This is a genomic window from Amycolatopsis sp. NPDC054798, from assembly GCF_053611505.1.
Window position 1 is genome coordinate 1 of the sequence record NZ_JBSHAM010000025.1, and the last position, 56993, is coordinate 56993.

General features: G+C 69.4%; 51 protein-coding genes, 1 pseudogene and 1 riboswitch (1 of these 53 running past the window's edge). Of the genes and pseudogenes, 27 read left to right on the forward strand and 25 right to left on the reverse strand.

Annotation, left to right across the window (positions count from 1 at the left end):
- Positions 1–359: 359 nt before the first annotated feature.
- A complete protein-coding gene (locus tag ACWGIC_RS17595) occupies positions 360–659 on the reverse strand; it encodes a YciI family protein (RefSeq protein WP_452076986.1) in 300 nt (99 codons plus the stop codon).
- 175 nt (positions 660–834) lie between these two features.
- On the opposite strand from ACWGIC_RS17595, the gene trpS reads away from it, so the two are divergent.
- A complete protein-coding gene (gene trpS / locus ACWGIC_RS17600) occupies positions 835–1800 on the forward strand; it encodes a tryptophan--tRNA ligase (RefSeq protein ID WP_452076987.1) in 966 nt (321 codons plus the stop codon).
- Between the two features lie 28 nt (positions 1801–1828).
- Here trpS and ACWGIC_RS17605 read toward each other — a convergent pair whose 3' ends face one another.
- Genes ACWGIC_RS17605 through ACWGIC_RS17615 form a run of 3 tightly spaced genes read right to left on the reverse strand, consistent with a single transcriptional unit; the run spans position 1829 to position 4286 of the window.
- Positions 1829–2230: a (deoxy)nucleoside triphosphate pyrophosphohydrolase gene (locus tag ACWGIC_RS17605; protein ID WP_452076988.1), complete on the reverse strand. Its 402-nt coding sequence runs from the start codon at positions 2228–2230 to the stop codon at positions 1829–1831.
- A 23-nt stretch (positions 2231–2253) separates the two neighbouring features.
- A complete protein-coding gene (locus tag ACWGIC_RS17610; RefSeq protein WP_452076989.1) occupies positions 2254–3579 on the reverse strand; it encodes a sensor histidine kinase in 1326 nt (441 codons plus the stop codon).
- Complete coding sequence (locus tag ACWGIC_RS17615) at positions 3576–4286, reverse strand: response regulator transcription factor (RefSeq protein ID WP_452076990.1); 711 nt, start codon at positions 4284–4286, stop codon at positions 3576–3578. The genes ACWGIC_RS17610 and ACWGIC_RS17615 overlap by 4 nt, the downstream gene beginning before the upstream one ends.
- Positions 4287–4431: 145 nt before the next feature.
- Here ACWGIC_RS17615 and ACWGIC_RS17620 point away from each other — a divergent pair, with 145 nt between their 5' ends.
- The 3 genes from ACWGIC_RS17620 to ACWGIC_RS17630 are packed head-to-tail and all read left to right on the forward strand — an operon-like array spanning position 4432 to position 7393.
- Positions 4432–5517: a LolA family protein gene (locus ACWGIC_RS17620; RefSeq protein WP_452076991.1), complete on the forward strand. Its 1086-nt coding sequence runs from the start codon at positions 4432–4434 to the stop codon at positions 5515–5517.
- The gene (locus ACWGIC_RS17625) at positions 5514–6518 is read left to right on the forward strand and encodes an ABC transporter ATP-binding protein (protein WP_452076992.1); all 1005 of its coding nucleotides are present in this window, start codon (positions 5514–5516) and stop codon (positions 6516–6518) included. Before ACWGIC_RS17620 ends, ACWGIC_RS17625 begins: the two co-directional genes overlap by 4 nt.
- The gene (locus ACWGIC_RS17630; protein WP_452076993.1) at positions 6515–7393 is read left to right on the forward strand and encodes an ABC transporter permease; all 879 of its coding nucleotides are present in this window, start codon (positions 6515–6517) and stop codon (positions 7391–7393) included. Before ACWGIC_RS17625 ends, ACWGIC_RS17630 begins: the two co-directional genes overlap by 4 nt.
- 9 nt (positions 7394–7402) lie before the next feature.
- On the opposite strand, the gene ACWGIC_RS17635 is transcribed toward ACWGIC_RS17630, so the two are convergent.
- Genes ACWGIC_RS17635 through ACWGIC_RS17645 form a run of 3 tightly spaced genes read right to left on the reverse strand, consistent with a single transcriptional unit; the run spans position 7403 to position 11090 of the window.
- Complete coding sequence (locus ACWGIC_RS17635; protein ID WP_452076994.1) at positions 7403–8410, reverse strand: ABC transporter ATP-binding protein; 1008 nt, start codon at positions 8408–8410, stop codon at positions 7403–7405.
- On the reverse strand, positions 8410–10047 hold the full coding sequence (locus ACWGIC_RS17640; protein WP_452076995.1) for an ABC transporter permease: 1638 nt from the start codon (positions 10045–10047) through the stop codon (positions 8410–8412). Before ACWGIC_RS17640 ends, ACWGIC_RS17635 begins: the two co-directional genes overlap by 1 nt.
- Positions 10023–11090 carry a thiamine ABC transporter substrate-binding protein gene (locus ACWGIC_RS17645; RefSeq protein WP_452077070.1) on the reverse strand — a complete coding sequence of 356 codons (1068 nt, stop codon included), beginning with the start codon at positions 11088–11090 and terminating at the stop codon, positions 10023–10025. The genes ACWGIC_RS17640 and ACWGIC_RS17645 overlap by 25 nt, the downstream gene beginning before the upstream one ends.
- 31 nt (positions 11091–11121) lie before the next feature.
- A riboswitch (TPP riboswitch) is annotated at positions 11122–11233 on the reverse strand.
- A gap of 24 nt (positions 11234–11257) precedes the next feature.
- Between ACWGIC_RS17645 and ACWGIC_RS17650 the strand changes: the two genes are divergently transcribed.
- Positions 11258–11548: a 4a-hydroxytetrahydrobiopterin dehydratase gene (locus ACWGIC_RS17650; protein WP_452076996.1), complete on the forward strand. Its 291-nt coding sequence runs from the start codon at positions 11258–11260 to the stop codon at positions 11546–11548.
- Positions 11549–11919: 371 nt separating this feature from the next.
- Here ACWGIC_RS17650 and ACWGIC_RS17655 read toward each other — a convergent pair.
- The 3 genes and pseudogenes from ACWGIC_RS17655 to ACWGIC_RS17665 all read right to left on the reverse strand — a co-directional run.
- Positions 11920–12168 (reverse strand): annotated as a pseudogene (locus ACWGIC_RS17655) (restriction endonuclease); the annotation flags it as partial.
- Between the two features lie 110 nt (positions 12169–12278).
- Complete coding sequence (locus ACWGIC_RS17660; RefSeq protein WP_452076997.1) at positions 12279–12956, reverse strand: hypothetical protein; 678 nt, start codon at positions 12954–12956, stop codon at positions 12279–12281.
- Positions 12957–13053: 97 nt separating this feature from the next.
- Complete coding sequence (locus ACWGIC_RS17665; RefSeq protein ID WP_452076998.1) at positions 13054–14031, reverse strand: GlxA family transcriptional regulator; 978 nt, start codon at positions 14029–14031, stop codon at positions 13054–13056.
- A gap of 104 nt (positions 14032–14135) precedes the next feature.
- On the opposite strand from ACWGIC_RS17665, the gene ACWGIC_RS17670 reads away from it, so the two are divergent.
- Positions 14136–14735 carry a cysteine hydrolase family protein gene (locus ACWGIC_RS17670; protein ID WP_452076999.1) on the forward strand — a complete coding sequence of 200 codons (600 nt, stop codon included), beginning with the start codon at positions 14136–14138 and terminating at the stop codon, positions 14733–14735.
- A gap of 40 nt (positions 14736–14775) precedes the next feature.
- On the opposite strand, the gene ACWGIC_RS17675 is transcribed toward ACWGIC_RS17670, so the two are convergent.
- The 3 genes from ACWGIC_RS17675 to ychF all read right to left on the reverse strand — a co-directional run bounded on the left by ACWGIC_RS17675 (position 14776) and on the right by ychF (position 16753).
- Positions 14776–15342 carry a hypothetical protein gene (locus ACWGIC_RS17675; protein ID WP_452077000.1) on the reverse strand — a complete coding sequence of 189 codons (567 nt, stop codon included), beginning with the start codon at positions 15340–15342 and terminating at the stop codon, positions 14776–14778.
- 64 nt (positions 15343–15406) lie between these two features.
- Positions 15407–15541 carry a hypothetical protein gene (locus ACWGIC_RS17680; protein ID WP_452077001.1) on the reverse strand — a complete coding sequence of 45 codons (135 nt, stop codon included), beginning with the start codon at positions 15539–15541 and terminating at the stop codon, positions 15407–15409.
- A 129-nt stretch (positions 15542–15670) separates the two neighbouring features.
- Positions 15671–16753, reverse strand: coding sequence for a redox-regulated ATPase YchF (gene ychF / locus ACWGIC_RS17685; protein ID WP_452077002.1), 1083 nt, complete (start codon positions 16751–16753; stop codon positions 15671–15673).
- 102 nt (positions 16754–16855) lie between these two features.
- On the opposite strand from ychF, the gene ACWGIC_RS17690 reads away from it, so the two are divergent.
- On the forward strand, positions 16856–18265 hold the full coding sequence (locus ACWGIC_RS17690; protein ID WP_452077003.1) for a DNA-3-methyladenine glycosylase 2 family protein: 1410 nt from the start codon (positions 16856–16858) through the stop codon (positions 18263–18265).
- 13 nt (positions 18266–18278) lie between these two features.
- Positions 18279–18782 (forward strand): methylated-DNA--[protein]-cysteine S-methyltransferase, encoded by a 504-nt coding sequence (locus ACWGIC_RS17695; protein ID WP_452077004.1) that lies wholly within the window; start codon positions 18279–18281, stop codon positions 18780–18782.
- 612 nt (positions 18783–19394) lie between these two features.
- On the opposite strand, the gene ACWGIC_RS17700 is transcribed toward ACWGIC_RS17695, so the two are convergent.
- A complete protein-coding gene (locus ACWGIC_RS17700; protein ID WP_452077005.1) occupies positions 19395–22361 on the reverse strand; it encodes an AAA family ATPase in 2967 nt (988 codons plus the stop codon).
- Complete coding sequence (locus tag ACWGIC_RS17705; protein ID WP_452077006.1) at positions 22358–23512, reverse strand: exonuclease SbcCD subunit D; 1155 nt, start codon at positions 23510–23512, stop codon at positions 22358–22360. The genes ACWGIC_RS17700 and ACWGIC_RS17705 overlap by 4 nt, the downstream gene beginning before the upstream one ends.
- Positions 23513–23741: 229 nt before the next feature.
- Here ACWGIC_RS17705 and rmuC point away from each other — a divergent pair, with 229 nt between their 5' ends.
- Together rmuC and ACWGIC_RS17715 are read left to right on the forward strand one after the other, a co-directional pair.
- A complete protein-coding gene (rmuC, locus tag ACWGIC_RS17710; RefSeq protein ID WP_452077007.1) occupies positions 23742–24656 on the forward strand; it encodes a DNA recombination protein RmuC in 915 nt (304 codons plus the stop codon).
- A gap of 1085 nt (positions 24657–25741) precedes the next feature.
- Positions 25742–26632 (forward strand): DUF6542 domain-containing protein, encoded by an 891-nt coding sequence (locus tag ACWGIC_RS17715; protein ID WP_452077008.1) that lies wholly within the window; start codon positions 25742–25744, stop codon positions 26630–26632.
- A gap of 198 nt (positions 26633–26830) precedes the next feature.
- On the opposite strand, the gene ACWGIC_RS17720 is transcribed toward ACWGIC_RS17715, so the two are convergent.
- Positions 26831–27841 (reverse strand): 4-hydroxy-3-methylbut-2-enyl diphosphate reductase, encoded by a 1011-nt coding sequence (locus ACWGIC_RS17720; RefSeq protein WP_167545280.1) that lies wholly within the window; start codon positions 27839–27841, stop codon positions 26831–26833.
- Between the two features lie 150 nt (positions 27842–27991).
- Between ACWGIC_RS17720 and ACWGIC_RS17725 the strand changes: the two genes are divergently transcribed.
- From ACWGIC_RS17725 to ACWGIC_RS17755, 7 genes are all read left to right on the forward strand, one after another.
- A complete protein-coding gene (locus tag ACWGIC_RS17725; protein WP_452077009.1) occupies positions 27992–28633 on the forward strand; it encodes a lipid droplet-associated protein in 642 nt (213 codons plus the stop codon).
- The gene (gene xseA / locus ACWGIC_RS17730; protein WP_452077010.1) at positions 28630–29895 is read left to right on the forward strand and encodes an exodeoxyribonuclease VII large subunit; all 1266 of its coding nucleotides are present in this window, start codon (positions 28630–28632) and stop codon (positions 29893–29895) included. Before ACWGIC_RS17725 ends, xseA begins: the two co-directional genes overlap by 4 nt.
- The gene (locus ACWGIC_RS17735) at positions 29895–30284 is read left to right on the forward strand and encodes a hypothetical protein (RefSeq protein WP_452077071.1); all 390 of its coding nucleotides are present in this window, start codon (positions 29895–29897) and stop codon (positions 30282–30284) included. The genes xseA and ACWGIC_RS17735 overlap by 1 nt, the downstream gene beginning before the upstream one ends.
- Before the next feature lie 291 nt (positions 30285–30575).
- Entirely contained in the window at positions 30576–30875 is a 300-nt protein-coding gene (locus tag ACWGIC_RS17740; RefSeq protein ID WP_452077011.1) for a hypothetical protein, read from the forward strand.
- A gap of 75 nt (positions 30876–30950) precedes the next feature.
- Complete coding sequence (locus tag ACWGIC_RS17745) at positions 30951–31175, forward strand: exodeoxyribonuclease VII small subunit (protein WP_037367840.1); 225 nt, start codon at positions 30951–30953, stop codon at positions 31173–31175.
- 89 nt (positions 31176–31264) lie between these two features.
- Positions 31265–32323, forward strand: a complete 1059-nt coding sequence (gene glpX, locus ACWGIC_RS17750) for a class II fructose-bisphosphatase (RefSeq protein WP_452077012.1) — start codon at positions 31265–31267, stop codon at positions 32321–32323.
- Positions 32324–32342: 19 nt separating this feature from the next.
- The gene (locus tag ACWGIC_RS17755) at positions 32343–33104 is read left to right on the forward strand and encodes a S1 family peptidase (RefSeq protein WP_452077013.1); all 762 of its coding nucleotides are present in this window, start codon (positions 32343–32345) and stop codon (positions 33102–33104) included.
- A gap of 241 nt (positions 33105–33345) precedes the next feature.
- Here the strand turns inward: ACWGIC_RS17755 and ACWGIC_RS17760 are convergent, their stop codons facing one another.
- Positions 33346–34317, reverse strand: coding sequence for an NAD(P)/FAD-dependent oxidoreductase (locus ACWGIC_RS17760; protein WP_452077014.1), 972 nt, complete (start codon positions 34315–34317; stop codon positions 33346–33348).
- 112 nt (positions 34318–34429) lie between these two features.
- On the opposite strand from ACWGIC_RS17760, the gene ACWGIC_RS17765 reads away from it, so the two are divergent.
- Positions 34430–35827: a class II fumarate hydratase gene (locus ACWGIC_RS17765; protein ID WP_452077015.1), complete on the forward strand. Its 1398-nt coding sequence runs from the start codon at positions 34430–34432 to the stop codon at positions 35825–35827.
- Between the two features lie 3 nt (positions 35828–35830).
- Here the strand turns inward: ACWGIC_RS17765 and ACWGIC_RS17770 are convergent, their stop codons facing one another.
- Positions 35831–36730 (reverse strand): DMT family transporter, encoded by a 900-nt coding sequence (locus ACWGIC_RS17770; RefSeq protein ID WP_452077016.1) that lies wholly within the window; start codon positions 36728–36730, stop codon positions 35831–35833.
- A gap of 87 nt (positions 36731–36817) precedes the next feature.
- Between ACWGIC_RS17770 and pdxR the strand changes: the two genes are divergently transcribed.
- The 5 genes from pdxR (at position 36818) to ACWGIC_RS17795 (ending at position 43779) form a co-directional block, all read left to right on the forward strand.
- Positions 36818–38179, forward strand: a complete 1362-nt coding sequence (gene pdxR / locus ACWGIC_RS17775) for a MocR-like pyridoxine biosynthesis transcription factor PdxR (protein ID WP_452077017.1) — start codon at positions 36818–36820, stop codon at positions 38177–38179.
- Between the two features lie 90 nt (positions 38180–38269).
- Positions 38270–39955 (forward strand): PstS family phosphate ABC transporter substrate-binding protein, encoded by a 1686-nt coding sequence (locus ACWGIC_RS17780; RefSeq protein WP_452077018.1) that lies wholly within the window; start codon positions 38270–38272, stop codon positions 39953–39955.
- Positions 39956–40024: 69 nt separating this feature from the next.
- Positions 40025–41578 (forward strand): ATP-dependent DNA ligase, encoded by a 1554-nt coding sequence (locus ACWGIC_RS17785; RefSeq protein ID WP_452077019.1) that lies wholly within the window; start codon positions 40025–40027, stop codon positions 41576–41578.
- Between the two features lie 130 nt (positions 41579–41708).
- Positions 41709–43010, forward strand: a complete 1302-nt coding sequence (locus ACWGIC_RS17790; RefSeq protein ID WP_452077020.1) for a S53 family peptidase — start codon at positions 41709–41711, stop codon at positions 43008–43010.
- Positions 43011–43131: 121 nt separating this feature from the next.
- Positions 43132–43779, forward strand: coding sequence for a Pr6Pr family membrane protein (locus ACWGIC_RS17795; protein ID WP_452077021.1), 648 nt, complete (start codon positions 43132–43134; stop codon positions 43777–43779).
- On the opposite strand, the gene ACWGIC_RS17800 is transcribed toward ACWGIC_RS17795, so the two are convergent.
- The gene (locus tag ACWGIC_RS17800) at positions 43739–44959 is read right to left on the reverse strand and encodes an NADH:flavin oxidoreductase/NADH oxidase family protein (RefSeq protein WP_452077022.1); all 1221 of its coding nucleotides are present in this window, start codon (positions 44957–44959) and stop codon (positions 43739–43741) included. The genes ACWGIC_RS17795 and ACWGIC_RS17800 overlap by 41 nt on opposite strands.
- A 94-nt stretch (positions 44960–45053) precedes the next feature.
- Here ACWGIC_RS17800 and ACWGIC_RS17805 point away from each other — a divergent pair, with 94 nt between their 5' ends.
- On the forward strand, positions 45054–45677 hold the full coding sequence (locus ACWGIC_RS17805; RefSeq protein ID WP_452077023.1) for an MBL fold metallo-hydrolase: 624 nt from the start codon (positions 45054–45056) through the stop codon (positions 45675–45677).
- A 344-nt stretch (positions 45678–46021) separates the two neighbouring features.
- On the opposite strand, the gene ACWGIC_RS17810 is transcribed toward ACWGIC_RS17805, so the two are convergent.
- Positions 46022–46489 (reverse strand): DUF309 domain-containing protein, encoded by a 468-nt coding sequence (locus tag ACWGIC_RS17810; protein WP_452077024.1) that lies wholly within the window; start codon positions 46487–46489, stop codon positions 46022–46024.
- A gap of 67 nt (positions 46490–46556) precedes the next feature.
- Here ACWGIC_RS17810 and guaB1 point away from each other — a divergent pair, with 67 nt between their 5' ends.
- Positions 46557–47996, forward strand: coding sequence for a GMP reductase (guaB1, locus tag ACWGIC_RS17815; RefSeq protein WP_452077025.1), 1440 nt, complete (start codon positions 46557–46559; stop codon positions 47994–47996).
- A gap of 417 nt (positions 47997–48413) precedes the next feature.
- Here guaB1 and ACWGIC_RS17820 read toward each other — a convergent pair whose 3' ends face one another.
- Positions 48414–49700: a PhoH family protein gene (locus tag ACWGIC_RS17820; RefSeq protein WP_452077072.1), complete on the reverse strand. Its 1287-nt coding sequence runs from the start codon at positions 49698–49700 to the stop codon at positions 48414–48416.
- Positions 49701–50435: 735 nt separating this feature from the next.
- Between ACWGIC_RS17820 and ACWGIC_RS17825 the strand changes: the two genes are divergently transcribed.
- Positions 50436–50684 (forward strand): hypothetical protein, encoded by a 249-nt coding sequence (locus tag ACWGIC_RS17825; RefSeq protein ID WP_452077026.1) that lies wholly within the window; start codon positions 50436–50438, stop codon positions 50682–50684.
- Between the two features lie 109 nt (positions 50685–50793).
- Here ACWGIC_RS17825 and ACWGIC_RS17830 read toward each other — a convergent pair whose 3' ends face one another.
- Positions 50794–51552, reverse strand: coding sequence for an isoprenyl transferase (locus ACWGIC_RS17830; protein ID WP_452077073.1), 759 nt, complete (start codon positions 51550–51552; stop codon positions 50794–50796).
- Positions 51553–51657: 105 nt separating this feature from the next.
- Between ACWGIC_RS17830 and trhA the strand changes: the two genes are divergently transcribed.
- Positions 51658–52332: a PAQR family membrane homeostasis protein TrhA gene (gene trhA, locus ACWGIC_RS17835; RefSeq protein ID WP_452077027.1), complete on the forward strand. Its 675-nt coding sequence runs from the start codon at positions 51658–51660 to the stop codon at positions 52330–52332.
- A 126-nt stretch (positions 52333–52458) separates the two neighbouring features.
- Here the strand turns inward: trhA and ACWGIC_RS17840 are convergent, their stop codons facing one another.
- The 3 genes from ACWGIC_RS17840 to ACWGIC_RS17850 all read right to left on the reverse strand — a co-directional run.
- The gene (locus ACWGIC_RS17840; RefSeq protein ID WP_452077028.1) at positions 52459–54354 is read right to left on the reverse strand and encodes an acyl-CoA dehydrogenase family protein; all 1896 of its coding nucleotides are present in this window, start codon (positions 54352–54354) and stop codon (positions 52459–52461) included.
- Positions 54355–54412: 58 nt separating this feature from the next.
- Positions 54413–54967: a hypothetical protein gene (locus ACWGIC_RS17845; protein WP_452077029.1), complete on the reverse strand. Its 555-nt coding sequence runs from the start codon at positions 54965–54967 to the stop codon at positions 54413–54415.
- A gap of 94 nt (positions 54968–55061) precedes the next feature.
- Positions 55062–56993, reverse strand: partial view of a thioredoxin domain-containing protein gene (locus tag ACWGIC_RS17850; RefSeq protein ID WP_452077030.1) — the 3' portion only. It continues 60 nt past the right edge of the window; the window shows 1932 of its 1992 coding nt (coding positions 61–1992); its start codon lies beyond the right edge, outside the window — the gene reads right to left on this strand; its stop codon occupies positions 55062–55064.

The following is a 56993-nucleotide window of genomic DNA, read 5'->3' on the forward strand; positions in this document are numbered from 1 at the left end:
TTGTCAAGGCGGGAAAGATGCCTTGACAACCACCCCCGAACCGCAGGGAAGGCTTCGTATCGGGGTGCAGGGCCGGGAGTGGCTGCGCTGGTGAGTTTGTGTGCGCGGGCTGCGGTTGAGCGGGTGGGGCGCACGGCTTGGGTGCGTGGGCGGGGTGGGTTCGCGGGTGACGGTTGGGTGAGGGGTCGGGGCTAGCGCCCCAATGTGGCATTGGGTGCATGGGACGCACCGAACGCCACATTGGGGGCATCTGACGCACCCAATGCCACATTGGGGGGCGGTCGTGCGGTGACGGAGCGGGCCGTGAAGGGCCCCTTGAGGGAATCTAAGTCCGGGAAGGAGCCCTTCACGGACCTCCCTTAGTTGTCCAGGAGTTCATTCACCAGGTTCAGTTCCGGGGCCGTGCGGGTGGGCTGGAACTGGATGATTTCGTAGGTGGCCAGCTTGGCGACCGCGAAGGGGTCGGTGGCCAGGATCGCGTCCAGTTGTGCGCGGTCCATGGGGCGGGTGATCACCACGCCGCCGGTTCGGGGTTTTTGACCTCCCGAGGCCAGGAAGTGGCCGTCTTCGTACTGCTTCGTTAGCCATTCGTTGTGCGCGGGCAGGGCGCGGTCGATTTCCTCTAGCGGAACGATGTACGTGAGCACGACGACGAACATGGTTCGAACCGTAGTCCGGTGCTAGGCTCGCCGCATGCGTTTCCAGAGCTCCCAGTGGTGGCCGCCGGTCGGCGGCCCTGAAGCTCTGCGCTGAAAAACCAGCGAAGGCCGCCCCGGTGGGCGGCCTTTTTTGTGTCCGCTCCCGGGGTCCGAACATCCTCGGAGAGGAAAACCCATGGTTCAGCTGTCCGGCATCACCCCGTCCGGTCACGTCCAGCTCGGCAACCACCTCGGCGCGTTGCGTCGCTGGGCGGCTGAGGGCGGGCCGGACGATCTGTATTTCGTGTCCGACCTGCATGCGATGACTACCGCGCACAATCCGGCGAAGCTGCGTTCGCTGGCGACTGAACAACTCGCGGTGCTGGTGGCCGCGGGGATCGCGCCGGAGCGGGTGTTCGTGCAGTCCGATCTTGCCCGGGAGCTGGGGGCGTTGACCTGGGTTCTGGAGTGCACCTGCTCCTACGGCGAGGCGGCGCGGATGATCCAGTTCAAGGAGAAATCCAAGGGCCAGGCCGGGGTGCGGCTCAGTTTGCTCACCTATCCGGTGCTGATGGCGGCAGACATCCTGTTGCAGGGCGCGGACGAGGTGCCGGTCGGCGAGGATCAGCGGCAGCACGTCGAACTGGCGCGCACGCTGGCCCGGCGGTTCAACTCCACCTACGGCGAGGTGTTCGTCGTTCCGGAGGCGACACTTCCTCCTGCCGGTGCGCGGGTGAAGGACCTGGCCGAGCCGACGCGGAAGATGTCCAAGTCCGCGCAGGATTCCGCGGGCGTGGTGTTCGTGCTCGACGAGCCGGACCAGATTCGGCGCAAGATCCGGAAGGCGCGTACAGACGGGGATTCGGTTCCGGCGTACGACCCGGAAAACCGGCCGGGGATCTCGAATCTGCTCGACATCCTGGCGGCCTGTGCGGGCGGCGACCCGGCGGAGCTGGCCGAGAAGTACCCCTCGTACGGCGTGCTCAAGGACGCTGTCGCCGACGCGGTGATCGAGGAGTTGCGTCCGGTCCGGGAGGGCACGCGGGCGCTGCTGGACGACGTCGCCGAGCTGGAGCGGGTTCGCAAGGCGGGCGCGGAAAGGGCGATCGACCGCAGTTCGCACCGGGTGTCGGCGGCGTTGCGGATGGTCGGGGCTGCTTGAAGGGGTCTCGTGAGTGCTGGTCGCGGTTCTAACCGTGAGCAGCACTCACGAGGTCGTGCAGCGCGGGCAGCAGGTCCCGGTCCGCCGGGAGCCAGTCCACATCATCCAGTTCGTCGTGCCCGACCCAGCGCAGCGCGGTGTGCTCCACCGCGCGCGGCTCGTCGCCGGGGGAAACCAGCGCGGCGGAATACACGCGCAGCACTTTTCCGCCCGGCAGCGGGATTTCCGGGCCGACCCGGTCGCCGACGGTGACCGCCACGTCCAGTTCCTCGTGGCATTCCCTGGCCAGCGCGAAGGCTTCGGTCTCGCCCTCCTCGACGCGCCCGCCCGGCAGTTCCCACTGCCCCGCGTGATGCGGCGGCCAGGCTCGTTGCTGGGCAAGAAGCTTGCCGTCGCGCACCAGTGCCGCCCCGACGATGACCGCGTCCATGCGCTCAGTCTCCCCCACCGGATTCACCGGTCCGCCCCCGCCCGCCAGGTGACCTCGAACCGCGCGCCGCCGTCCGGGGACTCGCCGACCCGCACCCCGCCCCCTCGGCGGCGCACCGTTTCGGCGACCATCGCCAGGCCCAGCCCGGTTCCGCCGGAGGACCGCGCCCGGTCGTCGGACACCCGGTAGAATCGGTCGAACACCTTGCTCCGGTGCTCGGGCGCGATGCCAGGGCCGTCGTCGTCCACCACGACCCGCACCTTCGACCGCGAAGCCAGCACGGACACGACGATCTGCCCGGACGCGTACCGGCAGGCGTTGCGCAGCAGGTTGTCCAGCACCAGCTCGACCTCCTGGTGCGCGGCCGACGCCCAGGCCTGCGCCACCGCGCTGCTCACCCGCGTGTCCGGCGTCCCGGACGGCAGCCGGCGCACGGCCGCGCGGACCTCGGAGACCACTTCGACCGGCTCCGCGGGCGGCACTTCGCCCGCATCGGAACGAGCGAGCGCGAGCAGGCCGTCGAGCAGGCCGGACAGCCGTTCAGATTCCTCGAGGATGTCCGAGAGCGTCTCCTGCGCCAGCTCCGGATCAGGATTCGTCACCGCCACCTCGGCCTGCACCCGGATCGACGCGACCGGCGAACGCAGTTCGTGCGCCGCGTCGCCGGTGAACCGGCGCAGCCGCTGGCTGACCTCTTCCTGGCGTTCGAGCAGCGCGTTGAATTCCTCGGCCAGCGCGCGCATTTCGTCGTGCGACGTCGGCAGCGGCAGCCGGGAACCGGGCGGCAGCGCGCGCACCAGCCCGCGCATCCGCGCCACCGGCCGCAGCGCGAGCCGCACCACCAGCCAGGTCGCCAGCCCCGCCACCAGCGCGCCGACCAGCGCGACCACGACCAGCCACAGCCCGCCGTAATGCACCGCGGCGGCGAACCCGACCAGCCCGGCCCCGGCGACGACCAGCCGCTGGCTGCCGTTCGGCGTGCTGACCACCTGGCCGCGCCAGCGCGATCCGTCGGACTGCACCGGCAAACCCGCCTTGAGCTGCGAGATCTCATGGCCGGTCAGCTTCGGCCGCGCCTGGCCGTCCGTCGGGTCCCCGGAAATGTCCAGCACTCGCACCGAAACCGGGTCCGCCACGGCCAGCGGCGTCCCGGCGGAGACCGCACCGGCCGCCGGGACGAGCGCGGCGGCCAGCTCCTTGTCGACCGAATCGGTGAGCAGCGGGTCGAGGTTGCGCGCGGCCAGCGCGGCGAGGCCGAGCAGACAGCCGAGGGTGATCGCCGAGGCCAGCACGGTGATCCGGACCTGCAGCGAACGGCGGCCCCACCACGACGACGGCAAGCCGGTCACCTGACCTCGTCGAGCTGGTCGTCGGAGGCGAGATAGCCGTGCCCGCGCACCGTCCGCAGGATCGAGCCCGCGCCGACCGCGTCGAGCTTGCGCCGCACGTAACCCACATACACCTCAACAAGATTCCGTGTGACAGCCTGCTCCTCGCCCCAGACCGCGCGCAGCAACTCGTCCTTCGTCACCACTGTGCCCGCACGGCCGACGAGGACCTCCAGCAAACCGAACTCGCGCGGGCTCAGCGGCACGTCCTGACCGTTCCAGCGCACCTGCCGCAGCGCCCGGTCGACCTCCAGCGCACCGAGTTTCAGCGCGCCGCGCGACGCGTCCGGCCCGGCGCGCCGCAGCACCGCCCGCACCTGAGCGACCAGCACCACGAACGAGAACGGCTTCACGAGGTAGCCGTCCGCGCCGAGGTCGAGACCGTCGGCCTGGTCGATCTCACCGTCCTTCGCGGACACCAGCAGCACCGGCGTCGTCACGTTCTCCGCGCGCAGCCGTTCCAGCACGCGGTAGCCGGACAAACCGGGCAGCATGATGTCCAGCAGCACTACGTCGAACGAACCGGTCCGCGCGAGCTGCAGCCCGGTCGGCCCGTCCGCGGCGGTGACCACGTCCATGTCCTCCGCGCGCAGGCCGCGCTGCAGCGCCTTGCGCACACCAGGTTCGTCGTCGACCACCAGCACCCGAGGTTTCACGATCCTCATCATGACCGGTTCGCGCAGCTGACGCGCGTACTCTCAGTGCCATCTCAGCTGAGCGGGCCGAACATTCAGTGGTATCTCAGCGTCGGCAGGGGAACGTCTGCACCGGGAGCCGGGCCCACCAGAGCCCGGGAACACAGGGAGAGACGAGATGGATCCGAAGAAGAAGGCCATCACAGCGGCCGTCGTCGGCACCGCGCTCGGCGTGGGCGGACTGGTCGTCGTGGCGATGCCTGCCTCGGCGGGGGACGCGCCGAAGCTGCCTCAGGTCAGCGCGGAGGAACTGGTCCAGTCGGTGGTCACCGCGAAGCCCGCGCCGTTCGACGGCACGGTGACGGTGAGCAACGACCTCGGCCTGCCGAAGATGGCGACGGGCGCGGTCCCGGGGGCGAGCGCGCTGGGCGTCGACTCGGCACAGGTGTTCAGCGACGGCACCGGCAAGACGAAGGTGTCGCTCACCAAGGGGCAGGCGCAGGAGACGATCGTCCACAGCGGCAACACCGTGTGGGACTACGACTCCAAGACCAACAGCGCGACGAAGACCACCATCCCGGGGGACGTGGCGACCAAGCACAACCCGGTCGACGGCAAGACGGCCGACCCGTCCACCGCGGCCAAGGAACTGCTCGCCAAGGTGCGCGAAAGCAGCAACGTCGCGGTCGACGGCACGGCCACGGTCGCCGACCGGCCCGCGTACGAACTGGTCCTCACTCCGAAGCCGACCGAACGCACGCTGCTGCGCGAGATCCGCGTCGCGATCGACTCGCAGACCCGGATGCCGCTGCGGCTTTCGGTGCTGAGCAACGGAACCACCGCACCTGCGCTGGAACTGGCGTTCAGCAAGATCGAATTCGCCGACCAGTCGGCCGATCTGTTCGCCTTCACCCCGCCCAAGGGCGCGAAGGTGACCGAGAAGCAGGCCAAGATCGACGAGCGCGACAAGGCGCTCGCGAACGAGGCCATGCAGGCGACGAAGCTCGTCGGCGACGGCTGGGACACCGTCGTCACCGGCAAGGTGCCCGCGGACCTGATGAAGCCGAAGCAGGCACAGGGCGAGGAAAAGAGCGCGGACGCGCAGAAGATGCTGAGCCGGTTCGCCAAGCGGGTCAACGGCCCGTGGGGCAGCGGTTACCTCTTCACCACCAAGGTGGGCGGCGCGGTACTGACCGACGACGGCCGGTTCGCCGCCGGCGCGGTCCCGGAGCAGGTGCTCTACGAAGCGCTGGGCGCCAAGTGACCAGCACCGCGGTCGAAACCGGGGCGGGCATCTCGGACGAGGTGCCCGCCCCGGCGGTCCCGCTGGCCGCGCGCACCCGAGGGTTGCGCAAGGTCTACCGCAGCACGGTCGCGGTGGACCACGTGGACCTGGACGTGCCCGAGGGCGCCGTGCTCGGCATGCTCGGGCCCAACGGTTCGGGCAAGACGACCACGATCCGGATGCTGCTCGGGCTCGTCCGCCCGACGGCGGGCGAGGTCGAACTGCTCGGCCGGAAAATGCCGGAGGAATCCGCGCACGCGCTGCCGGACGTCGGCGCGCTGGTCGAGGGGCCGGGCTTCCACCCGTTCCTCTCCGGCCGCGACAACCTGCTGCGGTTCGCCGCCGCCGAACCGCGGCTGGCCTCGTCCGCGATCCCCGGCGCGGTCGACGCCGCGCTGGACCGGGTCGGGCTGTCGGCCGCCGCGCGCCGCCGGTACAAGGGCTATTCGCTCGGCATGAAACAACGGCTCGGCTTGGCCAGCGCGCTGCTGGTGCCGCGCCGGATGGTCGTGCTCGACGAACCCACCAACGGCCTCGATCCGGCGGGTACCAGGGAGATCCGCCGTATCATCGCCGATCTGCACTCCGACGGCGTGACCGTGGTGGTGTCCTCGCATCTGCTCGCCGAGGTCGAAGCGACCTGCACGCACGTGGCGGTGCTGCAGTCCGGAACGGTGGTCGCCCAGGGGGAACTGGCCGACCTGCTCGAATCGGGGAACGCCGCGCTGCTGGTCCGCACTCCGGACGCCGAGCAGGCGGTGGAAACGTTGCGGGAGCACCGGATCGGGGCCCGGCTGACACCGGACGGCATCCGCGCCGACCTCACCGCGACGCCCGCGCCGCGAGTGCTGCAGGTGCTCGTGCAAGCGGGGGTCGAGGTGCACGAGGCGACCCGGGCGCGGACCGGGCTGGAGGACCTGTTCGCGCGGCTGACCGAAGGGGAATCGGCGGCAGGCGAAGAATCCGAGGGGGACGCATGACCGCCATGGCTGTTTCGGTGCCGGTGAGCCGGACCGGGCACGACACGGTGCCGTTGTTCCGGCTGATCGCCGCGGAACTGCGCTGGATCTTCCGCAGGCCGCGCACGCTCGCCGTGCTGGGACTGCTGGCGCTGGTGCCGATCGTGGTCGGGATCGGCCTCACCCTGGTCGGCCAGAACTCCGGGAGCGACGCACCGGACGACAGTGGCGGCGCGCTCCTGGTGTCGGCGGTGAACAACGCGTTCGTACTGCCGATCGCCGCGATGGTCATGACGCTCACGCTGCTGCTGCCGCTCGCCTCCGCGATGGCGGGCGCGGACGCGATCGCCGGCGAGGCCGCACACGGCACGCTGCGCGGCTGGCTCATCGCGCCGGTCAGCCGGGGACGGCTGCTGACGGTCAAGGCGTTCGGCGTCGCGACGGTGTCCGTGGTCGCGGTACTCGCGATGTGCGTGACCGGGGTGGCCACCGGGTTGATCATCAACGGCACGGACTCGCTGTTCACGCTGTCGGGCACCACGCTGTCGCTCGGCGAGGCGCTGCTGCGGATCCTGCTCGTCGGCGGCTGGATCGTGCTGCAGCTGTGGGCGGTCGGCGCGATCGCGCTGGCGGTGTCGAGCTGGACCGAACACCCGATGCTCGTGGTCGCCTCGGTGCTGGCCATGAACATCGTCTTCACCATCCTCGGCTTCCTGACCTCGCTGAAGTGGCTGCATCCGTTCCTGCTCACCCGGAACTGGACGCTGGCCCCCGCTTCGGTCCTGCAAGATCCGATGACGTTGTCGATGATCGGCGAGGGCGCGGTCCGCGCGGCCTGCTACATCGTGGTCGGGCTTTCGCTCGCCTACGCGCGCCTCGTCACCCGGGACGGCTGACCTGGGGGTTCAGCCCACCACGGCGATCCCGTCCGGATCCGGTGCGAGCCGGACGGGATCGCCTGCCCGGAAATCCGCTCCGGCCGGGGCGATAGCGTCCACAGTGGACTCGCCGCACCGGACGACCAGGCGCAGGTGCTCCCGCCGGTGCACCGCGGCGGTTACCTCGCCGGGCACGCCTTCGGCTGACACTTTCAAACCGTGCGGGCGCAATCCGAGCCGCACCGGGCCGTCGTCCACTCCCGAGAGTTCGACAGTGCCCAACTCGGTCCGCACCACGCCATCGGCCGCGGTGCCGTCCAGGAACGTAGTGACACCAAGGAATCGCGCCACGTCTTCGTCCACCGGCCGGTTCCACACCGACCGGACCGCGCCCTCCTGCCGGATTTCCCCAGCGTCGAGCACGGCGACGCGATCGGCGAGCGTGAACGCTTCCTCCTGATCATGCGTCACCAGCAGCGCGGTGATCTTGCTGCGCCGCAACAGATCCGCCAGATCGATAGCCAGCTGCTCCCGCAGTCCAGCGTCCAATCCGGACAGTGGCTCGTCCAGCAGCAGCAAGCGCGGCTCCGGAGCCAGCGCGCGAGCCAGCGCGACCCGCTGCGCCTGCCCGCCGGACAGCTCCGTCACCCGCCGCCGCTCGTACCCTTCCAGGCCGACCAGCTTCAGCAACTCCTTGACGCGCGTCGCGTGGCGGTCTCGGGGCACGCCGTGCATCCGCAGGCCGAACGCGATATTCGCGGCGACGTCACGGTGCGGAAACAGCTGTCCGTCCTGGAAAACCAGACCGAATTCGCGCTTGTGCACCGGCACCGCGGCGAGGTCGGCACCGTCCCACGAAACCGAACCGGACGACACCGGCTCCAGCCCGGTGATCGCGCGCAGCAGCGTCGACTTGCCCGAACCGGACGGTCCCAGCAACGCGAGCACCTCGCCGTCGGCGATGTCCAGCTTCGCGTCGCGGACCGCGGCGAACGATCCATAGTGGACCGTCAGATCCCTTACCGTGAGCGCCATCAGAACTCCCCGACTGTGCTGCGGCCGCGGACCGAGCCGAACCGGTCGATCAGCGCCACCGCCACCACAGTCACCACCATGAGCAGGGCGCACGCGGAGTACGCCATCTGGTTGTTCAGCTCCCCCGGCCTGCTGATCAGCGTCGCGACCGCCACCGGCAGCGTCGGCGCGTCCGGCCGGGCGAGGAAACTGGTCGCGCCGAATTCTCCGAGCGCGACGACGTACCCGAAGCCCGCCGCGGCCACCACCGACCGCGCGACCAGCGGAAAGTCGATCTCCCGCCACACCCGGGCCGGACTCGCGCCGAGCGTCGCGGCGGCCTGGCGCAGCCGGACGTCGACCGCGCGCAGCACCGGCAGGATCATCCGCACCACCAGCGGCATGATCACCAGCGCCTGGGCGAACGGCACGAGCAGCGGCGACGTCCGCAGGTCGCCGGGCAGCGCGTCGAGGGTCACGAGATAGCCGAAGCCGACGGTCACCGCGGAGACTCCGAGCGGCAGCATCAACGCGACGTCCATGGTTTCGCCCATCCCGCGCGCGAGCCCGCCTGGCGAACGGCGAAGCGCCACCAGCACGACACTCGCGACCAGGCCGACGGCCATCGCCAGCAGCGTCGCGTCGGTGGCCGCGGCGAGCGAATTCTGCGCCGCGATCCAGCCGGACACCTGCAGCGCGCCGTTCTGTCCCACGGTGTTCAGCGCCCGATACCCGGCGAGACTCCATCCGTCCGAAGTGGACACCGACTCGACGAGCAGCGAGACGATCGGCGTCAGCAACAGACCAAGCACGGCGATCGCGGCACCGACCGTCCACCACTCTCCGCCTCGCGGCCGACGCGCCGTGACCTGCGCGGACCGCAGCTTCACCGCGTTTTCCCGCTTCCGTCGTGCCACGGCGCCCAGCACCAGCGCGGCGACGACAGCCGCGAACTGGATCAACGACAACGCAGCCGCGCCGGAGAGGTCCAGCAGGTCGACGGTCCGGAGGTAAATCTCCGTCTCCAGCGTCCGGTAGCTACCGCCGCCAAGGATCAGCACCACGCCGAAACTGGTGGCGCAGAACAGAAACACCACCGCCGCCGCGGACGCCACAGCCGGGCCGAGCGCAGGCAAAGTCACCGACCGGAACGCCCGCCACGGCGACGCACCGAGCGCACGCGCCGCCTCGGTCGCTCGCGGATCGAGGTGCGCCCACAACCCGGCGACCGTGCGCGCGACGACTGCGACGTTGAAGAACGCGTTCGCCAGCACGAGCGGCAGCACGCCGCCGTCCGGCCAGATCGCGCGGAAAGCCAGGCCGACGACCACCGTCGGCAGCACGAACGGAACCAGCACGATCGTCCGCGCGAGTCCGACCCCCGGCAGCCGAACCCTCGCCAGGAGATAGGCCACCGGCAGCCCGGCGAGCACCGCGACCACGGTCGACGCGGCCGCGCTGGCCAGCGTGAACCCGGCGAGCCGCCACGTCTGCGGGTCGCCGAGCACGGTGTCGACGCCGCCCGCGGAAAACCCCCGGCCGACGATCGCGACGACCGGCCAGGCGAAGAACACCACCAGGAACGCGACCGGCAGCAGGCCGAGCAGCGTGAGCCCGATGGTGCGCGCGGGGATCACGCGCCCATGAGCGAGCGCCATTCCCCGATCCACTTCTCCCGGCCCGCCTGCACCTTGTCCGCGGGCATGGTGGCCGGCGTCTGCGGCTGCGGCGCCGCGGTGGCCCAGCCGGCGGGCAGCTCGACACCTTGGCGCGCCGGGTAGACGTACATGTTCGCCGCGACCGTCGTCTGGAACTGCTGCGACAACAGGAAGTCGACGACCTTCTGCGCCTGCGGGATCTGCTTGCCGTTGGTGAGCACGCCCGCGTACTCGACCTGGCGGAAACAGGTGTCGAGCAGCGCCTTGGTGCGCGGTTTGCCGTCCTCGCCGAGCTCAGCGGCCGGGGACGAGGCGTAGGACACGACGATCGGCCGCGGGCCCTTGCCCGACGAGCCGGAGAAGTCCTTGGTGTAGGCCTCCTCCCAGCCGCTGACGGTCTTGAGGCCGTTGTCCTTCAGCTTCTGCCAGTAGCCCTGCCAGCCGTTCTCGCCGAACTTCGCGACCGTGCCGAGCAGGAAGGCCAGGCCCGGCGACGCGGTGGCCGGGCTTTCCGCGACCGTCAGGTCCTTGTACTTGGGGTCGGCGAGGTCGTCGTAGGTCTTCGGCTCCGGAAGGCCCTTGCTCGCGAAGTAGGCCGGGTCGATGTTCACGCAGACGTCGCCGAGGTCGACCGCCGCCAGCCGGTGCTGCGGGTCGACGGAGTAACGCTGCGGGCCGCGGTCCGCCTCCGGGCTGGTGTAGGGCTGGAAGACGCCCTCGCTGAGCGCACGCGAGGCGAAGGTGTTGTCGACGCCATACGCGACGTCGCCGATCGGGCTGCCCTTGGTGAGCACGAGCTTGTTGGTGAGCGCGCCCGCGTCGCCGGACTTGAGGATCTTGAGCTTGATCCCGGACTGGCGCTGGAAGGCGTCGAGCACGTCCTGCGGGGCGGCGAACGAATCGTGCGTGACCAGCGTGACGGTCGGGGTCTGCTGGTCCGAGCTCGCGGACGACCCGCCGGAGTCGCCGCCGGACAGCGAACAAGCGCTGGCGAGCACCGAGACCATGGCGAGTCCTGCCACCGTGCGGACGGTCCGCGACATCATTCTTCCCCTCCTGCACTGCGCCGGATGAGGGAGAGCGATACGGCCTCCCTACGCCGGCATGATCCGGATCCAGGTGCTAACGGTCGCGGGTGGAAGGCCCGCCTCTCAGCCCGGCGTACCGGACTCCCGTGGCAATGCCGCAGCGTAGCCGACACCATGGAGTGATGACGCAGCTATTGAACGACTCGGCAGTGGACCAGGCCCTCAGTGCCGTTCCGGAGTGGCGGCGCGAGGACGACACCATCGTGCGCGAGGTCGAACTCCCGGCCTTCCCGGCCGCGATCGAGGTGGTGGACCGGGTGGCCGAACTCGCCGAGGAAGCCGACCATCATCCCGACATCGACATCCGCTGGCGGACGCTGACCTTCCGCCTCAGCACCCACTATCTGGGCGGGCTGACCGAACGCGACTTCGCACTGGCCAGGCAGATCGACGAGGTGCTGGCGGCCCGCTGACCAGGTGTGATGTCGGCAACGATGGCAACATGACCGGCCCCCTCGCGCGTTTCCCGGACAGACGCGAAGGAAGGAGGCCGGGATGGTCCAGGCACTCGTGGTGGGAATGGGTTCGTTCGGCCTGATGGTGGCCGCTGCGGGAGGGGTGCTGTGGCACACCGCGCGCACCCGGCGTGACCTTGATCACAAGCGGTAACAGTGAGCTAGATCAAGGCGCTATTCCAGCGGAATCGTCGGCACTCGCCCCGCTAGGACCCGCCATGAACAGCACTTCCGCCCAGCTCACCGCCGCACAGCGCACGTGGGTCGCGGTGTTCTCGACCGCTGTCGTCCTCCTGTCGATGGTGGTGCTCGGCCTGCTCGGCTGAGCGTCAGCCGGTTTCCTCGGCGAACGTCCAGACCCGCTTGAGCGGCACGTCCCGGCGAATGCTCTCGGGCAGCCGCTCGTAGCGGGCGAACAGTTCGTCGAGGAGATCCTTCGAATCCCAGACCCGGATGGTGAACCGCTGGGTCGACAGGTAGCGCGTGGCCTCGCGCGTGATGCCACCCCACGCCACCAGGAGCCCGTGGTCAGCGGAGTGCGTGGAGATCGCTCCCTGCAGCTGCTGCACGACCGGGAGCCCCCACCGCGCCTGCTTCGGACTTCACCTGCACGACGATCTTCGGCGACACCCCTCCCCTGGGACGTTCCAGTGTCGAGCATAACGACGAATCGCGCCCAAAACGGTCCTCAGCCATCACTGGGCGGCAAAGCTCCCGTCGCGGTTCCCCGGTGCCAGTTCGCGTGCTCGACCCACCCCGGCGGCAGCCACTGCCCGGTGACGAGCTGCGGATGCCGGGGATGCACCGCGTTCGCCCACGTCACGAACAGCAACTCGGCCCACTCCGACTGGATCAGCCAGGACACCGGGCCGCTTTTGCCGTTCCCCGTCACGTGCACGACGCCCGGGGCGACCATCTCCGCACCGGTGATGCCCGCCCAGTGCCACGCGTTCACCTGCGGCGTGTGGAGATGGAATCCGTACTCGCTCAGGTAAAGCGCGCCGTGCGCGATCGGCACCCAGCGCGGGACTGCGGCCGCGGCCGCCGCCTGCCGTGCTCGTGACTTGGCGATCGCCCCGCCCACCAGGGAACCCGCCACGAGCCCGACGCCGAGCGCTCCCGTCCCGAACACCATCGGCGTCGACACGCTCCAGCTTCCGTCCCCGATCGCCCGGAAGTCCGAGACCACGACCGCCCCGGTCGCCCAGAACCGCTCCCCGGCCACGTTCCGCCCCGGAAACGGCGCGAGCACTTCCTCGACCTGGCTGAGATCGGCGTCGCCCGCCATCAACGCCGCCAGGTGGCAGGTGTAGCTCAGCACGTCGTCGCGATAGGTCCACGGCGGCGCCATCGGATCTCTCGCCATTCAAACCCCCTCGCCGAATGAGGGGGCGATCGTAGCGGAATGCCGGGGACCTATTCGGACGGGGAAATGGTGTGCCGCAAGGAATATTCCCCTCCGGCTAACCGATCCGGAACCGCTCCCGGTACTCGCTGGGCGTCGTGTTCAAGGTCCTCCGAAAAGAGCGGTTCAGTGTCGAAACAGTGCCGAATCCGCAAGCTCCGGCAATCCGCGACAACGTTTCGTCAGTAGTCTCCAGCCGATGCCGGGCCGCCTCGACCCGAGCGTGCTCGACGTAGGCGGCGGGCGTCATCCCCAGCTCCGCCTTGAACACCCGCGTGATCTGCCGATCCGTGACGTGGGCGTGCGCGGCGAGATCGGCGACTGTCAACGGATCCGCCAAGTGCGCGGCGATGTAGTGCCGCAGCTCGTCGACGCGCCGGGTAGCGGACGCAGGCTCCAGCGACACGCTGAACTGGCTCTGCCCACCCGGCCGTCGCAGGAACATCACGAGCTGGCGAGCCACCCGCGAGGCCAGCTCCGGACCGCAATCGTCGGCCACCAGCGCCAACGCGAGATCGAGGCACGCACTCAACCCGGCTCCGGTCCACACACTGCCGTCGCGGATGAAGATCGGGTCGGCGTCGACCGTCACCTCCGGATGCTCCTCGGCGAGCTGGCGCGCGGTCGACCAGTGCGTCGTGGCGCGTTTGCCTTCGAGCAGCCCGGCCGCCGCGAGGATGTGCGCGCCGACGCAGACGGACGCCACCCGCCGCGTCTGCCCGGCCAGCCGCCTGACCTCCTCGACCACCGCCGGGTCGCATTGCGCGACGATCTCCCCGTTCTCCCCCGTCGTCACCGCGCCGGGCACGATCAGGGTGTCGATCGCCTTCCCCGACAGGTCCGCGAAGGTCACGTCCGGCAAGACGCGCACCCCGGCGGAGGTCGTCACCGGCTCCAGCGTCTCGGCCGCGAGCACCACCCGGTAGCCCGCCGGACGGTCCATTTCCCGCTGCAGCAAGGAAAACACCTCAGCGGGCCCGGTCACGTCGAGCAGGTCGATCCGATCGAACAGGACGACGACCAGCAGCCTCTCCATCACACCCCCCCATGTCGGTTTCTGCGCGTTGCATGTCATTGCCGACATCCAGGGTCGAGCCTAGCGTCGATCGTGCGGAAACCGAAAAGAGAGGAAACCCGAACATGGCAAGGAAAACGCTGCGGGAACTGAACGGGCTCGACCAGACCCCGGCGACGCTGGCCGACGCGACGCTGATCATGGTCGACTACCAGAACACCTACACCCGCGGCGTGATGGAACTGGACGGCTGGCAACCGGCGCTGACCGCGGCTCGGCATTTGCTAGCCAAGGCCCGCGCCGCCGGAACGAAGGTGATCCACGTGGTCAACGACGGCGGCGAAGGCACGCCCTACGACATCCGGGCCCAGATCGGCAGCATCCACCCGGACGTCGCCCCGGTCGAGGGCGAGCCGGTCGTCGTGAAGGGCGCGCCGAACTCCTTCGTGAACACCGACCTTGGCACGCGGGTCGACGCGGCCGGGCACAAGAACGTGGTGATCGCCGGGTTCATGACCAACATGTGCGTCACGTTCACTACCGAAGGCGCGTTCCTGCGCGGCAACCACCCGACCGTCGTCGCCGACGCCTGCGCCACCCGCCCGTTGCCGACTCCGGCCGGCGAGGTCAGCGCTGAGCAGCTGCACAACAGCGCGTTGGCGACCATCGGGGATCTGTACGGCGTGGTCGTTCCCAGCGTCGCCGAGCTGAACCTCGGCCTCTGACCTCTGGCCTCGGCAGGACCGTCCTGCCGAGGCTGGCTGGTTAGTAATCGATGAACCCCGCGACGACCTCGCGTACTACTCCGTCGGCTCCCGGAGTGCCGTAGAAGTAGACCGACCCGTAGCCCCAGAGGTATTCGTCGATCACGTCCTCGAGTTCGCCCTCGACCGGCCAGCCTTCTTCGTTGACCTGAAAGAGAAACTGATGCCCGTCGGCGCGCACGGCGTCGGCGTAGCTGGGCTCGTTCTGCATCAGCACCGGCTCGTCCCCGAACTGCACGAGCGCGATCGTGTCCTCGGCCGCCGCGGAAAGCGCCGCCGAGCGGAGCCCGGGCCACCCCAGATCGGCTCGTTCTCCTCGGGGCGAGGGTGCGTGCACGAGAGCGCGCATCGCCATGTCGGGGTATTCGAGGTCGCTGTCGCCGATGTCGAATCCGTTGCGCAGCAACACTGAAACCTCGCAGCCCGGGGACCACGGAGCTGCGGGGACAGTCAGCAGGTAGCGGTGAGTCGCGAGGAGCGCGTGCTTCTCGATGGCCAACGGAGGCGCTCCGCCGAGGCGTCCCCCGTCCTCGCGATCGGGCAAGGACGGGGTGAAGAGCACGGGCATGCGGAGAGCTTACGGGCACTGGTCCCTGGTCAGGGCTTGTCGGTGAAGAAGGGGACGATCGGCTTCAACGCCTCGGGTGGGCGACGACGATCCCGGGATAGGTCTTCGCTTCGTCGAAGTCTGGCGGGAAATGCAAGTCCGCCGCGATGTCCCCATGCATGTCGCGGTTGCGGAACTTGACGTGCTCGACGGTGGCCATGAATCCTCCTCAGTCAGGCCCGGGGCGTTTCCCCGGTCTGACCTCCACACTCGCTCGCGGCACCGAGCCGAACCAGTTCGTGTTCTTTCCTGGGAAGGATCCTTCCCAGGAAAGAAGCGAAGCTGGGGATCAGACGTTGAAGCGGAACTCCACCACGTCGCCGTCCGCCATCACGTAGTCCTTGCCCTCCATGCGGACCTTGCCCGCCGAACGCGCGGCCGCCATCGAACCAGCGTCGACGAGGTCCGCGAACGACACGATCTCCGCCTTGATGAAGCCGCGCTCGAAGTCCGTGTGGATGACGCCCGCGGCCTGCGGGGCGGTCGCGCCCTGCGGGATGGTCCAGGCGCGGGATTCCTTCGGGCCAGCCGTCAGGTACGTCTGCAGGCCGAGCGTGTGGAAGCCGGCGCGAGCGAGCGCGTTCAGGCCCGGCTCCAGCTGGCCGACGGACTCCAGCAGTTCGCGCACGGACTCCTCGTCGTCCAGCTCCAGCAGCTCGGCCTCGACCTTCGCGTCGAGGAACACCGCGTCCGCCGGGGCGACGAGCTTCGTCAGCTCCTCGCGGCGCGCCTCGTCGGTCAGCACGGCCTCGTCGGCGTTGAAGACGTACAGGAACGGCTTCGTGGTGAGCAGGCTCAGCTCGCGCAGCGCCTCGCCGTCGATGTCCTTCTGCGCCTGGAACAGCGTGCGCCCGGAGTCGAGGATTTCCTTGGCCTTCTGAGCGTTTTCGAGCGCCGGCCGCGCTTCCTTCTTGGTGCGCGCCTCTTTCTCCAGCCGCGGCAGGGCCTTTTCGAGCGTCTGCAGGTCGGCGATGATCAGCTCGGTGTTGATCGTCTCGATGTCGGACATCGGGTCGATCCGGCCGTCGACGTGCACCACGTCCGGGTCGTCGAACACGCGGATGACCTGGCAGATCGCGTTGGCCTCGCGGATGTTGGCGAGGAACTTGTTGCCGAGCCCGGCGCCCTCGGACGCGCCCTTCACGATGCCCGCGATGTCCACAAAGGACACGACGGCGGGCACGGTCTTCTCCGAGGAGAAGATCTCGGCCAGCTGGTCCAGCCGCGGGTCCGGCAGCGGCACGACGCCGACGTTGGGCTCGATCGTGGCGAACGGGTAGTTCGCGGCGAGCACGTCGTTGCGGGTCAGCGCGTTGAACAGGGTGGACTTGCCGACGTTGGGCAGGCCGACGATACCGAGGGTGAGACTCACGACCGGTAAGTCTACGTGCTGCGCGAAGGCCGCCGCCGACCCGGTAACGTCGTGTCGGTTTTCCGCCAGTCAGGGCTCTCACCTGCTGGCATCATCGACGGCATGGCTACCTCGACCATCCCGATCTGGCGCGACACCGAGCGCTGCTACCGCGCGGTGACCGCCCGCGACCAGCGGTTCGACGGCCAGTTCATCATGGCGGTGCGCACCACGGGCATCTACTGCCGCCCGTCCTGCCCGGCGCTCACGCCGAAGGAACAGAACGTCCGCTTCTACCCCACTTCGGCAGCCGCACAGGCCGGCGGCTTCCGTGCGTGCCGCCGCTGCCTGCCGGACGCGGTCCCCGGTTCGCCGGATTGGAACGTGCGCGCCGACCTGGCCGCCCGCGCGATGCGGTTGATCTCGGACGGCCTGGTCGAGCGCGAAGGCGTGCCCGGCTTGGCCCGTCAGCTCGGCTACTCGGAACGCCAGCTAGGACGCGTGCTGACGGCCGAGCTGGGTGCAGGCCCGATCCGCCTCGCCCGAGCGCATCGCGCTCACTCCGCGCGGTTGTTGATCGAAATGTCGCAGCTGCCGCTCACCGACGTCGCATTCGCCGCCGGGTTCTCCAGCATCCGGCAGTTCAACGAAACGATCCGCGAAGTGTTCGCGACGACGCCATCTCAGCTGCGCGCAGCGAGCCTGCGGCGAGGAAACCGCAACGAACCAAGCGGCGCGACGCGGCTCAGCCTCCGCCTGCCGTTCCGCGCACCGTTCGACGCAGCGGGAGTGCTGAACTACCACTCTTCGCGGGCTCTGCCAGGCATCGAAGCCGTCTCGGACGACGGTTACGGTCGCACCTTGCGGCTGCCTCACGGCCCAGGCTCGGTGTGGGTCAGCCCGCGCGCTGGCTATGTGCAGTGCGACCTGGCGCTCTCCGACCTGCGTGACCTGAGCAGCGCCGTCAGCCGGGTACGACGGCTGTTGGACCTCGACGCCGACCCGGAAGCCGTCTCCCGCGTGCTCTCCGCCGACGCGGCCCTGGCCCCGCTGGTCGCCGCCGCGCCGGGCATCCGTGTGCCCGGTGCTGTCGACGGCCCGGAAGTCCTGCTCCGCGCCCTGCTCGGCGAGGACGTGGCCGACATCGTCAAACTCGGCGAACCAGTCCCGCCTGCCGACCCGCCGATGGACACCCTGACGACTCTCTTCCCCACTTCGTCAGCCATCGCCGAGGCCGACGTAAAGCCGCTGGTCAAGACGGTCGCCGCCGCGATAGCCGCCGGGGACCTGGATCCGCACGTCGGCCGCGACGCCGACGATCTGCGCACCGAAATGCTCTCGGCCGGCGTCGATTCCGCCACCGCCGACTACGTCGTGATGCGCCTGCTCGGCGCTCCCGACGTCCAGTTGGCCAACGACCCAGCCGTCCGCCGCGGCGCCGCCGAGCTGGGCATTGACCTGACGACGTCCGCACGCGGCTGGCAGCCGTGGAGTTCCTACGCCAGCCGGTATCTCAGTTCCCGAACCTCTTGAGGAGACTTTCCCCGTGCCCACCGCCTTCTGGTCCACTTTGGACACCAAGATCGGTCCGTTCACCGCAGTGGTGGCAGGCGACGGAGCCGTCCTGGCTTCCGGCTGGACGGGCGACGTCGCCGAGTTGACGCCGCTCATCTCGCCGTCCCTGGCCCCGACGACCCTGACCGAACGCCGCGAACTGGGCCCAGCGACAGCCGCGATCCGCCGCTACCACGGCGGCGACCTCGACGCCGTCGTCGACATCGAGGTGCGGCAGCGCTCCGGCCCGTTCCGCGAGCATGCGTGGGAGATGCTGCGCAAAGTCCCGGCCGGTAGCCCAGTGAGCTACGCGGAGTACGCCACCCTCTCCGGAAACCCGTCCGCGGTCCGCGCGGCCGCGACCGCCTGCGCCCGCAACGCGGCTGCGCTGTTCGTGCCTTGCCACCGGGTCGTCCGGACCGGCGGAGCGATCGGCAACTTCCGCTGGGGCGTGGACGCTAAGCGGTGGCTTCTGCACCACGAAGAGTCCGCCTGACGGGTTCGCGCGGGGTTGGGGTGGCTTGCGGGGTTGGGCTGGGTTTGGGGTTCGCCAGGTTGGGGTTGGCCAGGTGTCGGCGGAGGATCGATCCGCCGACAACGCCCGCTCTCCAACGCAGGCCCGCCGCTTCCGGACTCGTCGCGGCTGGCTCGCCGCAGCTAGCACGCTGGCTCATGGCACTACCGCGTCGCCAAAGCCTCGGCTCGCCGCAGCCAGCGCGCGGCCTCGAGTGGCCACTCCAAACTCGCCACAGGCAGCGCACGGCCTCGCCACTCCAGCTCGCCGCAGCCAACCGCGCGGCCTCACCGCTCCAGGCCCGCCTCGCCTCCGCTGGCTCGCCGCCCAAACGTGCCGCCGCACGGAGCAGCACCTAGCCGACCAACTGCTCCCGCCACGACCAGCACGTCATCCCGCGAACCGCCCACCAGCATCCGCCACAGCAAGCACGCCACCGCACAGATCCACGCCAACCGTCCACGGCCAACCAGCCGCCGCGTCGCCCGCATCCTGCTTACCCACTTCAGGCCAAGCCGTCCGGCCACCCACCCAGCCCGCACCACCTCGGCACAAGAGCTTGGGCCAGTCACCCGCCGCAGGCACGCCCTCATCTCATCCGGCCATCTGCAGCTCCACTCTCGACCCGGTGCGGGACTTCCGCACCCGCAGCCGCGTGGGGATGCGCTGGCGAAGTTCCTCGACGTGCGACACCAGGCCCACCACCCGCCCGCCAGCGCGGAGTTCGTCGAGGATGTTCATCACCACGTCCAGCGTTTCGGCGTCCAGGGTGCCGAAACCCTCGTCCACGAAGAGGGTGTCGAGCAGCGCACCGCCGGTTTCGCCTGCCACCACGTCAGCAAGGCCCAACGCCAGCGACAGCGACGCGAGGAACGACTCGCCCCCTGACAGGGTCTTCGCCGGACGCACCGCGCCGGAGTAGTCGTCCAGCACGTCGAGGCCGAGGCCGCCCCTCGTACCGCGCGCGCCGGCCGCGTCCGAGTGCACGAATGAGTAGCGGCCCTGGCTCATCGTCCGCAGCCGCGCGGTCGCCGCGAGCGCGACCTCTTCCAGCCGAGCAGCCAGCACGTACGAGCGCAACGACATCTTCCGCGCGTTCTGCCCTCTGCCATTGACCACTTCGGACAGCGCCCGGAGTTCGGCGTACTCCTCTTCCAACGGCCGCAGCTCCGACAGCGCCTTGCTCAACCGTCCGGCGAGCTTCACCAGTTCGCGGTGTTGTGCTGAGACCGCTTGCTGCGCGGCAAAAGCGGTGTCTGCGCGCGCACGCGTCTCCTTCGCCCGCTCGGCCAGCGGCGCGACGTCCACCGCATCATCCGGCGAGATCCCGAACAGTTCCGGTTGCGCGAGCATCTCCCGCGCACCGGCGGCCATCGCTTTCGCCTCGGCGAGGCCCTGTTCGAGCTTCGTGACCTGCTCGTCGGTCCGGACCGCGGCGCGCATTTCCTCAAGGGCCGAGAACCCCTTGGCGTGCAACGAGATTTCCACCAGATCGCGTTGCTCCGCGAGCCGGGCCTCCGCTCCCGACACCGCGGTGTGCGCCTCCGCCGCCAAGTCGAGCGCGCCGGCGAACGTGAGCAGGTGCTGCCGCCGGGCGGGAACGTCCGAGAACTCTCCCCGGCCCGCGATCAGCCGTTGTTCACGTTCGGCCATCCGCTCGTCCAACGCCCGGATCTCGCTCTTCGCCTCGGTGACCGTCTGCTCGGCGAAGCGACGCTGTTCGGTCAACTGCTCGGCACCGCGCTCCAGCTCCGCGACCTTCCGGTTCAGCTGGTCCTTGCGCTGCGCAATGCCGGAGAGTTCCGCGACGACCGTGCGGGCTTCGGTCAGCGCGGTCGCGATTTCCTCCGCAGTGCGTCCGTCCAGCCGCTCGCGCAAGGCGACGACCCGCGCCTTGACCTCTTCCAACGCGGACACCACGCGCTGACGCAACGCCGACGCCTTCTGTTCGGCTTCTTCGGCCGCGCGTTCTTCGGCCGCGTCAACCAGCGGCGCGTCATGATTGGCCGGTGCCGGATGTTCGGCCGACCCGCACACCGGACAAGCCGCTCCCTCAGTCAAGCCAGCAGCCAGCTCGGCCGCCATGCCGTCGAGACGCCGTTCGCGAAGATCGAGCCGACGTTGCCGAGCCGCCTGGTGCTCGTCGACCACTTCGCGCAGCTTCGCTTCACCACGCGCGACCCTGGCTTCAGCTGGCGGCAACTCCTCGGCCGCACGAGTGAGCGCCGTCAGCTCTTCGACGCGGGATTTCGCACCGTCCAGCTTCGCCGCCGCTTCGCCAGCCACCGTCGCTTCGGTACGCGCAGCGGCAATCAGGCCGGGCAGTTCGGCCAGCCGCTCCGCGAGCCCAGCAACCTGCTCGGTGGCTTTCTCCGCGACTTTCTGCCGCTCCGCACGGCGTTGCGCGTCGCTCTTCTGCTGGGTCGCTTCCGCAGCCAGCTCGGCGAGAGCGCCCGCCTCCTCGCGAACTGAGCCCGCGCGCTCGCGAAGGTCGGCGACGGCGAGACCGACCGCGTCGAAACCGAGGTCGGCGAGGTCTCGGATCCGGTCCGCCACCAGCACTTGCGCGTCGCCGAGTTCGGCCGTGCGCCGGTCCATCAGCTCGGCTTCGGGCACCACCGCAGCGGCACGCCGAGCCGCTGCGATCTCTTCCGTCCACTCCGCACGTTCGGTGGCCTGCTCGGCGACCTGTGCCAGACGGGTGTGCGCGGTGCGGACCCGGCGGATCTTTTCCGCGTCCTCTTCTGCCTCGCGCAATGCGACCTCAACGCTCTTCGCCGCCGAACGTGCTTGCGCTGCCTCGGTTTCCGCCGCCTCGGCCCGGGCAGCGATTTCGGTCAGGACAGCCTCGACCCACTCCGGCTGCCCTTCCTCCGGCGGTTCCTGCTGCGCTTCCTGCGCGTAGCGGGCGAGCAGTTCGCGAACCTCCTGCTGCCGCTTTTCCAGCGCTCGGCCGCGTTCCGCGCGAAGGTCCGCGAACCAGCGTTCGACGTCGGAGAACCGCTCGGTGCCGAAAAGCCGTTCCAGCAGCTTCTCGCGCTCCGTGGTGTCGCTGCGGAGAAACTTCGCGAATTCTCCTTGCGGCAGCAGCACAACCTGGAAGAACTGCGCCGCCGTCATGCCCAGCAACCGCTCGACGGTGCGCGCCACCTCGTCGATCCGAATGCTCCCGTCCGGCGGCAGCCCGGCGGGCGGTTCGCCGACCCAGGTCAGCGAAACCCGAGCCTGCTGCGTGGTGAATCCGTCGCCGCGTTTCTTCGGCCGCTGATACTCGGGGCTGCGTACGATCCGCAACCGCTGACCCTGCACGGTCAGCTCCAGCACGACCTCGGTCTGCCGATCGCGGTCGGCGAGATCGCAGCGCAACCGCTTGACGTCGCCACGCGCGCCCGGCACCACACCGAACAGCGCGAACGCGATCGCGTCGAGCAACGTGGTCTTGCCCGCGCCGGTGTCGCCGTGGAGAAGGAACAGACCGTCGGCGCCTAGGGCGTCGAAGTCCACGACCTCCCGGCCCGAGTAGGGGCCGAAGGCTTCCACCTCCAGCAGATGCAGTCTCACAGCTTCTCCACCGCCGCCCGGTTCGCTGCTTCGAGCGCCAGGTGCACGAGCCGCTCCTCGCGTTCGGTCGGCGGAGCGCCGCGGCAGTCGTCGAGGAAACTGCGCGCGATCTCGATGTCACTGCGCCCGCGCACCGCCTCGGCGTACTTCAGCTCGGTGCCGGCGACCCCGCCGTCGGGCCGCCAATCCATGTGCACCGCATAGGGAAAACGGTCCTGCAGCAACCGCATCGCATCGATCGGACGGACCCGGTCAGTGACGGTGATCGAGAGGAAATGCTCCCGCCATTGCTCGTGCTCCGGGTCCTCGAGCAAAGCCGCGAGTTCGCCGGAGAGCGTCGCGAGCGGACGCGGCACCGGCAGCTCGTGCCTGCGGACCTCGGCGAGGCCGGTGGCGTCGAGATCCACGAACCACACCGATTTCCGTTGCCGCGCTTCGGAAAACGAATACGCCAGCGGACTTCCGGAGTACCGGAGGTGTTCCGCGAGCGTCTGCGGACCGTGCAAGTGTCCGAGCGCGACGTAGTCCACACCGTCGAACACCGAACCGGGAACCTGCTCGACTCCGCCGACCGCGATGGTGCGTTCCGATTCACTCGCCTCGCCACCGGTGACGAAAGCGTGCGCCAGCACCACAGACCTCGTTCCCGGACGACTGGCCAGATCGTCCCGCACCCGCCGCATCGCCTCGCCGAGCACGCCGGTGTGGCCGCGCGCCTCCGGCACGCCCAAGGCGTGCCGCGACGGCTCGGGTTCGAGATACGGGATGCCGTAGAACGCGACCGCGCCGTGTTCGTCGTGCAGCACAACGGGTTCGGCGATGCCGTCGACAGTCGCGCGGACGTGCAGCCCGCCCGCCGCCGCGAATTCGGCGAACGCGCCCAGCCGCGCGGCCGAGTCGTGGTTGCCCGGCGTGATCACGAGTTCCGCGCCGGCCCGGCGGATGCGGGTCATCGCGGCCGTGGCGACGCGGACAGCTTCGGCGGACGGCACCGCTCGGTCGTAGATGTCACCGGCCACCACCACGACGTCGACCGACTCGCGGTCGACGAGTTCGGCGATGTGCGTGAGGGCGGCCTCCTGTTCGGTGAGCAGATCGGCGCCGTGGAACGTGCGGCCGATGTGCCAGTCAGACGTATGGAGGACTCTCACGGCGACCACGTTAGGAGCAGACCCCGACGAAATCCCGCAGGCACGCCGTTGCCCCACTCGAACGTGTGTACGAAGCCGATCAGGTCCACTGCGGACACGCCCAGCCTCGATTCTGGAAAGTCGCAGGTCAGCTACACAGCGCGACCGCGGGTGCCGGTTTTTGTCGGTGCGGTCCGCCATGATGTCTCGCGTCCGGACACCCGACGGACCCGACGGAAAGGAGGACCGGGTGGAGACGGTGATCACCACTGCGGCCATCGTGCTCGCACTGCTCCTGTGCGTCGCGGTCGTCGCGCTGTGGCGGCTGTACAACGACGGGATGCGCCGGGCCGACGCGGCCGCGCGGCTCGTGGCAGCGGAGCGCGCGAAAGGCGACCAGCAGCAACTCGCGCTGCGCCGGTACGAGGTGGCGTTCGCGTCGATCCACGGCCGCGGCGAACTCGGCGAACAGGTTCTCGTGGAGACCGCGCGCGCACTCGGACTGCGGGAGGGACTGCACTTCACCCTGCAGACCGATCTGGGCGGCGGCGGGAGCGCGAAGCCCGACCTGGTGCTGAATGTCGGCGGCGGCCGGGCGGTACCGGTCGACGCGAAGGCGAGCATGGCCATCTGGGCGGAGGCGGTCGAGACCGACGACCCGGAGGAACGGCTCGACGCGCTGCGCGTCCACGTCCGGCAGCTGCGCTCCCGCGCGGCGGAGCTGGCGGGCAAGGGCTATCAGCGCTGGGCGGACGCGATCTACGGCACCATCATGTTCGTCCCGTCCGACGCGGCCGTGGTCGCCGCTCTCGACACCGATCCCGAACTGCTGCGCTGGCTGATCGACCGCCGCGTCTTCCTGTGCGGCCCCACCGGATTCGGGGTGCTCGCGTCGGCGGCACTGTTCGCCGCGAGCGACCGGGCACTCGTCGAGGACGTCGAGCAAGTGCGCGCGGGGGCCGCCGCCGCGCACCGGGCCGCGGGCAACGCGGTCGAAGCGCTGAATCTGTCCACGACGCACCTTCAGCGCTTCGTCTCGGCTCGCCGTCGGGAACTCGAGGCACTGGAGTCGTTCCGCGCGACGGTCGCGCCGCTCACCGACGCGTCGGGCAGTCCGGCACCGGTGCCGCAGCTTCGGAAGGGAGACGAAGTGACAGCTGGTTGAGGTTGCGGCGCGATGGCCGCAGGCTCGACAGTCGCGATCGGACGATCGACGGGATGCCCTCGCGGGACGGGTTCGGCAGTGTGCTGCTAGAACGACGGCCTGGGACGCAGTGACGGCCGAGGCTGGCAACTCGGCTGGCAAGGCGAGGTCTCGGCTGCCTGGCCTGACGGCACGGCGTCCGGTGTGGCGTGGCGGGGGCGGGTGTGGTGGCACGGTCCAGCGACGTGAGCCTGGCAGGTGCGATCCGGCGGCATGAGCCCGAACAAGCGCGGTCCTGCGGAAGTGCCGAACAGGCGCAGCCCGGTGGAATGAGCCCAGGCATGGGCGATCCGGTGGAACGAGCCCGAACAGGCTCAGTCCGGCCGAACGAGCCCGGGCGTGGTCGGTCCGGCGGGACGAGCGTGGGCGACGGGATACCGGCAGGGCTGGCTTGACTGCGGGACCGGCTGAGCGCCCTAGTGCGCCTTGGCTCGGACGTCACCGCGAGAGGTGGGGCAACCGGAGTCCATGGCGGCTGGGTCGCAGCCTAGGCGAGCTGCGGTCCGTGGCCGTGCGTCGGCGGTCAAGGCGATGGACCGACCCGTCGTGCCGACAAGGTGCCGTGGCTCGCGGCCGGGAACTGCCGTGCGCGCTGGATGCCCGAACCTCGGGGTCCGGATTGCCCGGAACAAACGGCGAAGTCCAGGTTGGACACTGCCGTCGCGGCGAGCGAAAGGGCATGGTTCCGGCGTCGCCCGGGCAGGATCTGGGCGCTCAGGCGGCTCACGGGAACGTCAATTCCCGGTCAAGTTCCGGAACGGCGAATGTTCCGGAACAGGACCGGTGGCGCCGCCGTCGCTGTGGCCGGCCGGTGCAATAGCCTGGGGTGAGCGCAGGGTCGGAAATCGGGCAGCCAGACCATACCGCCGGTATCACCGCTGGTCAGAGGTCTGGTCCACTGGTTCCCCGTCCAGCGGAGCGGGGCGGGCAGGCCGTACCGCGAGTACCGCTCGACCGAACGAAATGTCATGCGGTCGAGTGGCTGCTTCGTGCTGTCCTCGGCAGTGCCAACAAGATCGTGACAAGTACGGGCTACGGTGTGCCTCGTGACCGCGATACGCGATCGCCAGAGCGATCCTGATGCCGATGACGCCCCCGTGCCGTGGGACGAGCGTCTCGTCGTCGGCACGAGGCGCGGCCTCCCCTGGTGGGCGGCTGTGCTCGTGGGCTTCGGCTTGGCAGTGCTCGGCGCCATCATCGACGAGAAGTCCACCGGCAGCCTCGGATTCGTTTTCAAGGCGGGCTACTTCCTCGGGGCCGTGATCGCGGTCGGCGCGGTGCAAAGACGCGGACTGTTCGGTCCGATGGTGCAGCCGCCGCTGGTGCTCGCCGTCACCGTGCCGGGCGTGGTGCTGCTGACCGGCGGGGGCCCGGAGGCCAGCGACACTCTGTCGAAGCTGCTCAACATCGGAACGCCGCTGATCAAGGGCTTCCCGACGATGGCGGTCACCACCGGCGTCACGCTGCTGTTCGGCTTCTTCCGGATCTACCGCGAACGCGATCCGGACGCGCCGGTCAAGATCAAGGACGGCAAAGCCCCTCGCGTCCGGGACGAGGACGACGCCGCGAGCCGTCCGCGCTCGCGGCCGCCGGCTGGCCGCACCGGGCAGACGCCGCCTCCGGGCAACCGTCGCCGCCCGCCGCGGGACCGGGATCTCGACGCTCCGCCGCCGCGACGTCCGCGTCCGCCGTCCGACCCGGGAGCCCGTCCCCGGCGCGAGCCGCTGGACCCGAACGCCCCGCGCGGTGGCCGTAAGCCGCCGCCCGAGGGGCGTCGCCCCCGGCCGCCGGAGGGCGATCCGCGTCGTCGTGATCCGCGGGGAGATGCGCCACCGCCTCGTCGTCGGCCGCGCGGGGACGAGCCGCCGCCTGGACGGCCGCGACCGCCTCGCCGGGAACCGCCTCGCCGCCAACGTCCTTGGGACGACGAGGGCTGACCAAGCACCCGGGCCCCTAGCTAGCAAACATACGAAAAGGCCGCCGACCCCGGCAAAGGGATCGGCGGCCTTTTCGTTGCGGCAAAAGGGATTTCCCTCGCCCAAAGCCGACCGTGGCTCAGTCCTCGCGACTTCCAGGCACACAGTCCGGCCCGAAAGTCCAACCGCAACAGTCGAACTCCCGAGCCGAAAGCAGCCTCAGGACTCGGACTTGACGGCCTTCCGAAGCTCCTTGGGCAACGCGAACGCGATCTTCTCGTTCGCCGTGGTCACCTCGTCGACCTGACCGTACCCACGCTCGGCCAGCCACTTCAGCAGGTCCATCACCAGCACGTCCGGCACCGAGGCCCCCGAGGTCACCCCGACCGTCGAAACGCCCTCCAGCCACGCCTCGTCGACCTCGGACGCGAAGTCGATCAGATGCGAAGCCGACGCACCGGCCTTCAGCGCGACCTCTACCAGCCGCTTCGAGTTCGACGAGTTCTTCGACCCGACGACCAGTACCAGGTCGCACTCCGGGGCCATCGCCTTGACCGCGACCTGGCGGTTGGTGGTGGCGTAACAGATGTCGTCGCTGGGCGGGTCGGCCAAGGTCGGGAAGCGGTCGCGCAACTGGTCGACGCGTTCCATCGTCTCGTCCACCGACAGGGTGGTCTGCGACAGCCAGATCACCTTCGACGGATCGCGCACGTCGACCTTGTCGACGTCCTCGGGCTTGTCGACCAGCTGCACCTTGTCCGGTGCCTCGCCCGCCGTGCCTTCGACCTCCTCGTGGCCCTCGTGACCGATGAGGAGGATGTCGTAGTCGTCCTTGGCGAACCGGTTGACCTCTTTGTGCACCTTGGTGACCAGAGGGCAGGTCGCGTCGATGGTGCGCAGGTTCCGCTCCGCGGCCTCGGCGTGCACCGCGGGCGAGACGCCGTGCGCGGAGAACACCACGAGCGCGCCTTCGGGCACCTCGGACGTCTCGTCGACGAAAATCACGCCGCGTTCGCGCAGGGTGTCGACGACGTGCCGGTTGTGCACGATTTCCTTGCGCACGTACACCGGCGGCCCATACAGCTCGAGCGCCTTCTCGACGGCGACGACCGCGCGGTCAACGCCGGCGCAGTATCCGCGCGGCTTCGCGAGCAGCACGCGTTTGGCGGCGCCGGACCGGGAAATCGTCGGGGTACCGGCGGGTTCGGTTCCGGGACTCGCAGAAGTCATGCCTCCAGGGTACGGGCAGTGCGGATCCGGGGTTGAAGTCCTCGTTCGGATGATGGCGGCGGCCATTCAGGCTGTGCCCGGCGTCACGTCCGGTGCCCCTGGCCACCCGTTCGGTTGGGCAGGACGGCCCTGATACGGCACGCTGGACCCATGAAGCCACTCCCGCTCCCCCTCCGGGTCGCCGCGGGCCTCGCCGTCACCACCGCCGAGCGGGTTCGTGAGCTCCCGAAGCAGCTCACCGGCCTGCCGGTCACCGTCGTGAGCCAGGTGCTGCAGCTGTCCATGCGCGTCCAGCAGCAGGTCACCGAGCTGGCCATCAAGGGCGACGACGCGCTGTCGATGCTGCGTCCCGTCGAGGACACGCCCAGCTGGGCGACGTTCGACGAGGACGCCGAGCCCGAATTCGCCCCGTCCCGGCCCACGCTCGTGCCGGTCAGCGATCTGCCTGACCTGCCCGAGCCGCGCACCAACGGCCACCGCGCGCAGCCGCCGGACCTCGCCGCGGAAACCCTCGACGACCCGTGGGTCGAGGAGACCCGTGCGCTCGCCGAGGACCACCCCGAGGGCGAGAACGACAGCTCCGGCCCGGCCGGCCTGGGCAATTACGACGAGCTGACCCTGCCGCAGCTGCGCGCCCGGCTGCGCCGGTTGACCGTGCCCCAGCTGGAAGAACTGCTGGAGTACGAGAAGTCCCACGCCGACCGCGCGTCGTTCGTCGGCATGCTCGCGCGGCGGATCGGCAACGCGCGCAAGGCCGAGGAACAGCCGGGCGACCCCGCGGAAGGCCAGTGAGCAACGACCCCGCCACCAGCGCGGAGAACCCCTGGCCGGTCCGCACTGTCGCGCGCAAGATCGGCGACTGGGTCCACCGGCTCGGCGACGTCTGGGTCGAAGGCCAGGTCACGCAGATGAACGCGCGGCCCGGCACGCAGACCGCGTTCCTGACCCTGCGCGACCCGTCCGCGGACGTCTCGATGTCCGTGACCTGTCCGATGTGGCTGGTGCGCGAACTGCCGACCCCGCTGCGCGAAGGCGACCGGGTGGTCATCCACGCCAAGCCGTCGTTCTTCTTCGGCCGCGGCACGCTGAGCCTGCGCGCGGACCAGATCCGTGCGGTCGGCATCGGCGAACTGCTCGCACGGATCGAACGGCTGCGCAAGCTGCTGGCCGCCGAAGGCATGTTCGCCCGCGAGCGGAAACGGCCGATTCCCTTTCTGCCCAAGGGAATCGGGCTGATCACCGGACGCGCGTCAGCGGCCGAGCGGGACGTGTTGGCGAACGCGCAGGCGCGTTGGCCGCACGTGTTGTTCAAGGTGTTGAACACCGCTGTGCAGGGTTCGCAGGCCGTGCCGCAAATCCTCCGCGCACTGTCCATATTGGACAAAGATCCGGACGTCGACGTGATCGTCATCGCCCGCGGCGGCGGCAGCGTCGAGGATCTGCTGCCGTTCTCCGACGAAGCGCTGTGCCGGGCGGTCGCGGCCGCGGGCACGCCGATCGTCAGCGCCATCGGGCACGAGCCGGACACCCCGCTGCTCGATCACGTCGCGGACCTGCGCTGCTCCACCCCGACCGACGCGAGCAAGCGCATCGTGCCGGACGTCCGCGAGGAAACCGCGCGGGTGCGGCAGATGCGCGACCGCGGCCGTCGCGCGCTGCACGGCTGGGTCGACCGGGAGACGCGGCTGCTGACCCAGCTGCGCAGCCGTCCGTCGCTGGCCGATCCGCTAGGCCCGATCGACCGCCGCCTCAGCGACGTCGAAATGCATCGCGAACGCGGCCGTCGCGCGATGCTCGGCCTGCTCGCCAAGGACCAGGCCGAGGTCGCGAACGCGCGGGGCAGGCTGACCGCGCTCGGCCCGGCCGCCACGATGGCGCGCGGCTATGCCGTCGTCCAGTTCGCTGATTCCGAAGGCAACCTCCACGTGCTCCGCTCCGTCTCCCAGATCGAGGACGGAGCGCAGCTGCGCGTACGGGTCGCCGACGGGGCGGTCCACACGGTGGCCGAATCCGTCGAGCCGACGACACCCGTACCGGAAGGAGACCGGCCGTGATGCACCGGGCCCCGGCGTTCCTCCCGCTCACGGTGGACGCCGCCGCCCGGCTCAACGCCGGTCTCCTGCTGCGGCAGGCCCTGGTCACCGACCGCGCCGCCGACGAATGCTGGACGGCCCTGCTCGCCGGCTGCGGCACCGCGGCCCGGCGCGGGCTGGCCCCGCAGCTCAGGCGGCTGTCCGAGGCGACGTCCGAGCACGTCGGCGTCCGGTGGTGGTTCGCCGAAGGAACCGGACATCGGCGGCGGGTGGCGAGCGCGCAGGAGAACCTCGAGGACGCTATCGCGGACGGTGACGGGCAGGAGTTCGCGCTGGCGTTCGTCGGGTACGACCACGCGATGGCGAGTGCGGTGGTCGCTTGCCCGCAGCGGGCGCATTTGCGCCGTTGACAATTGATCGAGCTAAGCCCAGCGGCACGTCACCCGATGTAACAATCAGAGTGGTCAACACGTCTATTCGCTCATTCACGACGAAGAGAGCGAGGCAGGACGATGACAGCCGACCCGGGCGCATACCCTCAGCCGATTCCAGCCCCACCGCCGCCTACGCCGAGTCGTGCCAAGCTACTTCTCTGGATCGGCGGCCCGGTCGTCTTGGCTAGTGCACTCGCCGCGGTCCTGATCGCCGTGTTCGGGGCGAGCACGGGGCCGCTCAGCGGCACTTTGTCCCTCCGGTGCGATATGCAATGCACCAGGTCCGCTGCCGACGGGTACGACGGCTACCGCGACATCAGCGACGGCGCTCAAGTAACCCTCGTAGACGAGACTGGCCGGGTCGTCGCTACCACAGCTTTACACCGCAGCGGCGGCCCAACCGACATCGTTGACGGCGTCTGGGTGCGGACCTTCACCTTCGAATTCGCCGAGGTACCGAGCGCCGAGCGCTACGGCGTGCACGTCGGCAACGACCATCGCGGCACCATGTGGAAAGACGCGGACGACGCCGAGCGCAATGGCTGGCAACTGAACCTAGGAGACTGACCGAGCCTCCCCGGGAATGTCGGCCGAGCGCGGTACTCTGCGCGAACAGCCCCGTGCACCACAAGGTCGGAGAACGTGAGCGAAGCAGATACCGCCGGACTCGGTTACGAGCAGGCCCGCGATCAGCTCGTCGAGGTCGTGAAGGAACTCGAAGCCGGCGGGCTTTCCCTGGAGCAGTCGCTCGAACTCTGGGAGAAGGGCGAGCGGCTCGCCAAGGTGTGCGAACGACATCTGGAGGGCGCTCGCGAGCGGATCGAGGCCGCACTGGCCTCGGTGGAGACCGACGACGACACAGAGTGACGTGCACCATGCGTTGCTGAATCGGTCAGGTGGTCTAGGGATCTGACAGACTGGGCACCCGCTGACGAACCGTGTTCCGGGAGGCCACCATGACCACCGCCAGTGACCGCAGCCGACGCGAAGCGCCTGATCGCAACCTCGCCATGGAACTGGTGCGGGTGACCGAGGCAGCCGCGATGGCGGCTGGCCGCTGGGTCGGCCGAGGCGACAAGATCGGCGGCGACGGGGCTGCCGTCGACGCGATGCGCCAGCTCGTCTCCACCGTCTCGATGCGCGGCGTCGTCGTCATCGGCGAGGGCGAGAAGGACGAAGCGCCGATGCTGTTCAACGGCGAAGAAGTCGGCAACGGCGACGGCCCGGACTGCGACGTCGCGGTCGACCCGGTCGACGGCACCACGCTCATGGCGAAGGGCATGCCGAACGCGCTGGCCGTGCTCGCCGTCGCCGAACGCGGCGCGATGTTCGATCCCTCCGCGGTGTTCTACATGGAGAAGCTGGCCGTCGGCCCGGACGCGGCGGGCAAGGTGGACATCTCCGCCCCGGTCGCGGAGAACATCCGGCGCGTGGCGAAGGCGAAGAACTCCAGCGTCAGCGACGTGACGGTCTGCATCCTCGACCGGCCGCGGCACGAGCAGCTGGTCAAAGAGGTCCGCGAGGCGGGAGCCCGGATCCGGTTCATCTCCGACGGCGACGTCGCGGGCGCGATCGCCGCGGCCCGGCCGACCACCGGCGTCGACATGCTGCTCGGCATCGGCGGCACGCCCGAGGGCATCATCGCCGCGTGCGCGATGAAGTGCCTCGGCGGCGAACTGCAGGGCCGGCTGTGGCCGAAGGACGACGCGGAGCGCGAAAAGGCGCTCGCTGCCGGCCACGACCTTGACCGGATCCTGCTCAACGACGACCTGGTCACCGGCGACAACGTGTTCTTCTGCGCGACCGGCGTCACCGACGGCGACCTGCTGCGCGGCGTCCACTATCGGGCGGGCGGCGCGACGACGCAGTCGATCGTCATGCGGTCCAAGTCCGGCACGGTCAGAATGATTGACGGCTACCACCGGCTCGAGAAGCTGCGGGCGTACTCGTCCGTGAACTTCGACGGCAACCTCGACCTCGACGAGGACGAGCGCGTGGTGCCCCCGCTTCCCTGATCTGCCAAGGAGTTTCCCGGTGTCGAAACGGCTGTTCGCGCTGGTGCTGACTGTCCTCATCGGAGTCGCGCTCGGCGCGGGCAGCTCTTCGGCGGCCCCTTCCGCACCGTCGATCGTCGGCGGGACCGACGCGGACCAGCCGTATCCGTTCGCGGTGTCCCTGCACACCTCGGGCGGCGCGCTGTTCTGCGGCGGTTCGCTGATCACGCCGACCTGGGTGGTCACCGCGGCGCACTGCCTGTCCGCGAAGGACCCGGCGACGATCGGGTTGCGCGTGGGCAGCAACGACGCGGAGGAGGGCGGGGAAACTCCGAAGGCGGCGGAATTCGTATTGCATCCGCATTTCAACGCTGAAACGCAAACCGGCGATGTCGGCTTGATCCGGCTGACCGCACCGGTGAAAGCCGCGCCGATCGCGATCGGCGGTTCGGCCGAACCGGGCACTGCGGTCCGGGTAATCGGCTGGGGCCAGACGTGCGCGACCCCGAATTGCGGTCCGGTCTCGAAGTCGCTTCGCCAGCTCGACACTCACCTGATGCCGGGTGAGAAATGCACGTCGACGTTCGACGGAACGTCCGAGCTGTGCACGGAAAGCCCCGGCGGATCCGGTTCGTGCTACGGCGATTCCGGCGGCCCGGAACTGATCCGCGACGGCGACCGGTGGGTGCTGGCCGGGATGGTCAGCCGCCCGGGCAACCGGTCGCCGACGTGCGGATCGGCTCCGTCGATCGCGACCTCGGCGGTGGCGTACCGGCCGTGGATCGCGGAGAAAACCGGCTGATTCAGCCAAGGTCTGCGCAGCGGGAACGACCCTGGCCACGCCGCAATGCGCAGGCAGACTGTTCAGAGGTCGACTTCCTGACCATCTTCGACGCCATGACCAGCACTCTTGTCCTATCGACAGGATCCGAGAGCTTCCTTTCCGGGCTTTATTGAAGACCGCGTACGGGTTCTTTCCATAGGACAAGCAGTGAAGAAAGCGGCTAGTCAGCCTTTCGTTCCGACGAAACTCGACCGAGACATCACTCGACGTTGCTCGAATGCCCCGGGAACAAATGCGCCTCCGGATTCAACGCCACCGCGATATTGTTCACCGCCGTAGCCGCCTCCCCGAAGCCGGTCGCGATCAGCTTCACCTTCCCCGGATAAGCCGCCACGTCCCCAGCCGCGTAAACCCGCGCCCGCGCCGTCGCCATAGTCGAATCCACCGAAATCGCGCGGTGATCGATTTCCAGCCCCCAGCTTTCGATCGGCCCTAAATCCGCGGTGAATCCCAGCGCCGCGACCACAGCGTCCGCACGCAGCTGCTCACCCGCGCCGCCCTTCACCGTCACGTCGACCGCCGTCAGTGAGCCGTCCGGGGCTTCGACGAACCGGGACACCTCCGCGTCCGTGACCAGCCGCACGCCCAGTTCCCGCACCTGCCGCACGATCGATTCGGCGGCCCGGAACTTCGCGCGGCGGTGCACGAGCGTCACGCTCGCCGCGACCGGATGCAGCGCCAGGCACCAGTCGAACGCCGAGTCCCCGCCGCCGACCACGACGACGTGCTGGCCGGCGTGGACCGCGAGCGACGGGACGAAATGGACCATCCCGTGGCCGAGCCAGCCGTCTCCGGCGGGCAGCGGGCGCGGGGTGAACTCGCCGATGCCCGCGGTGATCAAAACCGCGCCCGCGCGCAGCACGTCGCCGCCGTCGAGGGTCAGCTCCAGGCCGCCGTCGACGCTCTCCAGCTTTTCCGCTTTGCGGCCGAGCAGGTAGTCCGGCTTCCACGGCGCCGCCTGGTCCACGAGACCCTGCACGAGATCCCGGCCGCGGATCGCGGGGAACCCGCCGACGTCGTAGATCATCTTCTCCGGGTACATCGCGGTGACCTGGCCGCCCGGTTCGGGCAGCGAATCGACTACAGCCATCGAAAGGCCGCGGAATCCCGCGTAGTAGGCGGCGAAGAGGCCGGTGGGTCCGGCTCCGATGACGACGAGGTCGTAATCCATGAGGCTCGCTCCATGCCAGTGGTGGGCGGCGGTGATCGAGAACACAACCGAGCCTACCGGGGTGGGCGACAACACCCGGCCGGTTGCGCGAATCGGGGCCAGAATCGGGGGTATGGCTGAACAGGAATACCGGATCGAACACGACACGATGGGTGAGGTCCGCGTCCCGGTCGACGCGCTCTACCGCGCGCAGACGCAGCGTGCCGTGGAGAACTTCCCCATCTCCGGCCGCGGTCTCGAGCGCGCCCAGATCCGCGCGCTGGGCCTGTTGAAGGCCGCCGCCGCCCGCGTGAACGCGCGTCTTGGCGTCCTGGACGCCGACGTCGCCGACGCGATCGCGAAGGCCGCCGACGAGGTCGCCGAGGGCCGCCACGACGAGCACTTCCCGATCGACGTTTTCCAGACCGGCTCGGGCACGTCGTCCAACATGAACGCGAACGAGGTCATCGCGACGCTGGCGACCCGCGCGCTCGGCCGCGACGTGCATCCGAACGACCACGTCAACGCGTCGCAGTCGTCCAACGACACGTTCCCGACGACGATCCACGTCGCTGCCACCGAGGCCGTCCTCACCGACGTCGTCCCGGCGCTGGAGCATCTCGCCGGCGCGATCGAGGCGCGCGCCGAGGAGTGGCAGGACGTCGTCAAGTCCGGCCGCACGCACCTGATGGACGCCGTGCCGATCACGCTCGGCCAGGAGGCGGGCGCGTGGGCCGCGCAGATCCGGTTCGGCATCGAGCGGCTGCAGTCCGGTCTGCCGCGGCTGGGCGAACTGCCGATCGGCGGCACCGCGGTCGGCTCGGGACTCAACGCGCCCGACGGCTTCGGCGCGGCAGTGTCGGCCGAGCTGGCGCAGATCACCGGGTTGCCGCTCACCGAGGCACGCAACCACTTCGAGGCGCAGGCGACGCAGGACAGCGTCGTCGAGACCTCCGGGCACCTGCGCACGGTCGCGGTGTCGCTGAACAAGATCGCGAACGACCTGCGCTGGCTGGGTTCCGGCCCGCGCACCGGGCTGGCCGAGCTGGCCTTGCCGGACCTCCAGCCGGGTTCGTCGATCATGCCGGGCAAGGTCAACCCGGTCATTCCGGAGGCGACGCTGCAGGTCGTCGCGCAGGTCGTCGGCAACGACGCGGCGGTCGCGTTCGCCGGCGCGGCGGGCAACTTCCAGCTCAACGTGAACCTGCCGGTCATCGCGCGCAACGTGCTCGAATCGGCGCGGCTGCTCGCCGCTGTCTCGCGGTTGCTGGCGGACAAGGTGTTCGCCGGGGTCACCGCGAACGCCGAGCGCGCGCGGCAGTACGCCGAGGGGTCGCCCTCGATCGTCACGCCGCTCAACAAGTACATCGGCTACGAGGAAGCGGCTGCGGTGGCGAAGCAGGCGCTCAAGGAACTCAAGACGATCCGCGAGGTCGTGCTGGAACGCGGGTACGTCCGCGACGGCAAGCTCACCGAAGCGCAGCTGGACGAAGCACTTGACGTGCTGCGGATGGCTCGCGGCGGGAAGTAGCGCTCAGCAGGTCGTAGCGGCTCGTTCGGGCAGTTCCGGGCGAGCCGCTTCGCGTTTCCACAGTCCACATGCGACTCCCGCAGCGACCAGCGTGACCCCGGCCAGGTCCGCCAGCTCGAACCGTTGCGCGCCGATCAACACAGCCACAGCCAGTCCGGACACCGGCATCAGCCCGATCAACACCCCCGCCCGGTCCGCGCCCAGCTCCACGACGCAGCTGTACCAGAGCACGAAAGCCACCGCGGTCACCACGACGGCCAGCAACAGCAACGCGACGAGTTCGCGCCCGTTCGGCCACCGCCAGGCTCCGGCTGGATCCACTACCGTCCCGACCACGGAACCGCTTACGGCGGCGGTAAAACAGCCCCACGTCGAGGTACCCAACGGGCCAAGCCGACGCAGCAATCCCACCGCGAGCAGCGTGAACGACGCTTCGCACAACATCGCCAGCGCGGCCAGCAACAACCCTGGCGCAGAGGCGGATCCGCCGCCGGACAGCACCACGATGCCGAGCCCAGCCAGTACTGACCCGACGACCGGGGCAGCCGACGGACGGCGGCCGTCGAGCATCGGCGCGATCAACGCGAGCACGAGCGGGCTGGCCCCGAGAAACGCCGCTACCGCACTGGGTTCCGCGTAGCGCTGTGCCAGCAGCAGGCAGGCTTGGAACCCGATCATCCCGGTCGCGGCGAGGCCGAGCAGGGTAGGCAGATCGCCGAGTTTCGGCCGGGGCAGCGGACTGCGCGTGACCTTCGCCCAGATCAACAGCAGAACACCGCCCAGCGCGTACCGCAACGCCTGCCCGGTGATCACCGGATATCCGTCCAGCATGCCGGTGACCGGCACCGATCCGCCGACCAGCACCGCGCCGGCCACCCCTGAAAGCACCATCGACCGTTTCACGCCGCTCAGTCTTCAGCGAAGAGTGGTCCAATCAGAAGGACCACTCGACTCTGGCCTAACTGGACCACTTCGCCGTACTGTCGGGTCGTGGAAACCATCCGGGAGCTGCTGTTGCCCGCTGCCGCCGGAGGACGGCGGGGCCGCGCCGTCGAGGCCGCGTTGCGCGACGCGATCCGCACCGGACGGCTGGCCGTCGGCACCCGGCTGCCGTCGAGCCGCGATCTCGCCCGCCAGCTCGGGGTCGCGCGCGGCACCGTCACCGCGCTGTACGAGCAGCTCACCGCCGAGGGTTACCTGCTGAGCAAGCACGGTTCGGGCACTCGCGTCGCGCCGATCGACGGTACCGCGCCGAATCCTCGGGCCAGCGCAGCGAAATCGCCTGCGTGGGAGTTCAACCTCCGCCCAGGACTGCCCGCGTTGTCGGCGTTCCCTCGGGCCGAATGGCTTGCCGCCGAACGAGAAGCCCTGAACGCCACGCCCGATCTCGGCCTCGGCTACCCCGACCCGACCGGGCATCCGGCGTTGCGTACAGAACTGGCCGCTTACCTCGGACGAGTCCGCGCGTTGCCGACTCATCCGGACGACATCGTGATCACCAGCGGAGCCGCGGAAGCGTTGTCGCTGCTGGCCGACGCCCTGCCGGACCAGCGCATCGCCGTCGAGGACCCGAGTCACCACGGGCAAGCGAACCTGCTGCGCGACCACGGGCTCCGTCCGGTCGGAATCCCGGTCGACGACAAAGGCATCGACGTCGACGCACTGTCCACTTCAGACTGCTCGATCGTGCTGGTGACCGCCGCGCACCAGTTCCCGCTCGGTGTCGCGTTGCATCCGGAACGCCGGCGGCAACTGCTGGCCTGGGCGGCGGAAACCGGCGGGCTCATCCTGGAAGACGACTACGACGCCGAGCATCGCTACGACCGTCCCGCGCTGGGCGCGATGCGCGCGCTCGCACCGGATCACGTCGCGTACATCGGCAGCGTCAGCAAGGTGCTCGCGCCGGCGTTGCGGATCGGCTGGCTCATTCCGCCGCGGCGCCTGCGCGACGCCGTGGCCAGGGTCAAGGAAATGCACGACCTCGGCTGCCCGCCGCTCCCGCAAGCCGCGCTCGCGCAGCTGATCGCCACCGGCGGTTACGACCGGCATCTGCGCCGCACTCGACGGCTGTACCGCGCCCGGCGCGACGCGCTCATCGAAGCCCTCGCTCAGCGGTTGCCGCAGTGGCAGCCGGTCGGGATCGCCGCCGGACTGCACCTGGTCGTCCGGCTCCCGGACGGCACCGATGACGTACGACTGCAGGAAAAACTCGCCGCGGCAGGCGTACACGCCCCGGCGTTGTCGACTTATTCCCATGCCGCAGGGGGTTATCCGGGTCTCGTGCTCGGATACGCCGCGCTCCCGCCGGACCGGCTCCGCGCCGCCGTGGAGCGGATCGCGTCGGCGGGTTGAACCGCTGGTGAACACCTGGTGCACCGGGGAGGGGTCCCTTGGCTGACGCTTACTGTGGACATTCTCGGGAGCGGCCAGGGGGAGGCAACCGTGAGCTTCGGAGACGTCCTGCGAGCGCTCGCCGAAGTGCTCACGTCCGATCGCGGCATCGTGCCGATCGCGGTCGTCGCGGGCGCGACGATCCTCGCCCCGATCGTCGACCGCTACGTGATCCGCCGCAGGCGCGTCATCTACCGGGAGCTGTACAACTCCAAGATCGGCCTCAACCCGGTCACGCTCAGCGACCAGGAAAACGGTGCGGTGCAAGCGGATCCGGAACTCGTGCGCACGGTGCAGCTGCTGGAACCGCTCAGCGTGGTCGTGATCCGCATCCGCAACACCGGCAGCTTCGACATCGGCCCGGACGACTGGGAACACCCGCTGCAGTTCACCTTCGGCCGGAGGGTGGTGTGGGACGCGCGCGTGTCTGACGCCAAGGACGGTCTGCGTGAAGTGGTCCGAAACGGGCTTGAATTCTTTACTCATGATCAGCCTACGCCGGAATCCGACACCGCGCGACTGTCCGGCGTGCGCGCCCTGTTGTCGCAGCGGCTGTCCGGCTTCCTGCGGCAACCCGACAGCCCGGCCCCGGCCGCGCAGACGCCGCAGTGGCACGGTGTCCGGCTCGAACAGCTTTCGTTGAAGCGAAGGGAAAAGTTCAAGCTCGTCGTCGTGCTGCGCGAACCGGACGACTGGCGGGGCGGGCCGCTGTCCAAAGAACTGGACGTCACCGGACGGCTCAGCGGCGGGCGCATCAAGGACGAACGGAAACAACGCTGGCTGTCGTGGCCGGTGGTCACCGTGGCGATCGGAGTGCTGCTGACCGGCGCGTTGCTGAGCATGCTGCTCGTCGCCGCGTCGCGCGGACCCGCGCCCGGATGCGGCAGCGGAACCCTTGCGGTGCACGGATCCAGTGCGTTCGCGCGGATCATGAAGGACATCGCGACGGAGTACAGCGGACAGTGTCCCGGCGCGACCATCACCACGCAGGCGGTCGGGAGTGTGTCTGCGGTGCGCGAGCTGGGACCGTTGCCAGCAGAACAAAAAGACAGCTTGGCAGTGCTGTCCGACGGCAAGGCCTCCGACGCTGGGCCGGATCTGGTCACGCAACCGGTCGCAGTGCTCGTGTACAGCCTGGTAGTGAACAAATCCGTCGGTCTCGACCACCTGAGCGGCGAGCAGGTGCGCGGCATTTTCAGCGGTAAGTACACCAACTGGTCGCAACTGCGCGAGGGTCCGTCGATCCCGATCCGGGTCGTCGGCCGCGGGCAGGAATCGGGCACGCGCAAGACTTTCGAGGAAAAGGTGCTGGGCGCGGCCGAGCCGGGGCTTTCCTCGGACGACTGCCGGACGCCGATCCGCGCCCCGCGCGCCGCGGTGGTGCGTTGCGAACGCGGCACGACCGACGACCTGCTGCGCGCCGTCGGCGACACCCCCGGCGCCATCGGTTACGCGGACGTGCCGGCGGCCAAGATCGCCGCGGCGAACGGCCAGGTCTCGATGGCGAAACTCGACGATCGCTACCCCGATGCGACCAGCATCGACGCCGGTTATCGCTTCTGGACGGTGGAGTACCTCTACACCAAGGGCGTGCCGGAGAACGATTCGCTGCTGAAGCAGTTCATCGACTATCTGCGCAGCAGCACGGCGCGGGCGGAACTGCAGGACGCAGGGTACACGCCGTGTGTGACGAAACAGGGGCTGCTGGACCAGTACTGCACTCGTCCGGATGCCTGACCAGCTCTTTTTCACCCGGTCGAGGCTGGAGCGGGAGTTTTTGTCGGTGGCGGGGGCGATGATGGCCGGGTGTTGTTCACCGACCTCGTCACCGCCTCCGCCGAACTGGCGGCCACGCGGTCACGGAAAACGAAGATCGCCGTGCTGGCCAGTGTGCTGCGCACGGCCGAACCCGGCGAACTGCCCGCGGTGATCGCGTATCTCACCGGGCAGACCGCGCAGGACCGGCTGGGAGCCGGCTGGCGCACGCTCGCCGACCTCGCCGTCGAACCCGCGGCCGCGCCCGCCGTGTCCGTGGCCGAGGTCGACGTCGCGCTCACGGAGGTCGCGGCCGCGGCGGGCGCGGGTTCGGTGAAGCGGCGGGCGGAGGCGCTCACCGCGCTGTTCTCCCGGTTGACCCGCGCCGAGCAGGAGTTCGTGTTCCGGCTCGTCACTGGGGAGCTGCGGCAAGGCGCACTGGAAGGCGTGATGGTCGACGCGATCGCGGCGGCGGCCGAGGTGGAGGTCGACCAGGTGCGGCGCGCGTTCATGCTGTCCGGGCGGCTGCCGGTCACCGGGCAGACGGCGCTGACCGGGGGCGCGGCGGCGCTCGCGGAGTTCGGCCTCGAACTGGGCCGTCCGGTGCGGCCGATGCTCGCGTCTCCGGCGGAATCGCTGGAGGAAGCCGTGGTGGAGAACGGGAACGCGATCGTCGAGTACAAAATGGACGGTGCGCGGATCCAGGTGCACCGGCGGGGTACGGAAGTCCACGTGTACACGCGCACGCTGCGGGAGATCACCGGCAGCGTAGGCGAATTGGTCGAGCTGGTGCGGGCGCTGCCGTGCGAATCGGTGGTGCTGGACGGCGAAACCCTCGCGCTCACCGACGACGGGCGGCCGCGGCCGTTCCAGGAAACGATGAGCCGGTTCGGCAGCACGCGGGACGAACAGGTGCGGGCGTTGCTGCTGCGGCCGTACTTCTTCGACTGCCTGCATCTGGACGGGGTCGACTTGCTCGACGCGCCCTTGTCCGAACGCAACGAAGCGCTGCGCCGGGTGGCGGGCGAGCACGTGATCCCCGGCTCGGTCCGGCCGGAATCACCGGCCGCGGTGCTCGACGCGGCGATGGACGCCGGGCACGAGGGCGTGATGGTGAAGGACCTCGATTCGATCTACGCCGCCGGACGGCGCGGCCGGGCGTGGCTGAAGGTCAAACCGGTGCACACCATCGACCTGGTGGTGCTGGCGGCGGAATGGGGCCACGGGCGGCGCACCGGGAAACTGTCGAACCTGCACCTCGGCGCGCGTGATCCGGACGGCGGGCCGCCGATCATGGTGGGCAAGACGTTCAAGGGCCTCACCGACGAACTGCTGGCCTGGCAAACCGAGCGGTTCCAGGAGATCGAAACGCACCGTGACCAGTGGACCGTCCACGTGCGACCGGAGACGGTGGTCGAGATCGAACTGGACGGGGCCCAGGTCAGCACGCGGTATCCGGGCGGGCTGGCGCTGCGGTTCGCGCGGGTGGTGCGGTATCGGCCGGACAAGGACCCCGGGGAGGCCGACACCATCGACACCGTTCGCGGGTTGCTGCGCGGCAACCGTCCACCGGGGCCGGCCGGTGCCGAGGAGGCGTCCGGATGATCAGGCACATTACGGACATCGGGCAGTTTTCCCCGCCGTACTCAGGAAAACGCCCGACGAAAGTCGATGTCGCGCCGGTGGCCGCGTGTCCGAGAGTGGGAGCACTGGCCTGCGTCGATAGGAGAAAAGCATGACGTTCCGGGTGAAATCAGCCGTCCGGGGATTCGGGCGGCCGATGACCCTGCTGGCGGGCGTGGCGCTCGCCGCCGCCGTGGTGGCGGCACCGGCCAGTGCCGCGCCAGCACCGCCGCAGCCCTCGCGACACCACTTCTCGGCGGCCGCGCAGTCGTTCGTCGGCGCGACCACTGTGCACGAGCGGGTGGCGCGGCTCAACGCGGCGATGGCCAAGCTGCCGAAGGAAAGCGGCGCGTACAACGCCACGAAGCTGTGGAACCAGGGCATCACCGGCGCCGGGTCCACTGTGGCCACGCTGGTGTCGTTCGGCGACGACAAGGTCAAGCAGGTGCTGGACGAGTATTCGCGACAGCACGGCCTGCCGCCGGCGAACGTCGAGGTGCTGCAGCCGTCCGGTGCGGTGCCCGCGTGCACCGACCCCGGGGTGGACACCGCCACCTGCCAGTCCTGGGGCGGGGAAACCGACCTCGACGTCACGATGATCCACGCGATGGCTCCGGCCGCGAAGATCGTCGTCGCGGCCACCCCGGTCGCCGAGACGCAGGGCTTCGCCGGCCTGCCGGAAATGATGCACGCCGTCGATTACATGACCGAGCATCGCATCGCTGACGTGGTCTCCATGAGCTTCGGCACCACCGAGGAGAACTTCCCGTCGTTCGAGTCGATCAAGACCCTCGACCCGGCGCTGGAGCGGGCGAGCCGGGCGGGCGTCACGCTGATCGCGTCGTCCGGCGACGACGGGCCGACCGGGTCGTACCTGCAGGGCCCTGGCAAGTACCCGTACCGCGTGGCGAGCTGGCCGGCCAGCGACCCGAACGTCACCGCGCTCGGCGGCACCCAGCTGCACCTGGACGCGAACGGCGTCCGCACCCAGCCGGACGACCTGGTCAACGCGGCGGACAACGGGTTCAGCGAGGGGGCCGGCCTGTCGAAGGCGTACGCGCGGCCGTCCTGGCAGAACCGGGTCAAAACGATCACCGGCAGCACGATGCGGGCGTACCCGGACATCAGCATGGAAGGTGTCCAGGGCACGTCGCAGTCGGCGCCGCTGTTCGCCGGTGTGCTGGCGTTGGCGGTGCAGGCCAACCACGGCCGGCTTGGCCAGATCAATCCGGCGCTGTACTCGAAGCTGGGCCCGAAGGGCACCGCGGCCGGGATCGTCGACGTCACCAAGGGCGACAACAGCCAGTACGACGTCGAAGGTTTCAAGGCCGGTCCGGGCTACGACATCGCGAGCGGCTGGGGCACGATCGACGCGTCGGTCTTCGTGCCCGCCTTGGTGAAGGCGGTGCGGTGATGCGGTAGTTCCCAGGCCCGCACGGCGGGCGGGGCGTCCGGGCAAGTTCACCCGGCCCGACACGATCGATCATGGTCGTGTCGGGCCAGCCGGACCACGCCGGAGACGTACTGTCACCGGCATGTCCAAGAACGCACTGGCCCGGTTGTGGTTCGGGGTGACCGCGGTCGTGGTGCTGGCCGCGCTCGTGGTCCAGATCGTCGCGCTGGTGCCGCCGCAAGGCCGGTACGCCAGCTTCGGCGGGCGGGTGGCGAACCTGTTCACCTACTTCACGATCATCTCGAACGTTCTCGTCCTCGTCACCAGTGCGGCTTTCGCTCGCGGACGCGGCAACTCCCCGTTGATGCGCGTGCTGTGGCTCGACGCGCTGGTCGGGATCGTCGTCACCGGTGTCGTCTACCAGGTCGCGCTCGCCGGACTGTACGAACTGCACGGGCTAAGCCTGGCCGCGGACATCTTGCTGCACCGGGTCACTCCGGTGCTGTGCGTGCTCGGCTGGCTGTTTTTCGCCCCGCGCGTGCTGGAATGGCGCACCGTCTGGTGGTCGCTCGTCTACCCCTTGGTGTGGCTGGTTTTCACGCTCGTCCGCGGCGCTATCGACGGCTACTACCCGTACCCATTCGTCAACGCCGACAACCTCGGTTACGGACAGGTCGCGCTGAACTGCCTGCTCATCGGCGTCTTCTTCATCGTGCTCGCCAGCGGTGCCCGGGTCGCCGACCGGCGGCTCACGCGCGTACCCGGCGAAACGCGTTCAGCGGATCGCTGAGCCCGGCTTGGGCGAGCGCCCGCCACGCGCCACGCTTCAGGTCCACTGGTTTGCCCGCGGCGACGCGGTGCATCTGCTGGGTGTGCCACTGAATCTCGAGCAGGCTGTCCGCGAGCCGGATTCCCGTGTGCGGGCACCGCCGTTCGGCTCGCACGTCCTCGCCCGCGAGCAGCCGTCCCGGCAGACCGGGGTCCACAGTGAACGGGCGGCCGATCCCGATCACGTCCAGGGCACCGGATTCCAGCGCCTCCGCCATCCCGGCCGCCGTGGTGAACCCGCCGGTGACCATCAGCGCGACGTCGCTGATCTGCCGGGCTTTCGCCGCGTAGTCCAGGAAATACGCTTCCCGCCGCTGCGTGCTCGCCCGGCCGGAGCCCATCATCACGGCCCGCTCGTACGTGCCGCCGGAAATCTCCAGCAGGTCGATCCCCGCCTCGCCAAGAGCCCGGACCACCTGCAACGATTCGTCCTCGTCGAAGCCGCCGCGCTGGAAATCCGCACTGTTGAGCTTCACCGAGACCGGCACGCGATCCCCGACCGCGCCCCGGACCGCGCGCACCACCTCGAGCAGGAACCGGCTGCGGTCGCGCCCCCACTCGTCGTCGCGACGATTCACCAGCGGCGACAGGAACTGCGAAATCAGGTATCCATGCGCGCCGTGGATCTGGATCCCGGCGAACCCGGCGTCGACGAACGTCCGCGCCGACAACGCGAACCTCGCCACCACCGCTTCGATCTCCTCCCCGGTCAACGCGCGCGGAGCCGCGAACGCCGTCCGCACCCCGCGATCGCCGAACGGCACCGCCGACGGCGCTACCGGCTGCCGCGACAAGTACCGGGGACTCTGCCGGCCAGGGTGGTTGAGCTGCACCCACAACTGCGCGTCGGTCCCGTCCACGGAGTGCGCCCACGCCCGATACGCCGCCGGATCGGGCACGACCGGCACCGCGACGTTGCGCGGTTCGCCGAGAGCCGTGGGATCGACCATCACGTTGCCGGTCACCAGCAGGCCAGCACCCCCGCGCGCCCAGGTCCGGTACAGCTGCGCGAGGTCGTCAGACGGCGCGTTGCGACGGTCGCCAAGCTGCTCGCTGAGCGCCGACTTCGCGATGCGATGCGGCAGCACGGCCCCGCATTGCAGTTTGAGCGGTTCGGCCAGCAGATCCCGGGGGTCGGTCATGAGCGGTCCCGTCGTCGCGGATAACTTACCGCGAGTAAGAATACTCGAAAGTAGATACCGGCGGTATGCCCCGCGGGCCACTAGGGTCTGCGGCATGACGGCCATAGTGCAGAACCTGGTCACGTCGGGCGTGTTCGAGCTCGACGGCGGCAGCTGGGACGTGGACAACAACGTCTGGATCGTCGGCGACGGCGCTGAGGTGATCGTGATCGACGCCGCGCACGACGCGAACGCCATCGCGGACGTAGTCGGAGACCGCACGGTCCGCGCGATCGTGTGCACTCACGCGCACAACGACCACGTCAACGCCGCCCCCGCGCTGGCCGAACGCACCGGCGCGCCGATCCTGCTGCACCCGGCCGACCGTGTCGTCTGGGACCTGACCCACCCGGACCGCGCCCCCGACGGCGACCTGGCCGACGGACAGGTCATCACCGTCGCCGGCACCGACCTCACCGTGCTGCACACCCCCGGCCACGCCCCCGGCGCGATCTGCCTGCACAGCCCCGACCTGGAAGTCCTCTTCACCGGCGACACCCTTTTCCACGGCGGCCCCGGCGCGACCGGCCGGTCGTACTCCGACTACCCCACCATCGTGAAATCCATCCGGGACCGCCTCTTCTCCCTCCCCGACGCGACGATCGTCCGCACCGGCCACGGCGAGGCGACGACAATCGGCAAGGAAAAAGCCGCGTCGGCCGAGTGGCCCGCCGCCTGACCGCCCTTCTCGCCGGGCGGGTCGGCACGCTCGCTGGTCCCGCCCGGCGAGCCTCGACTGCCGAGGCTCGCCCGCAAACGCTTGCGTCTGGCTACAGCAGCTAATTCATTGCTCGTCCACCTCATCGAGGCGAGCCGCCGGATCACCGCGCATCACGACACCGGTCGACCTCACCGCCGAGGACTCGCCCGCCCAACCAGCAGGCCGATTCCCCGCCGCAGCCACCCCGAGCCCAGCCGCCGCACAAGCCGAGCGCCCTCGGTGGCGCAGGCGAAACACCCATGCATCAAGGCCCCGGTCAGCCGAACCAAAACCTCCGCTCGCACCAGTCCCGAAACCCGGACCTACTGAGCCAGCCGAGGAACCTCCGGCACGATCCGAACCCGCTCCCGAGCTTCCGCCGCAAGCGTTTGCGCCCACCGCTGCAACCCGGCCACGTCCACCCCGTGCGGCGGCTCCTCCCGGAACGGCGCGATGTTCTCCGCACCCCGCTCCAGCAGCGCGACCGCCCCGTTCCCGTTCCCCCGCAACGCGTGCGTCAGCCCCACCGCCAGCTGGGCCAGGCCGCGCCACAGCTCGCGCTCCGGCCCGTCCGTCGCCTTCCACGCGTCCTCGAAGACCTCGTGCGCGTGGAACGGACGGCCGGCGTCCAGCAGGTCCTGCGCCTCCGCCAGAGTCTCCGCCGGGGTCCGCTGCACGCCTTCGGGCTGACGCGGCACGCCGTCGGAGCCGTAGGGCAGCGGGCGGCCAAGACCATCACGCGGGCGGGCGTTGCGGGCCCGTCCCTGGTCATCGCGATCACGGCTGTCCACCCGGCCATTGTCCCACGTGCGATGCCGGGTTAGCGTCTCGCGCGCAAGCCACGTAGCCTGGGGACTCGTGCGCTTTCTGGATGGGCACGTGCCCGCTCACGACCTGACCTACGACGACGTGTTCCTGCTGCCGAACCGTTCGGACGTGGAGTCCCGTTTCGGCGTCGACTTGTCCACTGTGGACGGCACTGGCGCGACGATCCCCTTGGTGGTGGCCAACATGACGGCCGTCGCCGGGCGGCGGATGGCCGAGACGGTCGCTCGCCGAGGCGGGCTCGTCGTGCTTCCGCAGGACGTCGACACGGCCGCGGTGGCCGAAATCGTCTCCTGGGTGAAGTCCCGGCACGCCGTCTGGGACACGCCGCTGGTCCTCACCGGCGGCGACGCGGTGGCCGACGCCCTCAACCTGGTGCACAAACGAGCACACGGCGCGGTCGTCATCGTCGACGGCGACGGCAAGCCGGTCGGCATCGTGGACGAGGCCGCCTGCGCTGGTGTCGACCGCTTCGCGCGGCTGGCCGACGTCGCCGAGCCGGCCGTGGTCGCCGTGCCGCTGGACACGCCGCCGCGCGAGGTTTTCGAACTCCTGCACAGCCACGGCGGACGGCTCGCCCTTGGTCTCGACGCCGAAGGTCGCCTGGCCGGCGTCCTCACCGCAGTGGGCGCGCTGCGCTCGGAGATCTACACCCCGGCCGCCGACGCCGACGGGAAGCTGCGCGTCGCCGCCGCAGTCGGCGTGAACGGCGACGTCGCGGCGAAGGCCGAGGCGGTGCTGGCCGCAGGCGTCGACACGCTGGTCGTCGACACCGCGCACGGGCACCAGGAAAAGATGATCGCCGCGCTCAAGGCGGTTCGTTCAGTGTCGCCGAAGGTGCCAGTCGTGGCGGGCAACGTCGTGACCGCCGAAGGCACCCGTGACCTCATCCACGCGGGCGCGGACGTGATCAAGGTCGGCGTCGGACCCGGCGCGATGTGCACCACGCGGATGATGACCGGCGTCGGCCGCCCGCAGTTCTCGGCGGTCGCGGAATGCGCTGCTGCCGCCCGTGAACTGGGCAAACACGTGTGGGCAGACGGCGGTGTGCGGCATCCGCGGGACGTCGCGCTGGCACTGGCCGCGGGCGCGTCGGCGGCGATGGTTGGCTCGTGGTTCGCCGGCACCCACGAATCCCCCGGCGACCTGCGGTACGACGAGCAGGGCCGCCCCTACAAGGAGTCGTTCGGGATGGCGTCGAAGCGCGCCGTCGGAGCCCGCACGCGCACGGACAACGTCTTCGACCGCGCGCGCAAGGCGCTGTTCGAGGAGGGCATCTCCACGTCGCGGATGGCGCTGGACCCGGCCCGGCCTGGCGTCGAGGACCTGATCGACTCGATCTGTTCCGGCGTCCGCTCGTCCTGTACGTACGCGGGTGCGCGCACGCTCGAGGAGTTCCACGAGCGAGCTGTGCTGGGCGTGCAGTCCGCCGCCGGTTTCGCCGAAGGACGGCCGCTGCCCTCAGGCTGGTGACACGTCAGCTCGCCGCGTCCGGCCCTGGGCGCGGCGAGCTGCTTACCGGTCCTCGTAAACACGGATCTCTGCCCAATCAGCTCGCGGTGCCAGGCAGAAGTGATCCCGAGGCAGCCCTCCGCAGAATCTGGGCAGCCACGTCCCGAAGTCGTATTCGAACGACAGCGTGCGTCGACGGCCTTCAGAGTCTTCGGGCGAAGTCAGCTCGACCTCAGCCAGTGGCTCGCAGACAAGCCTGTCGGTCGACTTGAGGAAGCACCACACGAGTTCGACGAGTTCCCTGCACTCGTCGAGGCGAGGCGGCTCCGAATCCTGGTGTTCCACGGCATTCCGGATTCGCATGAGCTTGCCGGTGCAGATCCCGTGAAGAACGGCCCACCGCGATCGCTGCGGCAGGCCGCCCTTCACGGATCTAGATCAGCCGTGGTCCTCCAGCATCTCGGTCACCAGCGCCGCGATCGGCGAGCGCTCCGACCGGGTCAGGGTCACGTGCGCGAACAGCGGGTGTCCCTTCAGCTTCTCGATCACCGCCGAGACGCCGTCGTGCCTGCCGACGCGCAGGTTGTCGCGCTGGGCCACGTCGTGGGTAAGCACCACCCGCGACGCCGAACCCAGCCGGGAAAGCACGGTCAGCAGCACGTTGCGCTCCAGCGACTGCGCCTCGTCCACGATCACGAACGTGTCGTGCAGCGAGCGGCCCCGGATGTGGGTCAGCGGAAGCACTTCGAGCATGCCGCGGTCGAACACCTCGTCCAGCACGTCCTGGCTGACCAGCGCGCCGAGCGTGTCGAACACCGCCTGCGCCCACGGCTGCATTTTCTCGCTCTCGGACCCGGGCAGATAGCCGAGGTCCTGGCCGCCGACCGCGTAGACCGGGCGGAACACCACGACCTTGCGGTGCTGCTGGCGTTCCATCACAGCCTCCAGGCCCGCGCACAGCGCCAGCGCCGATTTGCCGGTGCCCGCGCGGCCGCCGAGCGAGACGATGCCGACGTCGGAGTCCAGCAGCAGGTCGAGCGCCACCCGCTGTTCCGCCGAGCGGCCGTGCAGGCCGAACGCCTCGCGGTCGCCGCGCACCAGCCGCACCCGCTTGTCCGCCGTGACCCGGCCGAGCGCGCTGGAGCTGCCCGCGAGCAGCCGCAGCCCGGTGTGGCACGGCAGTTCGCCCACCTCGCCGAGCCCGAACTCCGCCGGATCCGCCGAACCGCCCGAGAAGAGCGTGTCGATCAGCTCCTGCGGCGCGTCCACGTCCGCCATGCCCGTCCAGCCCGACGGCGTGACCTCCTGTGCCCGGTACTCGTCCGCGGTGAGCCCGACCGCGCCCGCCTTGACCCGCAGCGGGATGTCCTTTGTCACCAGGGTGACCGCCGGCTGCTCGGTGGCGAGGTTGAGCGCGCACGCGAGGATGCGGTGGTCGTTCGAGTCGGTGCGGAAGCCCACCGGGAGAACGGACGGATCGGTGTGGTTCAGCTCCACCTGCAGGGTGCCGCCCTGGTCGCCGATCGGGATCGGGGCGTCGAGCCTGCCGTGCTTGAGCCGGAGGTCGTCCAGCAGCCGGAGGGATTCCCTGGCGAACCAGCCCAGTTCGGAGTGGTGGCGCTTGGCCTCCAGTTCGCTGATCACGACCAGAGGGAGCACCACCGCGTGTTCGGCGAACCGGGTGACCGCCCACGGGTCGGAGAGCAGCACCGACGTGTCGAGCACATAAGTGATGCGTGGGGATTCGGGCGAGATCGAGGCTTTCTCCGGGGCCGAAGCACCGGTCGAAGAACGGCCTGAGGCCTTGCGGGGTGAACGCTGCGCAGTCACGACGGCATCTCCCTCGAGGGCGTGTGCACCCCACGCCCGCACTCGCTGGGCCGGGCACCTCCCTGGCTGGGTCCGCGCTTCCTGACGCTGGCTGCGTCAGGCGGCACGGCCACGAGGGCCGGGTGCCGGCCCCCTCGTGCATCTCGTGGGCGGCTGAGCCGCCCCCTCGATCAACGCCACGACCAGGGCCTCCCGCGAGAACCCGCACGGAACGCGAGTCCTCTATCCCGGAAGGTACCTACGTCCGCCGCGTCGTGCAGGCAGCCACACAGGTGATTCGCCGATTCGTCATCCCACCGTCGGTCGCCCGAAACAGAGCGTCCACAGTGATCACTCAGCGTCACTGGGTCCGGTCATCGAGGGGTCCCCCGGACGAATGATCATGGAAAATTTATCACCGAGTGCAGGCAATTCCCAGGTAAAGGGCCTTGTACCACGGGGCAGACCAGAATGCATTTCGCGTCCTGGACACTGAACCGGACCGAGTGAACTGGGCCCTCAAGCGCTCACACAATGGGCGTACGCACCATTCGCTAGAGGCCATTCGGGGGTAATTTCCTTACTGCGGGACACACCACCGGAACACTCCGGTGCCCCGAATCCCAGTATCTCTACCTAGGAGTGTGCGAAGTGCTGAAGAAGGCTGGAATTGTCGCCGGTGCGGCCGCGGGTCTGATGATGATCGGCGGGACGGCGTTCGCCTCCCCGGCCGCGACCCAGGGCGCTCCGGACCCGACGTTCGGCGACGCCTACGCCACCTTCATCGAAGGCGGCGGCGCGCTGGGCTACGGTGCCGCTTCGGTGATCGCGGGCGCCTACGCCGGCATCGCCACGACGCCGGCGCTGATCGCCCACTCGATGGAGCACCACCACGGCTGAGCCGTCTTGACGCGAAGGCCCCGGAGCCCGGCTCCGGGGCCTTCGCGGCGTCCGCGGCCCGGGTTGACCGGTCCGGCTGGGTGGGTCCGCCGGACCGGTTCTCCGCCGCTCAGGCGCCGAACCGGCGGTGCCGCCAGGCATAGTCGCGCAGAGCGCGGAGAAAGTCGACGCGCCGGAATGCCGGCCAATAAGCCTCGGTGAACCAGAATTCCGAATGCGCGGACTGCCAGAGCAGAAATCCGGAAAGCCGCTGTTCACCGGACGTTCGGATAATCAGATCCGGATCCGGTTGACCGGAAGTGTAGAGATGTTCCGAGATGTGGTCGACATCGAGGATTTTCGCGAGTTCGCGAATCGAAGTGCCCTCGTCGGCGTGCTGCAGGAGAAGTTTGCGGACAGCGTCGGCGATCTCCTGCCGTCCGCCGTAGCCGACCGCGATGTTCACCTCCATGCCCACGTGGTTCTCGGTGCGCGCCACGGCGGCGGTGAGCTTCTGCGCCACCTCGAGCGGCAGCAGGTCGAGCGCGCCGACGATGCGCAGCCGCCACGGAACCTCGGCCCCGGCGAGTTCGTCGGTGACGTCGGTGATGATTTTCAGCAGCGGGGTGAGCTCGTCCGGATCGCGGTTGAGGTTGTCGGTGGACAGCAGCCACATCGTCACGACCTCGACCTCGGCTTCCTGGCACCAGCTGAGGAAGTCGGCGATCTTCTTGGCCCCGGCGCGGTGCCCGTCGGCCACGTCGGTGAACCCGGCTTCACGGGCCCAGCGGCGATTGCCGTCGAGCATGATCGCGATATGCCGGGGATGACGGCCAGCCGACTGCTGGATCAGGCGGCGGCTGTAGATGCTGTAGACAACGTCGGACATGAAGGACCGGAGGCTCACGCCGCCCGAGCGTACGCACCCCTTGTTCAGAGGTGTGACGCGCCACGGGGGCTGGCAAAAAACCTACGGTCCCGTAGCCTTGGCACGGTGAGTGTGACGATCGATCCCCCGCCCGCCCCCGAGGACACTCGGCCCCGGCTGCGCGGCCACATCCACTTCTGGTCGTTCTTCGGCGCCGTCGCCGCGGCCGCCGCGCTGATCAGCCTCGCCGCGTCGACAGTTTCCCCGATAGCGGCGCTGGCGACGTCCGTGTACGGCCTCACCGTGCTGGGCGTGTTCGGCGTGAGCGCGCTGTATCACCGCAGGCTGTGGAGCCCGCGCGCGTACAAGTGGATGAAGCGCGCCGACCACTCGATGATCTTCCTCTTCATCGCCGGCACCTACACGCCGTTCACCCTGCTGGCCATGTCGAAGCCGACCGGATACGTCGTCCTGGGCATCGTCTGGGGCGGCGCGATCCTCGGCGTGGCGATGAAGATGCTGTGGCCGCACGCCCCGCGCTGGCTGGGCGTGCCGATTTACATCGCGCTCGGGTGGGTCGCGGTGTTCGTCCTGCCGGAGCTGCTCAGCCATGCCGGGGTCGCGGCTTTGGTGCTGCTTTGCGTGGGCGGCCTGTTTTATACCGTTGGGGCGGTTTTCTACGCGGTGAAGTGGCCTAACCACTGGCCGGAGACGTTCGGGTACCACGAGTTCTTCCACGCGTGCACGGTGTTGGCGGCGGTGTCGCATTACATCGCGATCTGGTTGGCGATGTACTCCTAGCTGGGGTTTTACCTCTGTGGATCTTTCTCAGGCCGTCTCCAGGCCGTCACGCTGCCTGGGGACGGCCTGAGTCGTTTCCGAAGCACCCGCAGGCGACTGAATATCCCCGGCCGCGGTAGCTCGGGCTCAGCCGTTCAGCATCGGGGCCGCCAAGAACTGCTCCGGCACCGCGAACCCGTCCACCAACGTCCGCGCGTGGGACCGCAAAGCCCCGCACAGCGCGTTAACGGCCGCAGTCACCGCCTTAGACCGGCTTGCGGAGATCCGGCCGTGCTCCAAGAACCACGCACGGTCCGCTTCGATCGTCGACAGGGCGTACAGGTCGCAGACGCGCGAAAGAAGCCCAGCCGCATCCTCGTCAGGGCAAGCGGCGACAGCGCGCGCGAAGGCGTCGAGAATCAACCGGTCCACGTGTACACGGCCAGCGAGCAGCACATGGTCCTGTACGGAGTTGAAGACGCCGAAGGGGTCCGAAGCAGCCCGACGGAGGCGGTTGGCCACACCGCTCAACACGTGCTCTTCACGGTCCTCGAAGAGACGCTGTTGCCACTCGCGGTCGAAGAGCACTGAAGCGTCGTCAGACTCGGTCAGGCGCTCCACGAACCGCAATGCGGCTGAGTGCTCCTTCACGGTGTCCACCAGCTGCTCGGCGACGAACCGAGCGGTCGCGAGCGGGCTGAGGTCCTCGAAGTGTTCCTTGTACTGCGTCAGAAGACCCTTCGCGACCAGCTGCAACAACACCGTGTTGTCGCCTTCGAAGGTGGTGAAGACGTCGGTGTCGGCTTTCAGACCGGCCAGCAAGTTTTCTGCCAGGTACCCGCTGCCGCCGCAGGCTTCGCGGGCGGTTTGGATCGTCGCGGTGGCGTGCCAGGTGTTCAGAGCCTTCAAACCAGCGGCGCGGGATTCGAGTTCGCGCTGTTCTTCCTCTGGCGCGTCGGGGGCGATGTCGTGCAGGGCGGCGACCAACTCCTCCTGTGCGAAGTGCAGAGCGTAAGTCTTCGCCAAGGCGGGCAGCAGTTTTCGTTGATGTCCCAGGTAGTCGAGGATGACCACCTCGTCGCCTTCCGGGCGTTGGAACTGCCGCCGTTGGTCGCCGTAGCGGATTGCCAGCGTCAGGGCTCGTTGGGTGGCGCACCCAGCGCTTCCGCCGACGCTCACGCGGCCGCGGATCAGCGTGCCCAGCATGGTGAAAAAGCGACGGCCGTCGCTTTCGATCGGGCTCGTGTAGGTGCCGTCCTCGGCTACGTCGCCGAAGCGGTTCAGCAGCGCTTCCCGTGGCACGCGTACCTGATCGAAGGTCAACCGTCCATTGTCGACGCCGTTCAGGCCAGCTTTGACGCCGCAGTCCGCGATGGTGACGCCGCGGGCAGGAGCACCCGACTCGTCGCGGATCGGGACCAGGAAAGCATGCACACCGCGGGATTCGCCGGCGGTGATCAGCTGCGCGAATACCACCGCGAGCTGTCCGTCGCGGGCGGCGTTGCCGATGTATTCCTTGGTGGCGCCGGGATCTGGGCTGTGCACGACGAACTCGCGCGCGGCCGGGTCGTACGTCGCGGTGGTGTGCAGGTGCTGGACATCGGAGCCGTGGCCGTGCTCGGTCATCGCGAAGCAGCCGAGCAGGTCCAGATTCATGATGCGGCGCAAGTACTTCTCGTGATGCGACGAGGTGCCGAGCAGCTGTACCGCGCCGCCGAAAAGGCCCCACTGCACCCCTGCTTTGACCATCAGCGACAGGTCGCCGTAGCCGAGCATCTCGAACGACATCACCGACCCGCCGACGTCGCTCAGCCCGCCGTACGCGGAGTCGAAGCCGAGCGCGGGACGGTCGGTTTCGGCGAGTTTCCGCAGCTGGTCCAGCACCTGGACGCGATGCGCCTCGACGTCGAGACCGATCGTGTCCCGGAACTTCTCCGTGCTCATCTGCGCACGCACGTCGCGCTTCAGACCGGCCCAGCGTCCATCGAGGACGGCGGTCAACGCGTCCGGGTCCACTTTCTCGGGCACAGCAGGGACGTCCACGGTTCCTCCGATGCAGCAGGTTGCCACCAGCCTGCCGCAGCGGAGGATCTTCCGCAGCTCAGCCCAAGTCGGGCCCCTTCGACCGCAGGTCGTCGACTTTGGTCATCGCCTCGCGCAGTTCGGTCAGCCAGGCGTCCGCGTGTTCGCCGACCAGCCGCACCGCCCAGGCCAGCGCCTCGGACCGCGACCGCGCGACGCCGGCGTCCACGAGTGTGTCGAGGACCAGCCGTTCGGGCTGCCGCAGCCGGGTCATCACCGGCACCGACAGCGTCGTGAAGTGCACCGTCGTACCACCCAGCTTCGCGCCCCACGCCACCTTGCGCTGGTAGCGGTGTTCGGCTTGGCGGGCGATTTCGATGCGCTCGTCGCGGGTTTCCTCGCGGAACCTGCTGATCCGCCCGTCCTCAGCGGCCGCGCGGGCCGCGTCGTCGGCGTAATCGCCGGTCAGCGCGGGCAGCTCGCCGACGATCAGGATCTCTTCGCGGTCCACGGTGAGTTCCGGGTCGCCGGTGAACCAGCCGTCCGGGAGCCGTCCGCCGAACCACGCCGCCGCGTCGTCCGCCGACGGCACCTCGGCCTGCTGCCAGCCCCGGCCTTTCCAACCTCGCCCCATGACGTCCACCATCCTTGATTACATGATTACGTCACTACTGAAGCTACGCTGATTCCACCGTGGTGGGTACCGCGTTCACCAGGGGCGGAATTAGTCAGAGCTGGGCGATGAGCTGGTCCGCAGCAGTCACCGGGCGTTCACAGACGTAACCGCGGCAGACGTACGCCGCCGCCTCGCCGTCGACCAGCGGCCGGTCGGCCAGCAGCGGGATGCCGGGCGCGTCCGGCTCTCCGCCGAGCACGATGCCGCCGCCGTGGATGTGCTGCGCGGCGGCGGTGACCAGCTCCGCACGTTCCGTGCCAACGACGGCGACCTGCACCGGCCCGGATTGCGCCGCCTCCGCCACGGAGAGCCAGTGCCCAGCGAAACGCGGCACGCGCGCGGCGAGCAGACCGACGCGGCGCAGCGCGAGCTCGGCGGCGTCGCGGTATCGCGCCGCCTGGTCAGGTCCGGCCAACGCGGACGCGGTGAGCAGCGCACCAGCCAGCGCCGAAGCCCCGGACGGGCTCGCGTTGTCCGTCGGATCGGACGGGCGCTGCACCAGAACTTCCGCGTCGTCGGCGGTGTCGTGATACGCACCTGGCGCGGCGTCGGACGCGAAATGCACCAGCGCGACGTCCAGCAGCCGGGTCGCTTCGGTGAGCCAGCGAGGTTCGCCAGTGGCCTGGTGGAGGGCGAGAAGACCGTCCGCGAGGCAGGCGTAGTCCTCCAGGACGCCGACCGGTGCCCCGACCGAGCCGTCCCGCGAACTGCGGCGGAGTCGTCCGTCCACGATGTGCAGGTCCAGCAGCAGCGACGCCGCGCCGCGGGCCAGTTCGATCCACTGTGGACGCTCAAGCGCGACGCCCGCCTCAGCCAGCGCGGAAATCGCGAGACCGTTCCACGCCGCGACCACCTTGTCGTCCCGCCCCGGCTGCGGACGCGACGCTCGCGCTTCCAGCAATGTCTGCCGGACGCGCTCGAACCGGTCGAAATCGTCCGGATCTGCCCGCAATTGCAGGGTCGAAGCGCCTTCTTCGAACGTGCCTTCCTCGGTGACACCGAAAAGCTCAGCCGCCCACGGACCGTCCTCGCCGAGCACCTCGTTGAGCTGCGCGGGCGTCCAGACATACGTCAATCCCTCGACGCCTTCGGTGTCCGCATCAAGCGAAGCTGCGAAACCTCCTTGCGGCGTAAGAAGATCATGCTCAAGGAACCGGACGATCCCTTCCGCCACCCGCCGTGCCGACGCCGAGCCGCGGCGCGCGAGATGCGCGTACACTCGGAGCAGCAACGCGTTGTCATACAACATTTTCTCGAAGTGCGGGACGATCCACTCCGCGTCCACGGAGTAGCGTGCGAATCCGCCGCCCAGCTGGTCGTGAATGCCGCCGCGGGCCATCGAGTCCGCCGCGGACTCGGCAAGGGTGCGCGCCTCCGCCGAGCCCGTTCGCTCGGAGTGGCGCAGCAGGAACTCCAGCACCATGGACGGCGGAAACTTCGGCGCACCACCGAAACCGCCGTGCACCGAGTCTGCCTCCTGCGCAAGTTTCGTCACTGCCTCAGCCAGCGCGTCGGCGTCAACGGCGGCTTCCTTCAGCGGACCGCTCTGCTCGGCAAGATGCCCGACGATCTGTTTCGCGCCCTCGCGCAGGTCGTCCGGCCGCTCCTCCCACGCCTCGGCGACCGCCACCAGCAGCTGCGTGAACGACGGGATGCCGGGGCGCGGTGCGGGCGGATAGTAAGTGCCGCAATGGAATGGCTCGCCCTCCGGGGTGAGAAAACAAGTCATGGGCCAGCCGCCCTGACCGGTCATGGCCTGCGTGGCGGCCATGTAGACGGCGTCGATGTCCGGCCGCTCCTCGCGGTCGACCTTGATGTTGACGAAATGCGCGTTCATCAGGGTCGCGGTGCCTTCGTGCTCGAACGACTCGTGCGCCATGACGTGACACCAATGGCAGGCGGCGTATCCGACGGACAGCAGAATCGGCACCCCGCGACGGCGCGCCTCGGCCAGCGCTTCCGGACCCCACTCCCACCAATCGAC

Coding starts and splice junctions, on each gene's coding strand:
- ACWGIC_RS17595 (WP_452076986.1), bottom strand. CDS start 659: ATGTTCGTCGTCGTGCTCACGTACATCGTTCCGCTAGAGGAAATCGAC.
- trpS (WP_452076987.1), top strand. CDS start 835: ATGGTTCAGCTGTCCGGCATCACCCCGTCCGGTCACGTCCAGCTCGGC.
- ACWGIC_RS17605 (WP_452076988.1), bottom strand. CDS start 2,230: ATGGACGCGGTCATCGTCGGGGCGGCACTGGTGCGCGACGGCAAGCTT.
- ACWGIC_RS17615 (WP_452076990.1), bottom strand. CDS start 4,286: ATGATGAGGATCGTGAAACCTCGGGTGCTGGTGGTCGACGACGAACCT.
- ACWGIC_RS17620 (WP_452076991.1), top strand. CDS start 4,432: ATGGATCCGAAGAAGAAGGCCATCACAGCGGCCGTCGTCGGCACCGCG.
- ACWGIC_RS17630 (WP_452076993.1), top strand. CDS start 6,515: ATGACCGCCATGGCTGTTTCGGTGCCGGTGAGCCGGACCGGGCACGAC.
- ACWGIC_RS17635 (WP_452076994.1), bottom strand. CDS start 8,410: ATGGCGCTCACGGTAAGGGATCTGACGGTCCACTATGGATCGTTCGCC.
- ACWGIC_RS17640 (WP_452076995.1), bottom strand. CDS start 10,047: ATGGCGCTCGCTCATGGGCGCGTGATCCCCGCGCGCACCATCGGGCTC.
- ACWGIC_RS17645 (WP_452077070.1), bottom strand. CDS start 11,090: ATGTCGCGGACCGTCCGCACGGTGGCAGGACTCGCCATGGTCTCGGTG.
- ACWGIC_RS17650 (WP_452076996.1), top strand. CDS start 11,258: ATGACGCAGCTATTGAACGACTCGGCAGTGGACCAGGCCCTCAGTGCC.
- ACWGIC_RS17660 (WP_452076997.1), bottom strand. CDS start 12,956: ATGGCGAGAGATCCGATGGCGCCGCCGTGGACCTATCGCGACGACGTG.
- ACWGIC_RS17665 (WP_452076998.1), bottom strand. CDS start 14,031: ATGGAGAGGCTGCTGGTCGTCGTCCTGTTCGATCGGATCGACCTGCTC.
- ACWGIC_RS17670 (WP_452076999.1), top strand. CDS start 14,136: ATGGCAAGGAAAACGCTGCGGGAACTGAACGGGCTCGACCAGACCCCG.
- ACWGIC_RS17675 (WP_452077000.1), bottom strand. CDS start 15,342: ATGCCCGTGCTCTTCACCCCGTCCTTGCCCGATCGCGAGGACGGGGGA.
- ACWGIC_RS17680 (WP_452077001.1), bottom strand. CDS start 15,541: ATGGCCACCGTCGAGCACGTCAAGTTCCGCAACCGCGACATGCATGGG.
- ACWGIC_RS17690 (WP_452077003.1), top strand. CDS start 16,856: ATGGCTACCTCGACCATCCCGATCTGGCGCGACACCGAGCGCTGCTAC.
- ACWGIC_RS17720 (WP_167545280.1), bottom strand. CDS start 27,841: ATGACTTCTGCGAGTCCCGGAACCGAACCCGCCGGTACCCCGACGATT.
- ACWGIC_RS17725 (WP_452077009.1), top strand. CDS start 27,992: ATGAAGCCACTCCCGCTCCCCCTCCGGGTCGCCGCGGGCCTCGCCGTC.
- ACWGIC_RS17735 (WP_452077071.1), top strand. CDS start 29,895: ATGCACCGGGCCCCGGCGTTCCTCCCGCTCACGGTGGACGCCGCCGCC.
- ACWGIC_RS17740 (WP_452077011.1), top strand. CDS start 30,576: ATGCAATGCACCAGGTCCGCTGCCGACGGGTACGACGGCTACCGCGAC.
- glpX (WP_452077012.1), top strand. CDS start 31,265: ATGACCACCGCCAGTGACCGCAGCCGACGCGAAGCGCCTGATCGCAAC.
- ACWGIC_RS17760 (WP_452077014.1), bottom strand. CDS start 34,317: ATGGATTACGACCTCGTCGTCATCGGAGCCGGACCCACCGGCCTCTTC.
- ACWGIC_RS17765 (WP_452077015.1), top strand. CDS start 34,430: ATGGCTGAACAGGAATACCGGATCGAACACGACACGATGGGTGAGGTC.
- ACWGIC_RS17790 (WP_452077020.1), top strand. CDS start 41,709: ATGACGTTCCGGGTGAAATCAGCCGTCCGGGGATTCGGGCGGCCGATG.
- ACWGIC_RS17795 (WP_452077021.1), top strand. CDS start 43,132: ATGTCCAAGAACGCACTGGCCCGGTTGTGGTTCGGGGTGACCGCGGTC.
- ACWGIC_RS17800 (WP_452077022.1), bottom strand. CDS start 44,959: ATGACCGACCCCCGGGATCTGCTGGCCGAACCGCTCAAACTGCAATGC.
- ACWGIC_RS17805 (WP_452077023.1), top strand. CDS start 45,054: ATGACGGCCATAGTGCAGAACCTGGTCACGTCGGGCGTGTTCGAGCTC.
- ACWGIC_RS17830 (WP_452077073.1), bottom strand. CDS start 51,552: ATGTCCGACGTTGTCTACAGCATCTACAGCCGCCGCCTGATCCAGCAG.
- ACWGIC_RS17845 (WP_452077029.1), bottom strand. CDS start 54,967: ATGGGGCGAGGTTGGAAAGGCCGGGGCTGGCAGCAGGCCGAGGTGCCG.